Annotated in this window: 50 protein-coding genes (2 of these 50 only partly in view); 28 read left to right on the top strand and 22 right to left on the bottom strand. The window is 69.4% G+C overall.

Features of this window, described 5'->3' with window-relative positions; all coding sequences use genetic code 11:
* Window positions 1-813, top strand: partial view of a Cof-type HAD-IIB family hydrolase gene (locus JK359_RS15150; protein WP_201835828.1) — the 3' portion only. The gene continues 60 nt to the left of window position 1, outside the view; only the last 813 of its 873 coding nucleotides appear in the window; the start codon falls outside the window, past its left edge; its stop codon occupies window positions 811-813.
* Between the two features lie 269 nt (window positions 814-1082).
* Here JK359_RS15150 and cydD read toward each other — a convergent pair whose 3' ends face one another.
* From cydD to JK359_RS15135, 3 genes are read right to left on the bottom strand one after another with little or no spacing between them, the layout of a single operon-like run.
* Window positions 1083-4799 (bottom strand): thiol reductant ABC exporter subunit CydD, encoded by a 3717-nt coding sequence (gene cydD, locus JK359_RS15145; protein WP_201835826.1) that lies wholly within the window; start codon window positions 4797-4799, stop codon window positions 1083-1085.
* Window positions 4800-4858: 59 nt separating this feature from the next.
* Window positions 4859-5878: a cytochrome d ubiquinol oxidase subunit II gene (cydB, locus tag JK359_RS15140; protein ID WP_201835824.1), complete on the bottom strand. Its 1020-nt coding sequence runs from the start codon at window positions 5876-5878 to the stop codon at window positions 4859-4861.
* Window positions 5879-5893: 15 nt separating this feature from the next.
* Entirely contained in the window at window positions 5894-7402 is a 1509-nt protein-coding gene (locus tag JK359_RS15135) for a cytochrome ubiquinol oxidase subunit I (RefSeq protein WP_201835822.1), read from the bottom strand.
* A gap of 208 nt (window positions 7403-7610) precedes the next feature.
* Here JK359_RS15135 and JK359_RS15130 point away from each other — a divergent pair, with 208 nt between their 5' ends.
* Complete coding sequence (locus tag JK359_RS15130; RefSeq protein WP_201836047.1) at window positions 7611-7988, top strand: cyclophilin-like fold protein; 378 nt, start codon at window positions 7611-7613, stop codon at window positions 7986-7988.
* A 13-nt stretch (window positions 7989-8001) separates the two neighbouring features.
* On the opposite strand, the gene hisC is transcribed toward JK359_RS15130, so the two are convergent.
* Window positions 8002-9081 (bottom strand): histidinol-phosphate transaminase, encoded by a 1080-nt coding sequence (hisC, locus tag JK359_RS15125; RefSeq protein ID WP_201835820.1) that lies wholly within the window; start codon window positions 9079-9081, stop codon window positions 8002-8004.
* 452 nt (window positions 9082-9533) lie between these two features.
* Between hisC and JK359_RS15120 the strand changes: the two genes are divergently transcribed.
* The 3 genes from JK359_RS15120 (at window position 9534) to JK359_RS15110 (ending at window position 13193) form a co-directional block, all read left to right on the top strand.
* Window positions 9534-10646: a LacI family DNA-binding transcriptional regulator gene (locus tag JK359_RS15120; RefSeq protein WP_201835818.1), complete on the top strand. Its 1113-nt coding sequence runs from the start codon at window positions 9534-9536 to the stop codon at window positions 10644-10646.
* Window positions 10647-11059: 413 nt separating this feature from the next.
* Entirely contained in the window at window positions 11060-12145 is a 1086-nt protein-coding gene (locus JK359_RS15115; RefSeq protein ID WP_201835816.1) for a metallophosphoesterase, read from the top strand.
* A 181-nt stretch (window positions 12146-12326) separates the two neighbouring features.
* A complete protein-coding gene (locus JK359_RS15110) occupies window positions 12327-13193 on the top strand; it encodes a hypothetical protein (protein ID WP_201835814.1) in 867 nt (288 codons plus the stop codon).
* A 120-nt stretch (window positions 13194-13313) separates the two neighbouring features.
* Here the strand turns inward: JK359_RS15110 and thiC are convergent, their stop codons facing one another.
* On the bottom strand, window positions 13314-15098 hold the full coding sequence (gene thiC / locus JK359_RS15105) for a phosphomethylpyrimidine synthase ThiC (RefSeq protein WP_201835812.1): 1785 nt from the start codon (window positions 15096-15098) through the stop codon (window positions 13314-13316).
* A 250-nt stretch (window positions 15099-15348) separates the two neighbouring features.
* Here thiC and JK359_RS15100 point away from each other — a divergent pair, with 250 nt between their 5' ends.
* Window positions 15349-16749: a YibE/F family protein gene (locus JK359_RS15100; protein WP_201836046.1), complete on the top strand. Its 1401-nt coding sequence runs from the start codon at window positions 15349-15351 to the stop codon at window positions 16747-16749.
* A 95-nt stretch (window positions 16750-16844) separates the two neighbouring features.
* Here the strand turns inward: JK359_RS15100 and JK359_RS15095 are convergent, their stop codons facing one another.
* The 4 genes from JK359_RS15095 to JK359_RS15080 all read right to left on the bottom strand — a co-directional run bounded on the left by JK359_RS15095 (window position 16845) and on the right by JK359_RS15080 (window position 19140).
* On the bottom strand, window positions 16845-17282 hold the full coding sequence (locus JK359_RS15095) for an SsgA family sporulation/cell division regulator (protein ID WP_201835809.1): 438 nt from the start codon (window positions 17280-17282) through the stop codon (window positions 16845-16847).
* 101 nt (window positions 17283-17383) lie between these two features.
* Window positions 17384-18274: an IclR family transcriptional regulator gene (locus JK359_RS15090; protein WP_236677846.1), complete on the bottom strand. Its 891-nt coding sequence runs from the start codon at window positions 18272-18274 to the stop codon at window positions 17384-17386.
* A gap of 200 nt (window positions 18275-18474) precedes the next feature.
* The gene (locus JK359_RS15085) at window positions 18475-18687 is read right to left on the bottom strand and encodes a DUF5326 family protein (protein ID WP_201835805.1); all 213 of its coding nucleotides are present in this window, start codon (window positions 18685-18687) and stop codon (window positions 18475-18477) included.
* A 135-nt stretch (window positions 18688-18822) separates the two neighbouring features.
* A complete protein-coding gene (locus JK359_RS15080) occupies window positions 18823-19140 on the bottom strand; it encodes a cupin domain-containing protein (RefSeq protein WP_201835803.1) in 318 nt (105 codons plus the stop codon).
* A gap of 80 nt (window positions 19141-19220) precedes the next feature.
* On the opposite strand from JK359_RS15080, the gene JK359_RS15075 reads away from it, so the two are divergent.
* From JK359_RS15075 to JK359_RS15055, 5 genes are all read left to right on the top strand, one after another.
* Window positions 19221-19598 (top strand): phage holin family protein, encoded by a 378-nt coding sequence (locus tag JK359_RS15075; protein ID WP_201835801.1) that lies wholly within the window; start codon window positions 19221-19223, stop codon window positions 19596-19598.
* A 7-nt stretch (window positions 19599-19605) separates the two neighbouring features.
* Window positions 19606-20097, top strand: a complete 492-nt coding sequence (locus JK359_RS15070; protein ID WP_201835799.1) for a low molecular weight protein-tyrosine-phosphatase — start codon at window positions 19606-19608, stop codon at window positions 20095-20097.
* Window positions 20094-21242: a cystathionine gamma-lyase gene (locus JK359_RS15065; RefSeq protein ID WP_201835797.1), complete on the top strand. Its 1149-nt coding sequence runs from the start codon at window positions 20094-20096 to the stop codon at window positions 21240-21242. Before JK359_RS15070 ends, JK359_RS15065 begins: the two co-directional genes overlap by 4 nt.
* Before the next feature lie 195 nt (window positions 21243-21437).
* Window positions 21438-22343 (top strand): LysR family transcriptional regulator, encoded by a 906-nt coding sequence (locus JK359_RS15060; RefSeq protein ID WP_201835795.1) that lies wholly within the window; start codon window positions 21438-21440, stop codon window positions 22341-22343.
* Window positions 22344-22430: 87 nt separating this feature from the next.
* The gene (locus JK359_RS15055; RefSeq protein WP_201835793.1) at window positions 22431-22913 is read left to right on the top strand and encodes an NUDIX domain-containing protein; all 483 of its coding nucleotides are present in this window, start codon (window positions 22431-22433) and stop codon (window positions 22911-22913) included.
* 58 nt (window positions 22914-22971) lie between these two features.
* On the opposite strand, the gene JK359_RS15050 is transcribed toward JK359_RS15055, so the two are convergent.
* Window positions 22972-23604: an HAD family hydrolase gene (locus JK359_RS15050; protein WP_201835791.1), complete on the bottom strand. Its 633-nt coding sequence runs from the start codon at window positions 23602-23604 to the stop codon at window positions 22972-22974.
* A 150-nt stretch (window positions 23605-23754) separates the two neighbouring features.
* Between JK359_RS15050 and JK359_RS15045 the strand changes: the two genes are divergently transcribed.
* The gene (locus JK359_RS15045; protein WP_201835789.1) at window positions 23755-24621 is read left to right on the top strand and encodes a GNAT family N-acetyltransferase; all 867 of its coding nucleotides are present in this window, start codon (window positions 23755-23757) and stop codon (window positions 24619-24621) included.
* A 75-nt stretch (window positions 24622-24696) separates the two neighbouring features.
* On the opposite strand, the gene JK359_RS15040 is transcribed toward JK359_RS15045, so the two are convergent.
* The gene (locus JK359_RS15040; RefSeq protein WP_201835787.1) at window positions 24697-25116 is read right to left on the bottom strand and encodes a GlcG/HbpS family heme-binding protein; all 420 of its coding nucleotides are present in this window, start codon (window positions 25114-25116) and stop codon (window positions 24697-24699) included.
* A gap of 113 nt (window positions 25117-25229) precedes the next feature.
* A complete protein-coding gene (locus JK359_RS15035) occupies window positions 25230-26438 on the bottom strand; it encodes an MFS transporter (RefSeq protein ID WP_201835785.1) in 1209 nt (402 codons plus the stop codon).
* Between the two features lie 146 nt (window positions 26439-26584).
* On the opposite strand from JK359_RS15035, the gene JK359_RS15030 reads away from it, so the two are divergent.
* On the top strand, window positions 26585-27043 hold the full coding sequence (locus JK359_RS15030; RefSeq protein ID WP_201835783.1) for a MarR family winged helix-turn-helix transcriptional regulator: 459 nt from the start codon (window positions 26585-26587) through the stop codon (window positions 27041-27043).
* Between the two features lie 9 nt (window positions 27044-27052).
* Window positions 27053-27505 (top strand): GNAT family N-acetyltransferase, encoded by a 453-nt coding sequence (locus tag JK359_RS15025; protein ID WP_201835781.1) that lies wholly within the window; start codon window positions 27053-27055, stop codon window positions 27503-27505.
* A 111-nt stretch (window positions 27506-27616) separates the two neighbouring features.
* Here the strand turns inward: JK359_RS15025 and JK359_RS15020 are convergent, their stop codons facing one another.
* Complete coding sequence (locus JK359_RS15020) at window positions 27617-28999, bottom strand: serine hydrolase domain-containing protein (protein ID WP_201835779.1); 1383 nt, start codon at window positions 28997-28999, stop codon at window positions 27617-27619.
* 72 nt (window positions 29000-29071) lie between these two features.
* Window positions 29072-30550: a replicative DNA helicase gene (dnaB, locus tag JK359_RS15015; protein WP_201835777.1), complete on the bottom strand. Its 1479-nt coding sequence runs from the start codon at window positions 30548-30550 to the stop codon at window positions 29072-29074.
* A gap of 482 nt (window positions 30551-31032) precedes the next feature.
* On the opposite strand from dnaB, the gene JK359_RS15010 reads away from it, so the two are divergent.
* Window positions 31033-32370: an MATE family efflux transporter gene (locus JK359_RS15010; protein ID WP_201835775.1), complete on the top strand. Its 1338-nt coding sequence runs from the start codon at window positions 31033-31035 to the stop codon at window positions 32368-32370.
* 170 nt (window positions 32371-32540) lie between these two features.
* On the opposite strand, the gene rplI is transcribed toward JK359_RS15010, so the two are convergent.
* From rplI to rpsF, 4 genes are all read right to left on the bottom strand, one after another.
* Window positions 32541-32987 (bottom strand): 50S ribosomal protein L9, encoded by a 447-nt coding sequence (rplI, locus tag JK359_RS15005; protein WP_201835773.1) that lies wholly within the window; start codon window positions 32985-32987, stop codon window positions 32541-32543.
* 18 nt (window positions 32988-33005) lie between these two features.
* Window positions 33006-33242 carry a 30S ribosomal protein S18 gene (gene rpsR, locus JK359_RS15000; protein ID WP_003949403.1) on the bottom strand — a complete coding sequence of 79 codons (237 nt, stop codon included), beginning with the start codon at window positions 33240-33242 and terminating at the stop codon, window positions 33006-33008.
* Window positions 33243-33299: 57 nt separating this feature from the next.
* Entirely contained in the window at window positions 33300-33887 is a 588-nt protein-coding gene (locus JK359_RS14995) for a single-stranded DNA-binding protein (RefSeq protein WP_201835771.1), read from the bottom strand.
* 78 nt (window positions 33888-33965) lie between these two features.
* Window positions 33966-34256 (bottom strand): 30S ribosomal protein S6, encoded by a 291-nt coding sequence (gene rpsF, locus JK359_RS14990; protein WP_161295261.1) that lies wholly within the window; start codon window positions 34254-34256, stop codon window positions 33966-33968.
* Window positions 34257-34539: 283 nt separating this feature from the next.
* Between rpsF and JK359_RS14985 the strand changes: the two genes are divergently transcribed.
* The 3 genes from JK359_RS14985 to JK359_RS14975 all read left to right on the top strand — a co-directional run bounded on the left by JK359_RS14985 (window position 34540) and on the right by JK359_RS14975 (window position 37212).
* The gene (locus JK359_RS14985; protein WP_201835770.1) at window positions 34540-34854 is read left to right on the top strand and encodes a hypothetical protein; all 315 of its coding nucleotides are present in this window, start codon (window positions 34540-34542) and stop codon (window positions 34852-34854) included.
* A 119-nt stretch (window positions 34855-34973) separates the two neighbouring features.
* Window positions 34974-36095: a lipid II:glycine glycyltransferase FemX gene (locus JK359_RS14980; RefSeq protein WP_201835768.1), complete on the top strand. Its 1122-nt coding sequence runs from the start codon at window positions 34974-34976 to the stop codon at window positions 36093-36095.
* Window positions 36096-36180: 85 nt separating this feature from the next.
* Complete coding sequence (locus JK359_RS14975; protein ID WP_201835765.1) at window positions 36181-37212, top strand: alanine racemase; 1032 nt, start codon at window positions 36181-36183, stop codon at window positions 37210-37212.
* Window positions 37213-37310: 98 nt separating this feature from the next.
* Here JK359_RS14975 and JK359_RS14970 read toward each other — a convergent pair whose 3' ends face one another.
* Both JK359_RS14970 and JK359_RS14965 read right to left on the bottom strand, forming a co-directional pair.
* On the bottom strand, window positions 37311-38864 hold the full coding sequence (locus JK359_RS14970) for a glycosyltransferase family 87 protein (protein ID WP_201835763.1): 1554 nt from the start codon (window positions 38862-38864) through the stop codon (window positions 37311-37313).
* A gap of 129 nt (window positions 38865-38993) precedes the next feature.
* Window positions 38994-41696, bottom strand: coding sequence for a transglycosylase domain-containing protein (locus JK359_RS14965; protein WP_236677844.1), 2703 nt, complete (start codon window positions 41694-41696; stop codon window positions 38994-38996).
* A 396-nt stretch (window positions 41697-42092) separates the two neighbouring features.
* Between JK359_RS14965 and JK359_RS14960 the strand changes: the two genes are divergently transcribed.
* The 3 genes from JK359_RS14960 to JK359_RS14950 all read left to right on the top strand — a co-directional run bounded on the left by JK359_RS14960 (window position 42093) and on the right by JK359_RS14950 (window position 45293).
* Window positions 42093-42776 (top strand): PadR family transcriptional regulator, encoded by a 684-nt coding sequence (locus JK359_RS14960; protein ID WP_201835761.1) that lies wholly within the window; start codon window positions 42093-42095, stop codon window positions 42774-42776.
* A 43-nt stretch (window positions 42777-42819) separates the two neighbouring features.
* The gene (locus JK359_RS14955; RefSeq protein WP_201835759.1) at window positions 42820-43902 is read left to right on the top strand and encodes an inositol-3-phosphate synthase; all 1083 of its coding nucleotides are present in this window, start codon (window positions 42820-42822) and stop codon (window positions 43900-43902) included.
* 128 nt (window positions 43903-44030) lie between these two features.
* Complete coding sequence (locus tag JK359_RS14950; RefSeq protein WP_201835757.1) at window positions 44031-45293, top strand: MFS transporter; 1263 nt, start codon at window positions 44031-44033, stop codon at window positions 45291-45293.
* Between the two features lie 113 nt (window positions 45294-45406).
* On the opposite strand, the gene JK359_RS14945 is transcribed toward JK359_RS14950, so the two are convergent.
* Window positions 45407-46849, bottom strand: a complete 1443-nt coding sequence (locus JK359_RS14945) for a CCA tRNA nucleotidyltransferase (RefSeq protein ID WP_201835755.1) — start codon at window positions 46847-46849, stop codon at window positions 45407-45409.
* Window positions 46850-47105: 256 nt separating this feature from the next.
* Here JK359_RS14945 and JK359_RS14940 point away from each other — a divergent pair, with 256 nt between their 5' ends.
* The 7 genes from JK359_RS14940 to trxA all read left to right on the top strand — a co-directional run bounded on the left by JK359_RS14940 (window position 47106) and on the right by trxA (window position 57041).
* Window positions 47106-49475, top strand: coding sequence for a DUF6049 family protein (locus JK359_RS14940; RefSeq protein WP_201835753.1), 2370 nt, complete (start codon window positions 47106-47108; stop codon window positions 49473-49475).
* Window positions 49476-49520: 45 nt separating this feature from the next.
* On the top strand, window positions 49521-51896 hold the full coding sequence (gene murJ / locus JK359_RS14935; protein WP_201835751.1) for a murein biosynthesis integral membrane protein MurJ: 2376 nt from the start codon (window positions 49521-49523) through the stop codon (window positions 51894-51896).
* A gap of 118 nt (window positions 51897-52014) precedes the next feature.
* A complete protein-coding gene (locus JK359_RS14930; protein WP_201835749.1) occupies window positions 52015-53736 on the top strand; it encodes a protein kinase family protein in 1722 nt (573 codons plus the stop codon).
* Window positions 53737-53762: 26 nt separating this feature from the next.
* Window positions 53763-54566, top strand: a complete 804-nt coding sequence (gene sigM / locus JK359_RS14925) for an RNA polymerase sigma factor SigM (RefSeq protein WP_201835747.1) — start codon at window positions 53763-53765, stop codon at window positions 54564-54566.
* Window positions 54563-55516 carry an RsmA family anti-sigma factor gene (locus JK359_RS14920; RefSeq protein ID WP_201835746.1) on the top strand — a complete coding sequence of 318 codons (954 nt, stop codon included), beginning with the start codon at window positions 54563-54565 and terminating at the stop codon, window positions 55514-55516. Before sigM ends, JK359_RS14920 begins: the two co-directional genes overlap by 4 nt.
* A 169-nt stretch (window positions 55517-55685) precedes the next feature.
* A complete protein-coding gene (gene trxB / locus JK359_RS14915) occupies window positions 55686-56657 on the top strand; it encodes a thioredoxin-disulfide reductase (RefSeq protein ID WP_201835745.1) in 972 nt (323 codons plus the stop codon).
* A gap of 51 nt (window positions 56658-56708) precedes the next feature.
* On the top strand, window positions 56709-57041 hold the full coding sequence (trxA, locus tag JK359_RS14910) for a thioredoxin (protein WP_201835744.1): 333 nt from the start codon (window positions 56709-56711) through the stop codon (window positions 57039-57041).
* 86 nt (window positions 57042-57127) lie between these two features.
* Here trxA and JK359_RS14905 read toward each other — a convergent pair whose 3' ends face one another.
* A protein-coding gene (locus JK359_RS14905; RefSeq protein ID WP_201835743.1) for a GNAT family N-acetyltransferase crosses the window boundary here: on the bottom strand, window positions 57128-57411 show its end. 334 nt of this gene lie beyond the right edge of the window; the window shows 284 of its 618 coding nt (coding positions 335-618); its start codon lies off the right edge, out of view — the gene reads right to left on this strand; the stop codon is at window positions 57128-57130.

Genomic DNA, 57411 nt, shown 5'->3' with positions numbered 1-57411 from the left:
GCCACCGACCTCGACGGCACTCTGCTGCGCGACGACAAGTCGGTCTCCCCCCGCACGGTCGCCGCACTGGCCGCCGCCGAGGAGGCCGGCATCGAGGTCTTCTTCGTCACCGGCCGGCCGGCCCGCTGGATGGACGTGGTCAGCGACCACGTGCACGGCCACGGCCTGGCCATCTGCGGCAACGGTGCCGCCGTGGTCGACCTGCACGGCGGCCCCGGCCAGCACCGGTTCGTGAAGGTGCGCGAACTGGCCCGGGAGAACGCGCTGGCCGCCGCACAGCTGCTGCGCGAGGCGGCACCCGGCACGGTGTTCGCGGTCGAGCAGACGTACGGCTTCCACCAGGAGCCGGACTACCCCAAGCTGCACATGGAGATACCGGACAACCTGCTGCCCGCCGAGGAACTGCTCGCGCCCGACGGCCCGGACGCCGATCAGCCCGTTCTCAAGATCCTCGCCTACCACCCCTCCCTCGACCCGGACGCGTTCCTGACCCTGGCCCGTCTCGCCGTCGGCGACCACGCCAACGTCACCCGCTCCAGCCCCAGCGCCCTGCTGGAACTCAGCGGCCCCGGCGTCTCCAAGGCCAGCACCCTCGCCCTCTGCTGCGCCGAGCGCGGCATCTCGCACGAGGAGGTCGTGGCCTTCGGGGACATGCCCAACGACGTCGAGATGTTGACCTGGGCCGGTCAGTCGTACGCGATGGGCAACGCACACCCGGACGTCATCGCCGCCGCGTCGGGCCGCACGGTCGCCAACAACGACGACGGCGTAGCCGTGGTGATCGAACAACTACTCGCGAACCGCGCCCGCTAGCCCCTGTCCGGCGGCTCAAGGCAGGGCCGACGGCTCAAGCAAGGCCGGTGAATCAAGCAAGGCCGGCGAATCAAGCCAGGGTCGGCGGCTCACGGCAGGGCCGGCGGATTCAGCAAGGCCGGCGGATCAGGGGAGGGCCTGCGGCTCAATCAAGGCCGGCGGATCAAGGGAGGGCCGGCTGAGCACTTCTCAGGTCCTACCCGCCCGTCACCGCACCCTCGCCCCTCGCCCCGGCTCCTGCCCGCCCGTCACCGCACCCTCGCCTCGGCTCATGTGCCCGCCAGGGACTCCGCCTGCGCCTCCCGCCGGGCCATCTCCCGCAGGGGCCCGTCCGCGGCGACCAACTGCTCGTACGGCCCACGCTGGACCACCCGGCCCGCCTCGAGCACGAGCACCTCGTCGACCGCGTCGAGCCCCGCCAGCCGGTGGGTGATCAGCAGGGTCGTACGGCCCTCCGTGGCGGCCAGCAGATCGGCGGTCAGCGCGTCGGCCGTCGGGAGGTCCAGATGTTCGGCGGGCTCGTCGAGCACCAGGACGGGGAAGTCGGCCAGCAGTGCGCGGGCCAGCGCCAGCCGCTGCCGCTGCCCGCCGGACAGCCGCGCCCCGTGCTCACCGACCAGCGTGTCCAGGCCGTCGGGCAGCGAGTCCACCCAGCCCAGCAGCCGGGCCCGGGCCAGCGCCCCGCGCAGCTCCGCTTCGGTGGCGTCCTTCCTGGCCAGCAGCAGGTTCTCGCGGACCGAGCTGTCGAAGAGGTGCGCGTCCTGGGCACAGAGTCCGACGAGCCGCCGTACGTCGTCACCGGCCAGCTCGTACGCGTCCACACCGGCGAGCGTGTACGAGCCCGCCTCCGGGTCGAGGAAGCGCAACAGCACCTGGGCGAGGGTCGTCTTGCCGGAACCGGAGGCCCCGACCACCGCGACCCGGCGCCCCTGTTCCAGCGTCAGGTCCAGCCCGGCGAGCGCCTCTCGCCGCTGCCCCCCGTACCGCGCGGCCAGCCCCTTGACGGCCAACGGGAACGGCGACGCGGGCGCCTGCCGGGGACGCTCGGGTTCGCGCACGGGGTCGGGGGAGTCCAGCACCTCGTACACGCGCTCCGCGCTGCGCCGCACCCGCTGCCGGTACCGCACGGCGAGCGGCAGCCCGAGGACGGCCTCGAAGGCGGCCAGGGGAGTGAGGACGATCACGGCCATCGCCACCCCGTCGAGGCGCCCCGCCGCCACCGCTCGCGCACCCAGGAGCGCGGTCGCCGTGACGGTCAGCCCGGAGACCAATGCGGTCAGCCCGTCACCGAGCCCGGTGACGGTGGCGGCGCGGGCGGCGATCCGGGTGAGGGTGGCGTCGGCGCGCCGGGCCGCTTCCCGCCGGGCGGGCAGCGCACCGGCGACGGTCAGCTCGGCGGTGCCGGTGAGGAGGTCGGTCACGCGGGTCGCGAGCACGCCGCGGGCGGGGGCGAGGCGCCGCTCCGTCCGCCGGGCCGCCACCGCGGTCAGCAGGGGGACACCGACGCCGGCCGCCAGGAGGCCCGCCGCGAGGACCGCCCCGGCCTCGGGCAGCAGCCAGGCCGTGAAGCCCACGGAGGCGGCGGAGACGGCCAGGGCGACTCCGGCGGGCAGCAGCCAGCGCAGCCAGTAGTCCTGGAACGCGTCCACGTCGGCCACCAGCCGGGTGAGCAGATCACCGCGCCGGGCGCTGCGCAGCCCGGCGGGGGCGAGACGCTCCAGGCGCCGGAACACGGCGACCCGGGTGTCGGCCAGCATCCGCAGGACGGCGTCGTGCGACACCAGCCGCTCCGCGTACCGGAAGACGGCCCGCCCGATCCCGAAGGTACGGGTGGCGGTCACGGCCACCATCAGATACAGCACCGGCGGCTGTTGCGAAGCCCGAGATATCAGCCAGCCGGAGGTCGCCATCAGTCCGACAGCACTCCCGACCGCCAGGCTGCCGAGCCCCCACCCGGCCCCGAGCCGCCCCCACCAGGCCGTACCCCCCATCCGAATCCGCCGCAGCACACCCCCACGCCCCGAGCCCCCAAACCCCCGGCCCCCCACCGGCCCCCCAACCAGCCCACCGAACCGGTCCCCCTCAGATTCGCCTTCCAGCCCACGGAGCCGAAGCCGATCACCCTCCGACCCGCCATCCAGCCCACCGAGGCGAAGCCGATCACCCACCGGCCCCCCAACCAGCCCACCGAACCGGTCCCCTTCAGGCCCGCCTTCCAGCCGACCGAGTCGGGTGGCGGGTGGGCGAGGGCGGGGGTCCAGGGGGCGGAGCCCCCTGGTCGGGTGACCGTCCCCCGGGTGCCTCACCAACTCGGCGTCTTCGAGCACCGCACCGTCACGCCCCGCATCGTCACACCCCGCACCTCCCAGCCGTACCACCCTGTCGGCCACCCCCAACAACGCCGGCCGATGCACCACAACCACCACGGTCCGCCCCACCGCAAGCCTCCGCACCGCCGCAACGACGTCCCCTTCGGTCCCCCCGTCCAACGCAGCCGTCGGCTCATCCAGCACCAGCACAGGCCGGTCCGCAAGAAACGCCCGAGCCAACGCGAGCCGCTGCCGCTGCCCCGCCGACAGCCCGGCCCCGTCCTCCCCGAGCACGGTGTCGACCCCCTCCGGCAGCGACTCCACGAACTCCCACGCCCCCGCGTCCCGCAGAGCACGACGCACGGCCGCGTCATCCGCCTCAGGCCGGGCCAACCGCACGTTCTCCGCGATGCTCCCGGCGTACAGGTGCGGCCGCTGCGGCACCCACGCGATCCGGGACCGCCACTCCTCCATGTCAAGTCCGGCAAGATCGGCTCCCCCGATCCGGACCCGCCCCTCGGTCGGCCGTACGAAGCCGAGCAGCACGCTCAGCAGCGTCGACTTGCCCACCCCGCTCGGCCCGACCAGCGCCACGGTCTCCCCCGGCTCGACGGTGAAGGACACATCGGTGACCGCATCCTCCGACCGCCCGGGATAACGGACACCGACCCTTTCGAACGCCAGCGCACCGACGGGCACCGTGCCGGAACCGGACGCCGGCACCGGCGCCTCCAGCACGGCGAAGATCTCCTCCGCCGCGGCAAGCCCCTCCGCCGCCGCGTGATACTGCGTTCCCACCTGCCGCAACGGCAGATACGCCTCGGGTGCCAGCACCAGGATGACCAGCCCGACGTACAGATCCATGTCGCCGTGGACGAGCCGCATCCCGATCGTCACAGCGACCAGGGCGACGGACAGCGTGGCGAGCAACTCCAGCGCGAACGAAGAGAGGAAAGCGATCCGCAGCGTCCGCAGAGTGGCCTGCCGGTACTCCCCGGTGATCCGTCGGATCGACGCGGCCTGCGCCTTGGCCCGGCCGAACACCTTCAGCGTGGGCAGTCCCGCGACCACGTCCAGGAAGTGCCCGGACAACCGGGACAACAGTTGCCACTGACGTTCCATCCGGGACTCGGTCACCCAGCCGATCAGCGCCATGAAGAGCGGAATCAACGGCAGGGTGCCGGCGATGATCGCCGCCGACACCCAGTCCTCGGTGACGATCCGGGCCAGCACCGCCACCGGCACGACCACCGCAAGCCCCAACTGCGGGAGGTAGCGCGAGAAATAGTCGTCCAGGGCGTCGACCCCGCGCGTGGCCAGGGTGACGAGCGACCCGGTCCGCTGTCCGCTCAGCCACCCGGGCCCGAGTGCCGCCGCCCGGTCGAGGAGCCGCCCCCGCAGTTCCGACTTCACTGCAGCGCTCGCCCGGTGCGCAGCGAGTTCAGTGAGCCACGCGACAGCGCCTCGCCCGACGGCCACCGCCGCCAACAGCTCCAGGGGAGTGGCCAGTTCACCCGCCGACCGCCCGTGCTGGAACACCCCGACGACGATCTCGGCGACCAGCATCGCCTGGGCGATGACCAGCCCGGCACCGACGGCGCCCAGACCGACGACCGCCACGAGGAAGAACCGCGTGGCGCGGGCGTATCGCAGAAGACGGGGATCGATGGGTTTCACGTGAAACCTGCCCTTCGGCCCAGAGGGTGTGTTTCACGTGAAACACACCCTCGGCGGACTCAGTGCGCGGCGCCGGCCGCAGCGTCGGGAGCGATGTGCTGCGTGCCGATCCGCTTGCGGAACACCCAGTAGGTCCAGCCCTGGTAGAGCACCACGAGCGGTGTCGCGATACCCGCCAGCCAGGTCATGATCTTCAGGGTGTACGGGCTCGACGAGGCGTTGGTGACCGTCAGGCTCCAGTCCCCGTCGAGGGTGGACGGCATGACGTTCGGGAACAGCGACAGGAAGAGCATCGCCACGGCGGCCACGATGGTGATGCCGGACAGGGCGAACGCCCATCCCTCCCGCCCGGCCTGGTTGGCGACCAGGGCGGCCACCAGAGCGGCCACCGACACGACCAGGGCCACGAGGCTCTTGCCGTCACCGCTGTCGGCCTGCGTCCACAGCAGGAACGCGAGCGCCACGACCGCGGCGACGACACCGACCCACCGGGCCAGCTTCCGCGCCCGCACCCGGATGTCCCCCACCGTCTTGAGCGCGGTGAACACCGCCCCGTGGAAGGTGAACAGGGTGAGCGTGACCAGGCCCCCGAGCAAGGCGTAGGGGTTGAGCAGGTCCCACACGCTGCCGACGTACTCGAAGTGCTGGTCGATCTTCACTCCCCGCACGATGTTCCCGAAGGCCACGCCCCACAGGAACGCCGGGAGCAGAGAGCACCAGAAGATCGCCGTCTCCCAGTTGCGCTGCCAGTTCTCCTCGGGCCGCTTGACGCGGTACTCGAAGGCGACACCCCGGACGATCAGGCAGACCAGGATGAGCAGCAGGGGCAGGTAGAAGCCTGAGAAGAGGGTGGCGTACCACTCCGGGAAGGCGGCGAAAGTCGCCCCGCCCGCGGTGAGCAGCCACACCTCGTTGCCGTCCCAGACCGGACCGATGGTGTTGATCAGCACCCGGCGCTCGGGGCGGTTGCGGGCCAGCAGCTTGGTGAGGATGCCGACCCCGAAGTCGAAGCCCTCCAGGAAGAAGTAGCCGGTCCACAGGACGGCGATCAGGACGAACCAGACGTCGTGAAGTTCCATGACTGTCCCCTCGGCCTAGTACGAGAAGGCCATCGGCTTGTCGGCGTCACGGGTGTCGCCGCCGATCTTCGTGGGCGGGTTGAGGTCGGCCTCGGTCAGCTCGGGCGGGCCGGCCTTGATGTACTTCGCGAGCAGCTTCACCTCGACCACGGCGAGGACGGCGTACAGCGCGGTGAAGACGATCATCGAGGTGAGGACCTCGCCCTGGGAGACACCGGGGGAGACCGCGTCCCTGGTCTGCAGGACGCCGTAGACGACCCACGGCTGGCGGCCCATCTCGGTGAAGATCCAGCCCCAGGAGTTGGCGATCAGCGGGAAGGCCATGGTCCAGGTCGCTATCCGCCAGCACCAGGGGGCGAGCTTCGGGCTCAGCGCCTCGTTCCGGAACAGCACCAGGTGTGGCACCTCGTCGTCGCCGACCCGCAGGGCCTGCGGCAGCATGAACTTCTTCCGGGTCAGCCACAGTCCGGCAAGGCCGATCAGGAAGGAGGTCATGCCGAAGCCGATCATCCAGCGGAAGCCCCAGAAGGCGACCGGGATGTTGGGCCGGTAGTCGCCGGGGCCGAACTTCTCCTGTTCGGCCTTGTTCACGTCGTTGATGCCGGGGACGTACGAGGAGAAGCTGTCGTCCGCGAGGAAGGACAGCAGGCCGGGGACCTCGATGGCCACGGTGTTGTGGCCCTTCTCGACGTCGCCGTAGGCGAAGATCGAGAAGGGTGCCGGCTTCTGGCCGTCCCACAGCGCCTCGGCGGCGGCCATCTTCATCGGCTGCTGCTTGAACATGACCTTGCCGAGGGTGTCGCCGCTGACCGCGGTGAGCAGACCGGCGATGGCCACGGTGACGAGGCCGAGCCGCAGCGAGGTCTTCATCTCGCGGATGTGCTTCTTGCGAGCCAGGTGGTAGGCGGCGATGCCCACCATGAAGGCACCACCGGTCAGGAAAGCCGCGGACAGGGTGTGAAAGGCCTGGCTGAGGGCGGTGTTCTGGGTCAGCACCGCCCAGAAGTCGGTCAGCTCGGCCCGGCCCTTCTCCTTGTTGATCTTGTAGCCGACGGGGTGCTGCATCCAGGAGTTGGCCGCGAGGATGAAGTACGCCGAAAGGATCGTGCCGATCGAGACCAGCCAGATGCAGGCCAGATGGATCTTCTTGGGCAGCTTGTCCCAACCGAAGATCCACAGCCCGATGAAGGTGGACTCGAAGAAGAACGCGATCAGCGCCTCGAAGGCGAGCGGAGCACCGAAGATGTCACCGACGAACCGCGAGTAGTCCGACCAGTTCATGCCGAACTGGAACTCCTGGACGATGCCGGTGACCACGCCCATCGCGATGTTGATCAGGAAGAGCTTGCCCCAGAACTTGGTGGCTCTGAGGTACTTCTCCTTCTCCGTGCGCACCCAGGCCGTCTGCAGCCCGGCCGTGAGGGCGGCCAGGGAGATCGTGAGCGGGACGAACAGGAAGTGGTAGACGGTGGTGATGCCGAACTGCCAGCGCGCCAGTGTCTCCGGCGCCAAAGCCAGGTGCACGTCGTCACTCTCCTTACTACGCCGAGGTACAGCGGCGGTTTGCCCCGCCTGTCACGGACACACCGGGCAAACGAGACACGCTTGTGAACGCGTTCACATTCACAAGCCATTATGACGCACTGATTTTCTGCAATCGAAGGGGGGTCCACCCTCTGCCTTCGCGTCAAGACCTTGGCAGCGACTTCAACATCTTGTTGAATTGCGCGCCATGCAGATACGCATTTCCTGGCCCGCGGGCAACATCACCGCGACCCTCGACGCACGCACACCGACCACCCAGGCTCTCGTCAAGGCACTGCCGCTGACTTCCACCGCGCGCACATGGGGTGAGGAGGTGTATTTCGACACAGGCGTCTCGGTTTCACGTGAAACGGACGCCCGACAGGTGGTGGAACCGGGCACGGTGGCCTTCTGGACCGACGGCGACGCGCTCGCCCTGCCGTTCGGGCCCACACCGATCTCGCGAGGCGACGAGTGCCGCCTCGCGAGTCCCTGCAATGTCCTCGGCAGCTTGGACGGGAACGCCGACCTCCTGGCGACCGTACGAGCCGGTGATCCCATCCGTGTGGAGCTGATCGAGGAGTAGAGCTGCCGCCGGACTACAGCTCCTTGCGGTACGCCTCCGCGACCTTCAGGAAGATGTCGTTCGCCTCGGCCTCCCCGACCGTCACCCGCACACCCTCGCCCGGGAACGGCCGGATCACCACACCGTGGTCCTCACAGGCCTGTGCGAACGCGACCGTGCGCTCCCCCAGCCGCAGCCACACGAAGTTGGCCTGCGTCTCGGGCACCGTCCAGCCCTGGGCCCGCAGCGCGTCGACCACGCGCGTGCGCTCGCACACCAGCGAGCCGACGCGGCCCAGCAGTTCGTCCTCCGCCCGCAGCGACGCGATCGCCGCCTCCTGGGCGAGCTGGCTCACTCCGAACGGCACCGCCGTCTTGCGCAGCGCCGCCGCCACCGGCTCGTGAGCGATCGCGAAGCCGACACGCAGGCCTGCCAGCCCGTACGCCTTGGAGAAGGTCCGCAGGACACACACGTTGGGCCGCTTCCGGTACAGCTCGACACCGTCGGGCACCTCGGGGTCGCGGATGAACTCCCGGTAAGCCTCGTCCAGCACCACGAGCACATCGTCGGGCACCCGGTCGAGGAACTGCTCCAGCTCCGCCCGCCGCACCACCGTGCCGGTCGGGTTGTTGGGATTGCAGACGAAAATCAACCGCGTCCGGTCGGTGATCGCGTCCGCCATCGCGTCCAGGTCGTGCACATCACCGGGCGTGAGCGGCACCTGCACCGACCGGGCGCCACTGATCTGCGTGACGATCGGGTACGCCTCGAACGACCGCCAGGCGTAGATCACCTCGTCACCCGGTCCGCTGGTGGCCTGCACGAGCTGCTGCGCGATACCCACCGAGCCGGTACCGGTGGCCAGGTCGGCGAGCGGGACACCGAATCGGTCCGACAGCTCGGCGACCAGCCCGGTGCAGGCCAGATCCGGGTAGCGGTTGAAGTTGCCGGCCGCCGCGGTCACGGTCTCCAGCACACCGGGCAGCGGCGGGTACGGGTTCTCGTTCGAGGACAGCTTGTAGGCGACCGGTCCGCCGGCCGCGGCGGGCTTGCCCGGCTTGTAGGTGGGAATTCCCTCCAGCTCGGCGCGCAGCTTGGGGCTCGTCTCGCTCACCGCAGTCCTCCTCGCGACCACCGGCGGCCCGTCGACACCGCCGGCTTCCAATACTCCTCACCTTATGAGGATTCGGCTCCGCTGCGAACAGGTGCGGGACGGCAGGCCCCGGGAGGTGACCTCCTGAGCAGCTGGACCTCGTCCGTCCCACGGGCATCAGGGGCATCACTGTACGAAGGCGTACGTTTCAGGGGGCGCGCCGTACATATATCTATGCGCCGGTGGCTTGCGCCGTGGCGCGCATCCCTCGTGAAGGTGAGTTGAGACCTCTTCGAGACATCGGGCACTTGGCAGGTCCATACGCGTCGACAAGACACGTCTTATCCTCTGTCTCATCAACTGCCTTCTTTTCGAAGGAAGTTGATGGTCTATGACCATGCAGAAACGTGCCTGTCAATGCGTGCATATGCGTCCGCACTACCCCACCACATGAGCCCTACTATCGGCTCGCCATGACAGCAGCAGGGAAGCACCAGGTGAGCCGCGCGGAAACCTCACGTCGAGGAAGTCGGCCGGGCCGAGCGGGCATCAGAGATGTCGCCGCCGCAGCCGGGGTCTCCATCACGACCGTCTCCGACGCCCTCAACGGCAAGGGCCGGCTCCCGGACGCCACCCGGCGCCATGTCCGCGAGGTCGCCGACCGGCTGGGGTACCGCCCCTCGGCCGCCGCCCGCACCCTCCGTACCGGCAAGTCGGGTCTGATCGGCCTGACGGTGACGACGTACGGGGATGAACCTTTCACCTTCACCGAGTTCGCCTACTTCGCCGAGATGGCCCGGGCCGCCACCTCGGCCGCCCTCGCCCGCGGCTACGCCCTGGTCATCCTGCCCGCGACCTCCCGCCACGACGTCTGGTCCAACGTCGCCCTGGACGGCACGATCGTCATCGATCCCTCCGACCAGGATCCCGTGGTCAGCGAGCTGGTCCGGCAGGGCCTGCCGGTCGTCTCCGACGGCCGCCCGGCCGGGGCGCTGCCCGTCACCGCCTGGGTCGACAACGACCACGAGGCCGCCGTGCTCGACATCCTCGACCACCTCGCCGATGCCGGCGCCCGGCGGATCGGCCTGCTCACCGGCACCTCGACCGACACCTACACCCACCTGTCGACCTCTGCCTACCTGCACTGGTGCGAGCGGGTCGGGCAGGACCCCGTCTACGAGGCCTATCCGGCGCACGACCCCTGCGCCGGCGCCGTCGCCGCCGACCGGCTGCTCGCCCGGCCCGACCGGCCCGACGCCGTGTACGGCCTGTTCGACCCCAACGGCACCGACCTGCTCGCCGCCGCCCGCCGTTACGGACTGCGCGTACCGGAGGACCTGCTGCTGGTGTGCTGCAGCGAGTCGACGGTGTACGCCAGCACCGAGCCGCCCATCACCACGCTCTCGCTGAAGCCGCGCCGCATCGGTACCGCGGTCGTCCAGCTCCTCATCGACGCCATCGAGAACGTCGAGGCGGACCGGCCGGTCGAGCAGGTGATACCGACCGAGCTGATCGTGCGCACCTCCTCGCAGCGACGCCCGCCACGCACGACGGTCAGCCCGCCCCGGACACCGGACGAGAAGTAGCCCCGGCGCCCCGTGCCCCGTGCCCCGAGGGGGCTCGGGGCACGGGGCGTCCGGACGGGACGGGCGCCGTACACCGTCCCGCGCATCCATCGGCCGATGCAGGGCCCGGCCGGTGGGCGCCGGCGGTCAGCGCAGTGAAGGAACGGTCCGGCACGAGGCGGAAACAGTCCGGGCGACCGGTGACCGATGGGCCGGAAGATCGGCCGAGCGCGGATCCGGTCGGCCGATTGCGGGACCAACACCTGCCCAAATGGGGCGAAAGCCGCGGTGAACCAGAGCCTTGTTCCGATTCACCACCCCTGGGTCATCACACGGCGCGACGCGCATTCCTATGATGGGCCCACGACACCGCGGACCGCTGCGACCAGGCAGTCCGAAGCGGTGCAGATGCGGCGCAATGGTGGAGGGGTCTGATGACTCAGGGGGCCGGTCAGGGACCCGAGGTGGAGCGGACGGCGACGCTGCGCGACTTCCGGGTACCCGCGTACGTCCACGAGACCGGTCCGTATGTCAGTAGCGTCCACCCGGGCGATGTCGTACCGCCCGCCGAAGAGGCGTACCCCGAGGGCTACACCCCCACCCAGCGCGACCTGCCCGTCATCAACCGCGGTGACACCGTCCAGGTCCCCGTCGAACCGGCTCCCGCCCCTGCCGCCCCGGCCCCGCAGCCCGCGGCCGGCCCCGGACCGCTCTACGTCGTCGGTGACGTCCACGGCTACCTGGACGACCTGATGGCCGCCCTGCGGGAGCAGGGCCTGATCGACGCATCCGGCCAATGGTGCGCCGGCACGACCCGGCTGTGGTTCCTCGGCGACTTCACCGACCGTGGCCCGGACGGCATCGGCGTGATCGACCTGGTCATGCGGCTGTCCGCCGAGGCCGCCGCGGCGGGCGGCTACTGCAAGGCGCTCATGGGCAACCACGAGCTGCTCCTGCTCGGCGCCAAGCGGTTCGGCGACACCCCCGTCAACTCCGGCGCGGGCACCGCCACCTTCCAGGCGGCCTGGCTGCTCAACGGCGGCCAGAAGACCGACATGGACCGCCTCCAGGACCACCACCTGCAGTGGATGGCCCGCCTGGACGCCGTCGAGGAGGTCGACGGCTACTTGCTGATCCACTCCGACACCACGGCCTACCTCGACTACGGCGACTCGATCGAGGCGGTCAACGACACGGTCCGCGAGACCATCACCCGTAACGACGCCGACGAGGTCTGGGACCTGTTCCGGAAGTTCACCAAGCGCTTCTCCTTCCGTGACGAGGGTGGCGCCGACGCCGTGCGCTCCCTCCTCGATACGTACGGCGGCACCCGGGTCGTTCACGGCCACAGCCCCATTCCCTACCTGCTCGGCGAGGTCGGCTCCGAGGAGGGCGAGGAGAGCGCCGGTCCCGCCGTCGACGGTCCGCACGTCTACGCGGACGGGCTCGCCATCGCCATGGACGGCGGAGTGACCATGGCCGGAAAGCTACTGGTCCAGCAACTTCCCCTGGATGCCTGAGCGTTAAGCGGGCAGGCGTTCTCCGGCTGCGTACGCGCAGGCCGGAGCGCAATTTCCGGCAATCCCCTGTCACCGTGCGCCGTCACGGCTCTACCATCGGCTTATCCGTAGCAGGCTCCCCTCCGTTTCTGCCCGACGGCTCGCCGGCGTGCGAGCCCCAAGCCCTACGGAGCACCGGGGGATGCACATGAACAGCGTTCCGCAGTACCTGCAGAGCGAGGACCGCCAGGAATTCGAGCGGATCCTCGATGAGGCGCTGCGCTCCGCACCACACCGACCGGAACTGGCCGCTGTCGGACAGCGGCTCAACCCCGAGCAACTGCGCACCATGGCGCTCAACGCCAGCGCCCTGATCACGGAAGCCGCAGCGGCCGAGTACCAGTACTACGTCAGGCTCCGCGACGAACTGCGCCATCCGGCGCTGTCCGTCCCGTCGGCCACCACCGACAACTCATCCGCCGTGGAACCCGGTTCACCCGCCCAGGCCGTGGCCACGACCATCGACGAGGCCGCCGAAAGCACCGGGGCGGGCGCCGTCGCGGTCATCGCCGTCCTCGCACCCCTCCTGTCCGGAACCGCAGCGGTCCTCTTCCTGCTCGTCGGCTACATCCTGAAGATGCTGGACCCGGGCCAGACCTTCGCCCGGACCATGCTCACCACCGGCTGGGTGTTCGGTGGCCTGACCGCACTGACGATCCTCGTCGCCGCCGTCGGGCTGCTGCTCACCGCATTGCGCAACAGCACCTCGGCGGACGCCCGCGCCCACGACACCGCGCACCAGGAACTGGACAGGGCCAGAGAGGCCTGGCGGGAGGCTCTGCTGGAGCGCGGCATCCTGCCCTTCCTGTGCGAGGCACTCGCCGAGCCGGGCCAGGCCGCCGTGCCCCACACGGCACCACCCGCCCAGACCGGCCGCATGCCCCGCCTCGGCTACGGCCGCCCCGGCTTCAGCAGCCCCGAGGACGGCACCGGGTCCGGCCGCCCGAGCTTCACCAGTCCCGACTACACGAGCCCGGACTTCGGCGGCCCGGAGCACCAGCCCGAATAACCCCGGCCCGCAGGGGCCCCGCCTCGCGCCCACGCACGGCGTGAGCCCGCCGCACCAGCCGCCCGTCGACGGACCGGCCGGAGCGGCGAGTTCACCGTGCGTGCGTTCACCGTGCGGGTGTCACTCGGCGATCGGCAGATACACCCGGTTGCCGGCCGCCGCGAACTCCTGCGACTTCTGTGCCATGCCCTCCTCGATCTCGGCCCGGCTGCCACCGTGCTCGCGCCGGATGTCCTGCGAGATCTTCATGCTGCAGAACTTCGGCCCGCACATGGAGCAGAAGTGGGCCGTCTTGGCGGGCTCGGCCGGCAGGGTCTCGTCGTGGAACTCACGAGCCGTGTCCGGGTCCAGAGCGAGGTTGAACTGGTCCTCCCACCGGAACTCGAAGCGCGCGTCCGACAGCGCGTCGTCCCACTCCTGAGCACCCGGGTGCCCCTTGGCGAGGTCCGCCGCATGCGCGGCGATCTTGTAGGTGATGACGCCGGTCTTGACGTCGTCCCGGTTGGGCAGGCCCAGGTGCTCCTTCGGCGTGACGTAGCAGAGCATCGCCGTGCCCCACCAGGCGATCATCGCAGCGCCGATACCGGAGGTGATGTGGTCGTACGCCGGCGCGATGTCGGTGGTCAGCGGGCCGAGCGTATAGAACGGAGCTTCATCACAGATCTCCTGCTGAAGGTCGATGTTCTCCTTGATCTTGTGCATCGGGACGTGACCGGGGCCCTCGATCATCGTCTGTACATGGAAACGCTTGGCGATCCGGTTGAGTTCCCCGAGCGTCTTCAACTCGGCGAACTGTGCCTCGTCGTTGGCGTCCGCGATCGACCCCGGCCGCAGGCCGTCGCCCAGCGAGTACGTGACGTCGTAGGCCGCAAGGATCTCGCACAACTCTTCGAAGTTCTCGTAGAGGAACGATTCCTTGTGGTGCGCCAGGCACCACGCCGCCATGATCGAGCCGCCGCGCGAGACGATGCCGGTCTTGCGGTTGGCCGTGAGCGGGACGTACGGCAGCCGGACGCCGGCGTGGACGGTCATGTAGTCCACGCCCTGCTCGGCCTGCTCGATGACGGTGTCCTTGTAGATCTCCCAGGTCAGTTCCTCGGCCTTGCCGTCGACCTTTTCGAGCGCCTGGTAGAGCGGCACGGTGCCGATGGGAACGGGGGAGTTGCGCAGCACCCACTCGCGGGTGGTGTGGATGTTGCGGCCGGTGGAGAGGTCCATGACCGTGTCGGCACCCCAGCGGGTCGCCCAGGTCATCTTCTCGACCTCCTCCTCGATGGAGGAGGTCACCGCGGAGTTGCCGATGTTGGCGTTCACCTTCACCAGGAACCGCTTGCCGATGATCATCGGCTCGATCTCCGGGTGATTGACGTTGGCCGGCAGCACCGCCCGGCCCGCCGCGATCTCCTCGCGGACCACCTCGGGAGAAACGTTCTCCCTGATGGCCACGTACTCCATCTCCGGGGTGACCTCACCCCGGCGCGCGTACGCCAGCTGTGTGACCGCCTGGCCGCTGCGGCCCCGCCGCGGCTGCCGCGGGCGTCCGGGGAAGACCGCGTCCAGGTTGCGCAGCCCGCCACGCGGCGAGGTGTGCTTGATCCCGTCGTCCTCCGGACGGACGGGACGACCCGCGTACTCCTCGGTGTCGCCACGGCCGATGATCCAGTTCTCCCGCAGCGGTTGCAGACCCCTGCGGACGTCCGTATCGACGAGTGGATCGGTGTACGGGCCCGACGTGTCGTACAGCGTGACCGACTGCCCGTTGGTGAGGTGCACCTGACGGACCGGCACCCGCAGGTCGGAGCGCGAGCCCTCGACGTACGCCTTGTGCCAGCCGATGGACTTCCCGGCCTCCTGGGACGTGTCGTCCTGAACGGAGGCAGGCGTGCGTGCGTCCTTGTTGGTCATGAGACCTACTCCCTACGCCGGCATTACCCGGTAACAGGTTCGGCGGTCGACGCAGCGGCTTCCGTCTGTCGACGTCTCGTGTGGAACACCGCTTGTTCCACGTGAAACATCGCGTCTACGGAGGTCAGCGCCCTCTCAGCCCGGTGCTCCGAGCTCCCGCGTGTGCAAAGGTGCCTCCACGCTAGCGTCATGTGTGGCGTGCTGAACAGTGGGCCCCCACCGTTCTTGCGATGATCTGGCGGTGACCAGGATGGAGCAGTACTCCCACCAGCCGCCCGAGCCGGACCGACGGGAGGCCACCGCACAGGGCACCGGGCATGACCACGCAACCGGTGGCGGGAGCCTCCACGGCCGGCCGCACAGCCACGGCCACTCGCACAGCCATGGCCCGGCCACGCCCGTGTCCAAGCACCTGCGCAAGGTCATCGCGGCCGTCCTGGTGCCGTTCACCGCCGCAGTGATCGTCGGCCTCGTGGTGCTCTGGCCCGGAGGAGCCCCGTCGCACAAGCCCACCGGCGTCGGCTTCGACCGGCAGACCCAGCAGGCCACGGTCACCCGGGTCGTCGAGGTCAGCTGCAAGTCGGTGAACGCGTCCGGCAGCAGCCCCGCCGCGACCGAGGGCACCCCCGCAGCACAGGAGGCCGGCGGGACCTGCAAGAAGGCGACCGTCCGGGTGGACACCGGCAAGGACGCGGACCGTACGTTCACCGAGATCGTGCAGCCGGACCAGTCGCGCCAGCTCCACGAGGGCGACAAGGTCGTGGTCGCCTACGAGCCCGCGGCACCGAAGGAACTGCAGTACTCGGTGACTGATGTGAACCGGAAGTTCCCCATGGCGCTGCTCGCGGGGATCTTCGCCGTCGCTGTCGTGGTGGTGGGCCGGCTGCGCGGTGTCATGGCACTCGTCGCTCTGGCCGTGAGCTTCCTGGTACTGACCCTGTTCATCCTGCCCGCCATCCTGCAGGGTTCGAACCCGCTGGTCGTGGCCGTGGTGGGGTCGAGCGCCATCATGCTGATCGCCCTGTACATGTGCCACGGCCTGTCAGCCCGCACCTCGGTGGCGGTGCTCGGCACGCTGATCTCGCTGTCCCTCATCGGTGTGCTCGGCTCGCTGTTCATCGGCTGGGCCGCCCTCACCGGCAACACGGACGACAACACCGGTCTGATCCACGGGCTGTATCCGTCGATCGACATGAGCGGCCTGCTGCTGGCCGGCGTCATCATCGGTTCGCTCGGCGTGCTGGACGACGTGACGGTGACGCAGACCTCGGCCGTCTGGGAACTGCACGAGGCCAACCCGGCGATGGGCTGGCGCGGGCTGTACCGGGCGGCCATCCGCATCGGTCGCGACCACATCGCCTCCGTGGTCAACACCCTCGTGCTCGCGTACGCCGGAGCCGCGCTGCCCCTGCTGCTGCTGTTCTCCATCGCGCAGAGCAGTGTGGGTACCGTGGCCAACAGCGAACTGGTGGCCGAGGAGATCGTGCGCACCCTGGTGGGTTCCATCGGTCTCGTCGCCTCGGTCCCGGTCACCACCGTGCTGGCCGCACTGGTGGTGTCCGCCGACCGGACCGGCCCCGGGGGCCCCGCGACGGCAGGGGCCCGGACGGTACCGGCGCGTGGCGGCCGGGGGCGGCGCCGGAAGCGGTGATCCCGGAGGCCGATCGCCGACCGCCAGCCGCAGAAGCGTTACTGCAGGTTTCGCCGGGATCCTGCGGAGCACCGGGGGTCCCCTGCCGTAACGCTTCAGCCGGCGCTCTGTTCCTCGGCCAGGATGCGGTCCAGGGCCTCGTCGAGATGAGCGTCGAAATCGGCCAGCGCACCCTCCTGCCCGAGCGGCACGAGTTTGTCCGTCCGGTCGAGAAAGGCAACGAGCGGCGGCGCCGAGGAGCGGAACAGCGCCTGATCGGAACCGACCTGAAGCCGGATCAGCACCTCGCCCAACACCTCGGAATCGACGGGAGAGATGTGCACATCACCCTCCCCGCACGGCCGGCCGACCCCGTCGATCAACAGTTCCCGCCCGAAGGCCCAGGTGACCGGGGCATCGCCGGGCAAATGAAAAGTGAGTCGTACGGCATAAGGATCATAGGTCTCGTAACGCAACTCCACGGGAATGCGGAAGGAGAGCTCCTCCGATACGAGAAAGCTCATCAGGACTTCTGCTTGTACGGACTCGCGCATCGCCTATACCCCGTCATATGACGTCGACTGGCCGGGTTTGATCCTCTAAACCGCGGTCAAATCTTGCTGAACGTACACGACAGATCACAAGGAGTAAGTTTTCAGATACTGATAGAGAGCGCGAGCGAGCCCAGATGCCGCCCGATCTCGGTCTGCAGCCGGTGCGCCGCGGGCAACAGCCGGTCGGCGTGCTGAGCGGGGAGGGAGATGGCCATGGTGGCCGCGGTCGTGCCGACCGTGATCGGGACTGCCGCGCAGACCGACCCCAGGGCGTACTCCTGCCGCTCCACCACCGGTTCCATGCGCCGCAGCCGGGACAGCCGGCGCAGCAGCGCGTCGTTGTCCCGCACGGTGTACGACGTCAGGGGCTGCACGGGATAGCGGGTCAGGTGGTCGCGCCGGGCGTCCTCGTCCAACTGGGAGAGCAGGCACTGCCCGATGGCGTGCGCGTGGCCGGTCTCACGGAAGTCGGCCCACTCCTCGACGGCGGGCACCTCGCGGGAGTCGGAGACACACATGACCTCGATCTCCCCGTCCCGGTACACCGCGTAGTACATCGGCACACCGATGGAATCGCGCCAGTGCGCGAGCGTGTCCGCCACCATGCTGCGACGTTTCTGCTGCACTCCGCTGCCGGCGAGCCGCGCCGCCGCGTCGCCCAGGAAGAACAGCCCTTTCTCGCGCTGCAGATAGCCCTCGTGCACGAGGGTGCGCAGCAGGTGGTACGCCGTGGGCAGGGCGAGACGGGTCTCGCGGGCGAGCTGTTTGGCGGGAGCGCCGTAGGGATGGGCGGCGACGGCCTCCAGCAGGCGCATGGCGCGCTGGACGGATCCGATGAGTGTCGCGGTGGCCGGTGGGCCCGGGGCGTCCTCCGCACGCGTCTGCCCGGGGACGACCGCGAGAGGAGCCGGAGGCTGGCCGGGTGGTGCGCAGGAGCGCGGAGCGGTGGGGGGTGCGTGGGGTTCTGCCGGTGCGGTGTCAACCGAGGCCAAGGGGTCACTCCCGAAGCGCGAGGGGGCAGCCCGTGCGGACGAAGAGCACGGAGGGGGGTCTGCGCCGCCCACGGGGCCGGATCCCGTGGGGAGTTCCGGACTTTAACCGTCCCTCACTCCGCGCAGACGGCTCCCGCCGAAACTTCCCTCGCCCGAGGGAATCGGTGGTCCCCTCACCGGTCACCGGTCCCCCGTACGCCTCACCAGTCGCTGCGTGACGAGGAGTTCCCCGTGAACTTGCGCACGACGTAGATCAGTCCGCCGACCAGGGCGACGAAGACGAGCACCTTGAACAGCAGGCTGATCACGAGCCCGACCACATGCGCTATGAGGCCGCCGAACACGACCAGGGCGATGACCGGCACCGCGACCCACTTCACCCACCACGGCAGCCCCGCGAAGATCTCTCGCATGCCCTCGTCCTTTGCGTTCTCGTGCGTTGTCGATGTTGTCTGCACTCGATGCTAGGGCCGCGCGGGGGGCCGGCGGGGGCCGCGCGGCCCTTGTCCTCCCCTGACCCGTCCCCTAGGGACTCCAGGGTCGCGGGGTCACGCCTCAGGTGGAGAGAACACCACGAGCACCCTGAGGTCCTCGCTGATGTGGTGGAACTTGTGCGGGACCCCGGCCGGCACGTACACGACGCTTCCCCGTGCCACCTGGGTCGTCTCCTGGCCGACCGTGATCGACGCCCGGCCGCTGACGACGAAGTACACCTCGTCCTGGCTGTGCGGCTTCTGCGGGTCGTGCTCCCCCGCGTTGAGGGCGTAGAGGCCGACCGACATGTTCCGCTCGCGCAGGAACTGCAGGTAGGCGCCCTCGTTGGCGGTGCGCTCCGCCTCCAGTTCGTCCAGCCGGAATGCCTTCATCGCCGCTGCCGCCCTCGCCTCACTGCTTCTGGTTGCTCTGCCACTGCTCGCCGTCCCTCAGGTCTGCCACGATCAGACACATGAAGAATTTCGTAGTCAAGACGATCGCCAACGCGGGCGCCCTCGCGGTCGCAGTGTGGCTGCTCGACAAGATCACCCTGACGGGTGACAGCACCGCGAAGAAGACCGGCACGCTGATCGTCGTCGCGCTGATCTTCGGCCTGGTGAACTGGCTGGTCAAGCCGATCGTGCAGGTGCTCACCTTCCCGCTGTTCATCCTGACCCTGGGCCTGATCACCCTGGTCGTCAATGCGCTGATGCTGCTCCTTACCTCCTGGGTGTGCGGGAAGCTCGACCTGAGCTTCCACGTGGAGGGCTTCTGGACGGCTGTCCTCGGCGGCCTGATCGTGTCCGTCGTCTCCTGGGCGCTGCACGTCGTCCTGCCCGACGAGGACTGAGCACGCCATGCCCTACCGCGTCTGTTTCGTGTGCACCGGCAACATCTGCCGCTCCCCGATGGCCGAGGCCGTCTTCCGCGCGCGCGTGGCGGAGGCCGGCCTGGAGGGCCGGGTGGTGGCCGACAGCGCCGGCACCGGCGGCTGGCACGAGGGCGAGCACGCCGACCCGCGCGCCGTCTCGGTCCTGGGGGAGCACGGCTACGACAGCGAGCACGTCGCGCGCCGGTTCGAGCCGTCGTGGTTCGCCCGGCTCGACCTCGTGATCGCGCTCGACGCAGGCCACCTCAAGGCCCTGCGCCGCCTCGCGCCCACCGAGAAGGACGCGCGCAAGATACGCCTGCTCCGCTCCTTCGACCCCGCCGGCGACGACGACCTCGACGTACCGGACCCCTACTACGGGGGCCGGGACGACTTCGAGGAGTGTCTTGAGATGGTGGAGGCGGCGAGCACCGGTCTGCTCGCCGCCGTACGGGAAGAACTGGAGGGACGTGCCGCATGAGCGAGACCACGAAGGACGAGGGCCGCACCGGCGACGGCACGCGCGCGGTGCGGGCGGGACTTCCCGAGCCGGTCAAGCACGAGCCCACCCTGCCCGGACCGGTGTTCGCGGCGCACTTCCATCTGCCCGGCGAGGTGACGGGGCCGTACGCGTACGGCCGTGACGACAACCCGACCTGGACGCTGCTGGAACGTGCCGTCGGCGAGCTGGAGGCGCCCGGCCGGGAGGACGTCGAGACGCTGGTCTTCGCCTCCGGCATGGCGGCGATCTCCGCGGTGCTCTTCTCACAGCTGCGTGCCGGGGACGCGGTCGTGCTGCCGTCCGACGGCTACCAGGTGCTGCCGCTCGTCGGCGCCCAGCTGGAGGCGTACGGCATCGAGGTGCGCACCGCACCGACCGGTGGCGACGCCCAGCTGGAGATGCTCGACGGGGCCCGGCTGCTGTGGCTCGAGACCCCGTCGAACCCCGGGCTCGACGTGTGCGACATCCGGCGGCTGGCGGACGAGGCACACGCGCGTGGCGCCCTGGTGGCCGTCGACAACACCCTCGCGACCCCGCTCGGGCAGCGCCCCCTGGAGCTGGGCGCCGACTTCTCCGTGGCCAGTGGCACCAAACAGCTCACCGGGCACGGCGATGTCCTGCTGGGCTACGTCACCGGCCGGGACGCCGAGGCGATGGCCGCCGTACGACGCTGGCGGAAGATCGTCGGTGCGATCTCCGGGCCCATGGAGGCCTGGCTGGCGCACCGGTCCATCGCCACGCTCCAGCTCCGCGTGGACCGGCAGAGCGCCTCCGCGCTCGCCGTCGCCGAGGCCTTGCGGCAGCGGCCCGAGGTCTCCGGCCTGCGCTACCCGGGCCTGTCCGACGACCCCTCGCACAAGGTCGCCGCGCAGCAGATGCGCCGTTACGGCTGTGTCGTCTCCTTCACGCTGCCCACACGCGCGCGTGCCGAGCGTTTCCTCGAGGCGCTGCGCCTGGTGGAGGACGCGACCAGCTTCGGCGGGGTGCGCTCCACGGCCGAACGCCGCCGCCGCTGGGGCGGGGACGCGGTCCCCGAGGGCTTCATCCGGATGTCCGTCGGCGCGGAGGACCCCGAGGACCTGGTGGCCGACGTGCTGCGCGCGCTGGACGAGTCCGCCGGCTGACCGGAAGCACGACGGTCCGAGCCTCCCCCCTCGTGGCTCGGACCGTCTGCGGTTACGCGCGCGAACAACCGCGCGACCAAGGCTAGTTGACTCTGTGTCAGTGTCCAATCACAGTAGCGACAGAGACCTATCGACTTATTTATAGTTGGTGTCTGCCTCGGGGGCCGGAGGAGGGCAGAACAGGGGAGGCGTGTCATGGATCTGGCCCTGCTGCGGACCTTCGTCACCGTGCACCGGGCCGGCTCCTTCACCCGAGCCGCCGCGTTGCTCGGCCTCTCCCAGCCCGCCGTCACCTCACAGATCCGCACACTGGAGCGCCAGCTCGGCAGGCCCCTCTTCCTTAGGCAGGCCCGTGGGGTGACCCCGACGACCATCGGCGACGAACTGGCCCACAAGGCCGCACCCCATCTCGATGCCCTGATGGAGATAGCCGAGAGCGGCCTGGACGACGACTCCTCACTCCGGGCACTGCATCTCGCCGGGCCTCCGGAGTTCGTCGCCGAACGCGCTCTGCCCGCCCTCACCGAGCTGACCGGTGACGACGGCCAGGGAGGCGCGCTCCGGGCATCTTTCGGAACGGCGGAGGAAACCCTCGAAGGGCTGGCCTCCGGACACCACGATCTGGTCATCAGCACGGCCCGCCCTCGCGGGGGGCTGCTCACCTCCACTCCACTCTGCGACGAGGAGCATGTGCTGGTCGCCGCCCCGCGCTGGGCGGAGCAGATCGGGGTGGACGCGCTGCGGCTGAAGGGCGCACCGGCCCTGGAGAACCTGCCTGTCGTGGAGGTCCACGAGTCGTTGCCGTTCGTCTCGCGCTACTGGGCCTCCGTCTTCGACTCTCGCCCGGCCGCCTCGGGCACGGTCATCGTCCCCGACCTGCGAGCCGTGCTCTCGTGCACGATCGCGGGGGCCGGACTGGCGGTGCTGCCCCGCTACCTGTGCGCGCAGGCCCTCGACGACGGAACGGTCATCCCCCTGCACGAGCCGCCGATCCCGCCGCTGCGCACGTACTTCCTGGTGGTGCGCGCCGGCACCCTCGCGCTGCCTCACGTGGCACGGGCCCACGAGTGGCTCCTGCGCGCCGCCGCGGCCTGGTGCTGACACCGTTCGGCCGAGGTGGACACACTGCGTTCGTGTCAGGGTGGCATGCGATGTTTCACGTGGAACCAGCCGGGCCACATTTCTCCCATGACCGTCCGACCCGTGGTCAAGCGCACCGCCCGCGCCGTTCTCCTGGACGGCGACGACCTCATCCTGATCAAGCGCACCAAGCCCGGCGTCGATCCCTACTGGGTCACCCCCGGTGGCGGCGTCGAGCCCGGTGACTCGACCGTCGTGGACGCCCTTCACCGTGAGGTCTACGAGGAACTGGGCGCCAAGATCACCGATGTGGTGCCGTGTTTCGTGGACACCGTCGAACACATCGGTGAAGACGGCGGCGCGACCGGCGTAAAGGTCCAGCACTTCTTCGTGTGCCGGCTGGAATCCATGGACCCGGCCCTGCGGCACGGCCCCGAGGTGGAGGAGCCGGCCGGTGAGTACGAGATCGTCCGTATCCCGTTCACCCGTGTCGGCATCGCCTCCGTGCACCTCGTCCCGCTGTCCCTGCGCCACTACCTGGACGGCAACATCGAGGGAGTACGTGCCATGCACGCGCCCGACCTCGGATGAACACGGTCAGCCGGCGGCGAGCAGTTCGTCCACCGCGCCGTGCCGTATCCGGCCGGCTCTACCCGGCTCGTCCGACCAGTTCATAGGCGTCCCACAGGTCCCGGCCCGTGTACGAGTGGGTCGCGAGCCCAGCCAGGTGGGCATCGGCGTTGACCGCCACGGAGACCGGTACGACAGCAAACAGTTCCTTGTCCGACGACGAGTCGCCGTAGGCCACGCAGTCCGCCCGTGCCACGCCGAACTCCGCGCACAGCCGGTCGGCGATGGCCACCTTGGCCGCGGCGCTGAGCACCCCTGACGGGTCGACGGGCTCGGTGAACGGTACGGCGGGGAAGCGGGACCCGTGGGCCGCGTGAGCGCCCCAGTCAAGGAGGAGTTCCACGAAGAAGGAGGGCGAGAGGGACACCACCGCGCAGTAGTCGCCGGTGCTTCTGATCTCCGCCCAGACCTCCCGGATCCGGGCCAGCCAGGGAGCCGCCTCGAAGGCAGCCCGGACATGCGCCTCGGTCAGCTCCATCCAGAGGTCGTACACCTGCGCCGCGTATTCCGGCGGCCCGATCCGCCCTGCCGCGATCGCGCGGTCCAGCGCCACCGCTTCCGCCTCCAGGCCCAACTGGCGGGAAATCTCGACCGGCGCGGTGGTGCCGTGCAGCAAAGTACCGTCGAGATCGAAGAGATGAAGTCTGGGCATGGCCCGAGGCTAGTCGGCTGCCGTTGTTTCACGTGAAACACCCGGCAGCTTTCCAGTGGCTGTGCAGCCGGCTACGAGATGGCCAAAAGCACGTGCGTCTGCATCGAAACGGGTGGACGCCAGGGGTGCCGGTCGGACAGCCTGACCTGCGTGCCAACTCCTTCCCTCGCCGCTCTGCCCATCCGCCGCCTGACGCTTCGCGATCTCACCGCGTGCGCCGATCTGTCCGAAGACCGGGGGTGGCCACGCGAGGAACACAAGTGGGGGCTCCTCCTCGCAGCCGGGAAGGGCTTGGGCATCGACGACCCCGAGGGTGGTCTCGTCGCAGCGTGCGTGGTCACGGAGTACGGCTCATGGGGACGACCGGAACTCGGTGCCATCGGCATGGTGCTCGTGGCCAGGCGCCACGCCCGCCAGGGCGTCGGACGCCGCCTGATGCGCCATGTCGTGTCGTCCATGGGGACCATTCCGCTGACCCTTCATGCCACGCCCTACGGCCGTCCCCTGTACGAGGAGCTGGGCTTCAAGGTGACGGGCCGGGCGGAGATGCTGACGGGCCGCTTCACTCCGGGCGGGCCGGAATCCGGGGCGGTCACGCGTGCGGCCACCGCAGAGGACCTCCCGGCCATCCTGCGGCTCGACGAGGAAGTGTTCGGAGCCGACCGGACTCCTCTCATCACCCGGCTGCCGGCCTTCGCCGATCAGCTGCGGGTGGCTGAGGAGGACGGTCGGCTCATCGGGTACGCGGCCGCCTGGCCCAACATGGACACCCATGTCGTCGGCCCGCTGATCGCCCGGGACACCGAGACCGCCAAGGCGCTCATCGCCTCACTCGCGGCGCATACGGACCGTCCGCTGCGCACCGACATCGATGTGCGCCACGAGGAGCTGCTGACGTGGGCCAAGGCACGGGGGCTCGCTTCCGTGGCCTTCAACTCCGTCATGACGTACGGCATCACGGAGCTGCCAGGAGACTGGACCCGCCGGTTCGCGCCGCTGACGGTCGCCGCGGGCTGAGCCGTGTAAGGCGCGTGCAGGGCCCCGCCGCCGGAAGCGGCGGGGCCCTGTGTCATGAGGATCCGACGGTCTTCCTCAGGCCAGCTGCTGCACGGCCGCGGTGGCGAAGCCGTGGTCCTGGTCCGGCGCGCCGCCGCCGACGCCGATGGCGCCGATCAGCCGGCCGTCCCGGTGGACCGGAACCCCGCCCGCGATGAACAGCAGGGGACGGTCGAGGGCCGTGGGCAGCGTGTGGAAGAGCCCGCCGGGCTGGACGGCGTCGACGAGGCCGGCGGTGGGCGAGTTCAGCTGGAGCGCCGTGTAAGCCTTGCGGGTGCTGGTCTCTCCGGAGATCAGCACGGCCCTGTCGTCCCGGCGGAAGGCGAGCAGGTTGCCGCCCGCGTCCAGGACGGTGACGCTGACGGTGACTCCGGCGTCCTCGGCCGCTCGGCGGGCCGTGGTGATGAGCAGCTCGGCGTCCTCGATCGTGAGCGGGGCGACGGCGGTGGTGCTCATGGAGGTGTCTCCTTGGATGGTGCTGTGGTGGGTGCTTGTGCCGTACCGGGAGTGCGTCCCGGGTACGGACGTCTATGAGGTGGGGGAGGTGGGCCGTCCATGGTGCGGCCGGCTCAGTGGTGGACTGGTGTCCGCTGCTCGGCGGGGGTCCCGGCGGCCACCACGGAGCTGTGTGCGCCGTCGCGGCGCTCCAGCGCGGCCGAGAGAACGGCGAGGGCCAGGGCGGCAGCGGCGAGGGCGGCGCCGACCCAGTTGGGAGCCGTGTAGCCGAAGCCGGCCGCGATCACCAGGCCGCCGAGCCAGGCGGCCAGGGCGTTGCCCAGGTTGAAGGCGCCGATGTTCACGGCAGATGCGAGCGTCGGGGCGCCGTGCGCCTGGTCGAGGACGCGCTTCTGGAGCGGCGGCACGGTGGCGAAGCCGAGGGCACCGATCAGAGCGATGGTGACCGCAGCAGCGATCTTGTTGTGGGCGGTGAGCGTGAAGAGTGCCAGGACGACGGCCAGCGCGCCGAGGGAGACGTACAGCATCGGCATCAGCGCGCGGTCGGCGAACTTGCCGCCGACGAGGTTGCCGCCGACCATGCCGAGGCCGAACAGGACCAGCAGCCAGGTGACCGAGCCGTCGGCGAAGCCGGCGATGTGGGTCATCATCGGCGCGATGTAGGTGATGGCCGCGAACACCCCGCCGAAGCCGAGGACGGTCATCGCCATCGCGAGCAGGACCTGCGCGTTCTTGAAGGCGGCCAGCTCGTGCCGCAGGTGCACGCCCTCCGGCCGGGGTAGTTCGGGGACGAGCTTGGCGATGCCGACGAGGCCGACGACACCGAGGCCGGCGACGATGCCGAAGGTGACGCGCCAGCCGACACTCTGCCCGATGAGCGTGCCCAGGGGAACGCCCACGACGTTGGCGACGGTGAGGCCGGTGAACATCATGGCGATGGCGCCGGCCTTCTTGTCGGGGGCGACCAGCTCGGCCGCGACGACCGAGCCGATGCCGAAGAAGGCACCGTGGGCGAGCGACGCGATCACTCGTCCGATCAGCATGACCGCGAACGCCGGGGCCACGGCGGAGAGCAGGTTGCCGGCGATGAAGAAGACCATCAGCAGCATCAGCATCCGCTTGCGCGGGACCTTGGTGCCGAGGACGGTCATCAGCGGGGCACCGATGACCACGCCGAGCGCGTAGCCCGTCACGAGCAGGCCCGCAGTGGGGATCGACACCCCGAAGTCGCCGGCGACCTGGGGCAGCAAGCCCATGATCACGAACTCGGTCGTCCCGATTCCGAAGGCCCCGATCGCGAGGGCCAGAAGCGCGAGAGGCATGTGGGGGTACACCTTTCCCAGATGATTGCAGGAGCGCTTTGCGTGCGTTCACAATAGTTGCAGACGCGGGATACTTGCAAGCGCCGACTATTGCGGCCGTGCTCTACCCTGGTGGTGCAGCCGCTCCGGGATGGAGGAGAACGCCAATGACAGCGACGGATCCCGCGCTCACCGCCCTCGCCCAGGGCTGGTGCGCCCTCTCTGCGCTGCACGGGAGGATCGAGGCGCACATCGAGCGCGCCCTACAGGCCGAGCACGACCTGAGCGTGCGCGAGTACTCGCTGCTCGACGTGCTCAGCCGACAGCACGACGGTGAGGGCGGGCATCTGCAGATGAAGCAGGTCGCCGACGCGGTCGTGCTCAGCCAGAGCGCCACGACCCGTCTGGTGACCCGGCTCGAGGACCGCGGCCTGCTCGAGCGCTACCTGTGCCCCACCGACCGCCGCGGCATCTACACCAACGTCACCCCGGCCGGCCTGCGGCTGCTGGAGGAGGCGCGGCCCACCAATGACGCCGCGCTGCGCCAGGCCCTGGACGAGGCGTCCAGGCACACCGAGCTGGCCCCCCTGGTGCGGGCCGTGGAGTCCCTGAACGTGCCCGCATAGGGTGCACTTATGGGAGATCTTGAAATACGGAACGCGTTCGCCGACGACCTTCCGGCGATCGTCGGAATGCTCGCCGACGATCTACTGGGCGCCCAGCGCGAGTCCCCCGATGACCTGACGCCGTACCTGGCCGCTCTGGAACGCCTCGCCGCCGACCCGAACCAGCACGTCGTCGTCGCCGTGCGCGAAGGCCGGGTGATCGGGACCCTCCAGCTCACGATCGTCCCCGGACTCTCCCACCAGGGCGCCACCCGCGCTCTCATCGAGGCGGTGCGTATCCACGCCGACGAGCGGGGCAGTGGACTGGGCAGCCGGCTGATCGAGTGGGCGATCGACACCTCCCGACGCCTGGACTGCCGGATGGTGCAGCTGACGTCCGACAAGTCACGCACCGACGCCCATCGCTTCTACGAACGGCTGGGCTTCACCGCCTCGCACGAGGGCTTCAAGCTGCGCCTCTGATCCCGATCCGGGGACTTCGGCAGGCGCCCGCTGATCCCGACCGGGGACTTCGACAGCCGCCGGACCGAACAGGGGTGTGTTTCACGTGAAACACACCCCTGGCATCCAGAGCTAGCCGATGCCCCGCCACCCCTCCGGGTCCACTCCGCCGGGCACCGGCGCCTCGGTGTCGTACGGCTGCCGGGTGAACACGAACGAACCGAGGTCCAGGTGGCTCAGGGACCCGTCGGGACGCCGCACGGGCCGCAGCAGCTCGCCGGCGTAATACCCCTCGAGGCCGGTCCAGGTGCCGTCGCCGTTTACGCGGAAGCGAGCCCGGCGGCCTCCCCCGGCCAGCGGCGCCAGGGCGAGGAGGCCGTCGGCGGCCGCCCTCACCCCGAAGGCATGGGTGCCCCAGTACCACTGACCGGCCAGCTCCAGCACCGCCGGATCGACCTCACGCAGAGGCCGCCACGGCTCGGGGATCCGTGGTTCCGCCTCCGCGACGATCCGGACGAGGTCCGCACCCACCGCGCCCAGCAGGGGGCCGCTGGTGCAGTTGGCGAGCACCACCGCGGCCACGTCGTCCTCCACGCTGAGCGTGAGATTCGCCAGAAAGCCCGGCAGCGATCCGGAGTGCCCGACGAGCAGCCGGCCGTCACGGCGCTGAATCTGCAGGCCTAGTCCGTAGGTGGCCCCGTCCATCACGTCCGCGGCCTCGGCGGGGGCTGCCGGGGTACGCATCTCCCGCACCGATTCAGCACTGAGGACACGGTCGTCTCCGCGGGCCAGGAACGCGGCGAAGCGAGCCAGGTCGGCGGTGGTCGACCAGAGCTGGCCGGCCGGAGCCATTCTGCCCAGATCCTCGAGCGGCTCGGGCAGCAGTGCGTCGGCCCAGGGATGCACGGCCCAGCCGCCGGCGTGTGGAGCCTGTGGCTGGGCGCTCGTACGGTGCAGGCCCAGCGGCTCCAGGATCTCGTTGCGCAGCACCTCCTCCCAGGGCGCCCCGCGCAGCTCTTCCACCAGGGCACCGAGCACCGTGTATCCGGGGTTGGAGTAGTGGTGGCGCCGGCCCACGGGATGCAGCAAGGGCTGCTCCCCGAGTACATCGCTCAGCTCGGGCCGCAGGGACCCGGGCGTCCGTTCCCACCACGGCGCCGGCGATTCGGCCGCCAACCCGGCGGTGTGCGCGAGGAGTTCCGCGATCGTCGCCTCCCCCGCGCCGGTGCCCGGCAGATGCTTCTCCAGCGGATCACCGAGGTCGAGCAGGCCCTCGTCCCGCAGCCGCATCACCAGTACCGCGGTGAAGGTCTTGGTGAGGGATCCGATCCGGTACTGCACGGTCTCGTCCGGTCCGTGTCCGTCCACCGAGGTCCGCGCCCCGTGCCATACGGCCCGTCCGTCCCGCACGACGGCGGCGACCAGTGACGGCGCCCGCCCTTCGGCCTGCGCGACGGCGATCCGGTGCAGCAGGGCACGTCGGGTCCCGGGGAGCAGCGCTTCCTGAGTTGTCATAGGGCCAGTTCACCGGTTGCGTCGGCGGGCGTCGAATCCGTTTCCCGGGCAAGGGCGCTCACGCCCGGCGGATCAGGTCTGGGCCATGTCCACGAAACGGGAGTAGTGGCCCTGGAAGGCGACCGTGATGGTGGCCGTCGGACCGTTTCGGTGCTTGGCGACGATCAGGTCGGCCTCGCCCGCGCGCGGGGACTCCTTCTCGTACGCGTCCTCGCGGTGCAGCAGGATGACCATGTCGGCGTCCTGCTCGATGGAGCCGGACTCACGCAGGTCGGAGACCATCGGCTTCTTGTCGGTGCGCTGTTCGGGGCCACGGTTGAGCTGGGAGAGCGCGATGACCGGGATCTCCAGCTCCTTGGCGAGCAGCTTGAGGTTCCGGGACATGTCCGAGACCTCCTGCTGACGGCTCTCGGCGCGCTTGGAGCCGCCGGACTGCATCAGCTGGAGGTAGTCGATGACTACCAGCTTCAGGTCGTTGCGCTGTTTGAGGCGCCGGCATTTGGCGCGGATCTCCATCATCGACAGGTTCGGGGAGTCGTCGATGTAGAGCGGTGCGGCCGAGACGTCCGGCATACGGCGGGCGAGGCGGGTCCAGTCCTCGTCGGTCATGGTGCCGGACCGCATGTGGTGCAGGGCGACCCGGGCCTCCGCGGACAGCAGACGCATCGCGATCTCGTTGCGGCCCATTTCGAGCGAGAAGATCACGCTCGGAAGGTTGTTCTTGATGGAGGCAGCCCGCGCGAAGTCCAGGGCCAGGGTGGACTTACCCATGGCGGGACGGGCCGCGATGACGATCATCTGCCCGGGGTGCAGGCCGTTCGTCAGCGAGTCGAAGTCGGTGAACCCGGTGGGCACACCCGTCATCTCGCCGCTGCGCGAGCCGATCGCCTCGATCTCGTCGAGCGCGCCTTCCATGATGTCGCCGAGCGGGAGGTAGTCCTCGCTGGTGCGCTGCTCGGTGACGGCGTAGATCTCGGCCTGGGCACTGTTGACGATCTCGTCCACGTCACCGTCGGCCGCGTATCCCATCTGCGTGATGCGCGTACCGGCCTCGACCAGGCGGCGCAGGACGGCCCGCTCGTGGACGATCTCCGCGTAGTACTCGGCGTTGGCCGCCGTCGGCACGGTCTGGACGAGGGTGTGCAGGTACGCGGCGCCACCGACCTTGTTGATCTCGCCGCGCTTGGTGAGTTCGGCGGCGATGGTGATCGGGTCGGCCGGCTCGCCCTTGGCGTAGACGTCCAGGATGGCCTGGTAGATCGTCTCGTGCGCGGGCTTGTAGAAGTCGTGGCCCTTGAGGATCTCGACGACGTCGGCGATGGCGTCCTTGGACAGCAGCATGCCGCCCAGCACGGACTGCTCGGCGTCCAGGTCCTGGGGCGGAACCCGCTCGAAGGAGGAACCCCCGCTGTCCCAGCCGCTGTTGTCCCGGCCCCGGTCGTGCTGTTCGTCACGACCCCGGCCGCCGTCGCTGCGCCGACGGGAGGCGGGCAGACGATCACTGGGTCCGGCGTCGGCCCACGGATCGTCCAAGGGCTCGGAAATGCTCACCGAGCCACCTCCTCCCGTCCGCACGGCGGACCTCGCCGTGCCCTCTTTTGTACGGCACGACACTGACAAATAAGAGGCCCAACTCCGGTTCTGGCGCGTCGGATTTGTGACGGTTCCCGGGGCCGGACGGAGAGCGTTCCCCGGGCCGGAGAAAGGAGCGGGCGCCGGACAACGGTAGGCCTCTCGGCACCGTCAGCCAATCTGGTTATCCACAGGCCATGTGGACGACCACCCCGATACTGTGGAGAACTCGGCGAAACCTGTGCACGACCCGGTGGACAGCCCTGTGAACAAGCCCTCGATCTCACCCACAGGAAGCTCCTGACCTGCACCTTTGCCATCCACCGGCTGTGCAGAAGAAAAACTTCCCCACTCGGGCCAAGTTCGCCTCGAACGGCGCCCGAAAGGACACGACCGAAGTCAGGGGGTAAGGACCAGTAGCCGCTTGCATCTCTTACCTGTGGACGATTAGATTGATGCTCATGACACAGGCTCCCGCGATACCCGAGGCCCGCCGGCGGCAGCACGATCGAGACATCATCGCGCTCGCCGTCCCGGCCTTCGGCGCACTCGTCGCCGAGCCCCTGTTCGTCATGGCAGACAGTGCGATCGTCGGCCATCTCGGGACCGCTCAGCTAGCCGGTCTCGGCGTCGCCTCCGCACTGCTCACCACCGCGGTGAGCGTTTTCGTCTTCCTCGCCTACGCCACCACGGCCGCCGTTGCCCGCCGCGTCGGCGCCGGCGATCTCCCGGCGGCTATCCGCCAGGGCATGGACGGAATCTGGCTGGCGCTGCTGCTCGGTGTTGCGGTCATCGCCGTCGTCCTGCCCCTGGCCCCCGGCATCGTGGACCTCTTCGGTGCCTCCGCGACCGCTGCACCCTACGCCACGACGTATCTGCGTATCTCCGCCCTCGGCATCCCGGCCATGCTCATCGTCCTGGCCGCGACCGGTGTTCTGCGCGGACTGCAGAACACCCGGACCCCGCTCTACGTCGCCGTCGCCGGCTTCGTCGCGAACGCCGGGCTGAACGCCGGACTGGTCTACGGTGCCGGGCTCGGCATCGCCGGTTCGGCCTGGGGCACGGTCATCGCCCAGTGCGGGATGGCAGCGGTCTACCTCACCGTCGTCGTACGCAGGGCTCGCCGGTACGGCGCTTCCCTCCGACCCGACGCCGCCGGCATCCGGGCCTCGGCACAGGCAGGCGTTCCCCTCCTGGTCCGCACCCTGTCCCTGCGCGCGATCCTCATGATGGCCACGGCGGTGGCGGCCCGTCTCGGAGACACCGACATCGCCGCGCACCAAATCATCCTGTCCCTGTGGAGCCTGCTGGCCTTCGCGCTCGACGCGATAGCGATCGCAGGACAGGCCATCATCGGCCGCTACCTCGGCGCAGGGGACACCGAGGGCGCGCGGGCGGCATGCCGCCGCATGATCCAGTGGGGCATCGCGACGGGTATCGTCCTCGGTCTGCTCGTCGTGGCCGGCCGACCGCTCTTCCTGCCACTGTTCACCGGAGACTCCGTGGTCAAGGACACCGCGCTGCCGGCTCTGCTGCTCGTCGCGCTCTCCCAGCCGATCTGCGGAATCGTCTTCGTGCTGGACGGAGTCCTGATGGGGGCGGGCGACGGACCGTACCTGGCCTGGGCCATGGTCATCACCCTCGCCGTCTTCGCCCCGGCGGCCCTGCTCGTCCCCGTACTCGGCGGCGGTCTCACCGCGCTCTGGGGTGCGATGACGCTGATGATGACCGTCCGCATGCTGACCCTGTGGCTGCGCTCCCGATCGGGCCACTGGATCGTGACGGGCGCGACCCGCTGACCGGGTTCACGTGAAACGCGGCAGGCTGTCGTGTTTCACGTGAAACCGGCTGCGTCGCCCCTCCGCCCAACACGGGAGTCGCCCCACCAACCAGCACGGGAAAGGGGCCGCACCCTTCATGGGTACGGCCCCTTTCACCGGCTCAAGCGAGCACAGCGATCACGCGGCGATCAGGCCGAGACGACCTCGATGTTGACCTTGGCGGCAACCTCGGGGTGCAGACGCACGGACGTCTCGTGGGCGCCCAGGGTCTTGATCGGCGCGCCCAGCTCGATGCGGCGCTTGTCGACCTCGGGGCCACCGGAAGCCTTGATCGCGGAAGCGATGTCGGCCGGGGTGACGGAACCGAAGAGACGGCCGGAGTCGCCGGAGCGGACGGCCAGGCGGACCTTCACGCCCTCGAGCTGGGCCTTGATCTGGTTGGCCTGCTCGATGGTCTGGATCTCGTGGATCTTGCGAGCACGACGGATCTGCTCGACGTCCTTCTCGCCACCCTTGGTCCAGCGGATCGCGAAGTTCCGCGGGATGAGGTAGTTGCGAGCGTAACCGTCCTTGACGTCGACGACGTCGCCAGCGGCACCGAGGCCAGAGACCTCGTGGGTGAGGATGATCTTCATGTGTCGGTCACCCTTCCCTTAGCGCGCGGTGGACGTGTAGGGCAGCAGCGCCATCTCACGGCTGTTCTTGACGGCCGTGGCGACGTCACGCTGGTGCTGCGTGCAGTTGCCGGTCACGCGGCGGGCACGGATCTTGCCGCGGTCGGAAATGAACTTCCGCAGCATGTTCGTGTCCTTGTAGTCCACGTACGTGACCTTGTCCTTGCAGAAAGCGCAGACCTTCTTCTTCGGCTTGCGCACAGGCGGCTTCGCCATGGTGTTTCTCCTGTGTGATCAAGAAGTTGGGGTACGACCCGCCTTCGGCCCGAAGGCTTAGAAGGGGGGCTCGTCCGAGTAGCCGCCGCCGCTGCCGCCGGAGCCTCCGCCCCAGCCGCCGCCACCCTGCTGGCCGCCGCCGGCGGGAGCGCCGGTCGCCCAGGGGTCGTCGGCCGGAGCGCCGCCACCCTGCTGGCCGCCACCGGGGCCTCCGCCCCAGCCGCCGCCACCCTGCTGGCCGCCACCGCCGCCGTAACCACCCTGGCCACCGCGAGCGCCACCGGCGGTCTTGGTGACCTTGGCGGTGGCGTTGCGCAGGCTGGGGCCGACTTCCTCGACGTCCAGCTCGTAGACCGTGCGCTTGACGCCCTCACGGTCCTCGTAGGACCGCTGCTTCAGCCGGCCCTGCACGATGACGCGCATGCCTCGCTGGAGCGACTCGGCGACGTTCTCCGCCGCCTGCCGCCAGACCGAGCAGGTCAGGAAGAGGCTCTCGCCGTCCTTCCACTCGTTCGTCTGGCGGTCGAAGGTACGGGGAGTGGACGCGACACGGAACTTCGCGACCGCCGCACCGGAAGGGGTGAAGCGCAGCTCGGGGTCGTCGACAAGATTGCCGATGACCGTGATGACGGTCTCGCCTGCCATGGGGGAACCTCTCGGCGGGTTTGCTGCTGGCTGCTTGCTGCTGCTACTCGGGTCCCGAGATCAGCTGAGCGGGAGAGCTCAGTGGGTCTCGGGGCGGAGGACCTTGGTCCGGAGGACCGACTCGTTCAGGTTCATCTGGCGGTCGAGCTCCTTGACGACCGCAGGCTCGGCCTGCAGGTCGATGACCGAGTAGATGCCCTCGGGCTTCTTCTTGATCTCGTAGGCGAGACGACGACGGCCCCAGGTGTCGACCTTCTCAACCTTGCCGCCGCCGTCGCGGACGACGGTCATGAAGTTCTCGATCAGCGGGGAGACAGCGCGCTCCTCGAGATCGGGGTCGAGGATGACCATCACTTCGTAGTGACGCATGTGGAACCCACCTCCTTTGGACTCAGCGGCCACGGTCGTTCCGTGGCAGGAGGGTCGTGATGCGTACGCAACGGTATCGGCCGCCACTGACAATCGAGGGCCCCGCGGGGGAGCCGGCAGTGCGGCTGCGGTGTGAGCCGCCAGGCCGTGGGCAGACACCGGTGCAGACGGTACAGAGTACCCGCACACCGCTTCCGGTTGAAATCCGGCCGCGGAGGCGGCCAATCTGTACACATCGGGTGTGTACGGCGCTACGATGCGCCGCCTTCCGCTGGAGGTGCCCATGGCACAGGCATTGCGACCCAACACCGCCGGTTCCCTCTTCGCCACGGACGGCAGGTCCCATCCGCTTCAGGACGCCCTGATGGCGGTGACGTTCGCCCTGGGGCTGCTGTCGTTCATCACGTCCTTCTTCCACAGCCTCCACCTGCTTACCTCGTGGGCGGGGCTGGTGGCACTGGGCACCGGCATCTACGGGCAATGGATCTCGGAGACCACGAGGGAACGGTTCTTCCTGATCCTGGGTCTCGGTGCGGCAGGCGTCGGTTTCATGATCGGCATGGCCCACGGCGGACTGTTCGGCGGGATCATCGGCTGACCCGCGCGGGTTAACGCCCGTACGCCCGGTCGGGGCGCTCGCAAGGCGCAGTAGGCTTCGGCGCGAGAGCCGGAGCCCCTGTACCCATGGGGACACACCAGCCCGAGGAGCGCCCCGACATGAGCCTGACCCTGAGGACCATCAGCCGCGAGCAACATCTGGCCTACATCCAGAGCCTGCCGTCGGCGAGCCACATGCAGGTCCCGGCCTGGGCCGATGTGAAGGCGGAATGGCGCTCGGAGAGCCTCGGCTGGTTCGACGAGCGCACCGGCCACCTGGTCGGCGCGGGCCTGGTCCTGTACCGCCAGCTGCCCAAGATCAAGCGCTATCTGGCGTACCTGCCCGAGGGCCCGGTCATCAACTGGTACGCGCCGAACCTGGACGACTGGCTCCAGCCGATGCTGGCGCACCTGAAGCAGCAGGGTGCCTTCTCCGTGAAGATGGGCCCGCCGGTGATCATCCGCCGCTGGAACGCGGACACCATCAAGAAGGGCATCCAGGACCCGGACGTCAAGCGTCTGCGCGACCTGGAGGCCGACTTCATCGAGCCGCGTGCCTTCGAGGTGGCCGACAAGCTGCGCCGCATGGGCTGGCAGCAGGGTGAGGACGGCGGCGCCGGTTTCGGCGACGTGCAGCCGCGCTACGTCTACCAGGTGCCGTTGGCGAACCGTTCCCTGGAAGAGGTCCACAAGAACTTCAACCAGCTGTGGCGCCGCAACATCAAGAAGGCCGAGAAGGCCGGCGTCGAGGTCGTCCAGGGCGGCTACCAGGACCTGGCCGAGTGGCAGCGGCTGTACGAGATCACAGCCGTCCGTGACCACTTCAGGCCGCGCCCGCTGTCGTACTTCCAGCGCATGTGGACGGCCCTCAACACCGAGGACCCCAACCGCATGCGGCTGTACTTCGCCCGGCACAACGGCGTGAACCTGTCCGCGGCGACCATGCTGATCGTCGGCGGGCACGTCTGGTACTCCTACGGCGCCTCCGACAACATCGGCCGCGAGGTCCGGCCGTCGAACGCGATGCAGTGGCGGATGCTGCGCGACGCCTACGCGATGGGCGCCACCGTCTACGACCTGCGCGGCATCTCCGACTCGCTGGACGAGACCGACCACCTCTTCGGCCTGATCCAGTTCAAGGTCGGCACCGGCGGTCAGGCCGCCGAGTACCTCGGCGAGTGGGACTTCCCGCTGAACAAGCTGCTCCACAAGGCGCTCGACATCTACATGTCGCGACGCTGAGCCGCGCGGGCGTTTGATTCCATAGCCTTCACAGCTCTCCCCTCTCTGATACACCGCAGCCACGAGAAAGGTCCCGGGTCCGGCCATGGCGCTCACGCTCTACGTCGACACCGCGCGCTGGCGGGCGCACCACAAGCACGTGCAGGAGCAGTTCCCGGGACTCGTCCCGGTCTGCAAGGGCAACGGCTACGGCTTCGGACACGAACGGCTGGCGGAGGAGGCCACGCGGCTCGGCGCGGACCTGCTCGCCGTCGGCACCACGTACGAGGCCGCGCGCATCAAGGACTGGTTCGGCGGTGACCTGCTGGTGCTGACGCCCTACCGGCGCGGCGAGGAGCCCGTCCCGCTGCCCGACCGGGTCATCCGCTCGGTGTCGTCGATCGACGGCGTGTACGGCCTCGTGGGCGCCCGCGTCGTCATCGAGGTGATGTCCTCGATGAAGCGGCACGGCATCAGCGAGCACGACCTGCCGCAGCTCCACCAGGCCATAGAGAACGTCCGGCTGGAGGGCTTCGCCATCCACCTGCCGCTGGACCGCACCGACGGCTCGGACGCCGTCGAGGAGGTCATCGGCTGGATGGACCGGCTGCGCGCGGCCCGGCTGCCGCTGCACACGATGTTCGTCAGCCACCTCAAGGCGGACGAGCTGATCCGGCTCCAGCAGCAGTTCCCGCAGACCCGGTTCCGCGCCCGCATCGGCACGCGGCTGTGGCTGGGGGACCACGAGGCCACCGAGTACCGCGGAGCCGTCCTGGACGTCACGCGTGTGGCGAAGGGCGACCGGTTCGGCTACCGGCAGCAGAAGGCGGCCTCGGACGGCTTCCTGGTCGTCGTGGCGGGCGGTACGTCGCACGGGGTGGGTCTGGAGGCCCCGAAGGCCCTGCACGGCGTCATGCCGCGCGCCAAGGGCGTCGCACGCGCCGGGCTCGCCACGGTCAACCGGAACCTTTCTCCGTTCGTCTGGGACGGCAAGCAGCGCTGGTTCGCCGAGCCGCCGCACATGCAGGTGTCGATCCTGTTCGTGCCGTCGGACGCCGCGGAGCCGAAGGTCGGCGACGAACTCGTGGCCCATCTGCGGCACACCACCACCCAGTTCGACCGGATCGTGGACCGCTGACACCTGAAGCACCACGAAAGGCCGTACCCGGGCGCCCCGGGTACGGCCTTTCGCGTGCACGGCCGGGGTGACACCGACCGGCCGGCAGCGCTGTTCGCTCAGAGCGAACGGTCGTCGTGGGAGAGCGTCTCGGTCCGGCCCCAGTCCACCTGTGGCCCGTCGAAACGGGCTGCGTGCCGCGGCGGGTAGGCCGCTGCTCCGAGCACGAAGGCGTCCGGGGCGCCGTCCAGCACCCCGCCCGAGGGATCGTCGTCACCGGACCGGCGCACCACGTCCCGCTCCGGCATGAGGATGTCCCGTACGACGACGGCGCACAGGTACAGCGTGCCCAGCAGGTGCACCGCGATCGCCCATTGGTAGCCCTGCGTCGGCAGACCCTTGTGGGCGTCACCACTGGTCGTGTAGGCGAGGTACATCCAGATGCCCAGGAAGTACGCCACCTCGCACGCCTGCCAGATCAGGAAGTCCCGCCACTTGGGCCGGGCGAGGACCGCCAGCGGCACCAGCCACAGGACGTACTGCGGGGAGTAGACCTTGTTGGTGAGGATGAAGACCGCCACCATCAGGAAGGCCAGCTGGGCGAAGCGCGGACGGCGCGGGGCCGTGAACGCCAGCGCGGCGATACCGAGGAAGCCCAGCACCACCAGCACCATGGCCGCGTTGTTGACGAAGTCGGTGGTGGGCGGGTGGCTGGAGTTCTGCGCCCAGATCAGCCAGAAGGACCCGAAGTCGACACCCCGCTCCTTGCTGAAGGTGTAGAACTTCGCCCAGCCCTCCCGGATGTGGAAACCCGTCGCGTCGTGCGTGAGCATGATGGGCAGGTTCACCAGGAGCCACGCGCCCGTCGCACCGACCACGGCCTGGAAGAACTCCCGCCACTTGCCGGCCCGCCAGCACAGCACCAGCAGCGGGCCGAGCAGTACGACGGGATAGAGCTTGGCGGCCGTGGCGAGTCCCAGCAGCACGCCGAAGGCGAGGGCCCGGCCCCGCGACCACATCAGCATCGCGGCGGCCGTCAGCGCCACCGCCAGCAGGTCCCAGTTGATGGTCGCGGTCAGCGCGAAGGCGGGCGCCAGGGCGACCAGGAGGCCGTCCCAGGGGCGTCGACGATGGGTACGGGCCACGCAGACGGCGATGACGGCGGCGCACACCATCAGCAGTCCTGCGTTGACGAACCAGTACCACTGCTCCTGGTGCTGGATGCTGCCGCTGTGCGGGGTCAGCCAGGAGGCCACCTCCATGAACACACCGGTGAGAACCGGGTACTCGAGGTACTCCATGTCGCCCGGGAGCTTGTCGAAGTACGGCACGAGATGGTCGGCGAACCCACGGCCCTGGTAGAGGTGCGGGATGTCCGAGTAGCAGGCGTGCGTGTACTGGCTGCTCGCGCCGAAGAACCAGGCGCCGTCGTAGCAAGGCGCCTTCTGGACCAGGCCGAGGGCGAACATGCCGATCGCCACGAGCGCCACGATCCGTACGGGCGTCCACCAGGACGTTCCGAGCAGGGCACGGCGCCCCAGGGGACCGCCGATCAGTTCGCTTCCGGCGGCGGCGATCCCGTCCTCCCTGGTGGGATGCACCGGTTCCGCCGTGGCGGCCCGCGCAGGCTCGGGCTCGTGCATGCTCGCGGGCGTCATCTCTGCACTGGGCATGAGGCACATCCTGCCGTACCTGTCTTGGAAAACGCCGAGGGCCGCCGCACCTCATGGGTGCGGCGGCCCGATGTTTCACGTGAAACACCCCTGGCGGGCCATACGGCGGCCAACCGGGCGGATCACCGGCTAACCGTCCTGACCTCCGAAAATGCCACCGTTGCCGTTGCCGTTGCCATTGCCTCTGGTGGTGCCGGTTCCGGTGGTCTCCGTACCCGTGCCCGTGGGCGTCGGTGTCGTGCCTCCGTCCGTGCCGCCCGTGTCCAGGCCTCCGGTGTCGGTGCCACCGTTGCCGTTGCCGTTGCAGTTGTTGCCCCAGCCGAAGTCACAGGACTGGCTCGGCGAGGGAGACGGCGTGGTCTCCGTCGCGCTGGGCGTCGGGCTCGGCGTGTTGCTGGGCTTCTGGCTCGGCGTGATCGTGACGCTCGGCGTCGGAGACGGGGCACCCGCCTGGTCCTGGACCGTGCCGATCTCGGTGGCGTCCGGGAAGCCGAGGTCGTTCTGACCCTTGAGCGCATCCTTCATGTACTCGGTCCACACCTGCGTCGGGATGTCACCACCGTGGATGGAGTCGACGCCCGCCGTGCCGTTCATGGACAGCAGCTTGTGGTCCTTGGGGTTCTCACGGAACATCGCCACCGAGGTCGACAGCTGCTTGGTGTAGCCGACGAACCACGCCGACTTGTTCGCGTCGGTGGTACCGGTCTTGCCCGCCGCCGTACGGCCGAGGGCCTTGGCGTTCTTGCCCGTGCCGTTCTGGATGACGTTCTCGAGGACGTCCGTCACGTTGTTGGCGATGTCCGCGTCCATCGCCTGCTTCGGCGCGGGCTTCGGCTTGACGAAGCTGGGCGCGTCCACACCGTTGGCCTTGACAGCGGTCACGGAGTACGGGTCCGCCTGCTTCCCGGAGGCGGCGAAGGTCGCGTAGGCGTCGGCCATGCGGATCGCGCTGGGCGTGGACGTACCGATGGCGAAGGACGGGTTGAGGTTCTGCGACATGCTCTGGTCGAGGATGCCGGCGGACTTGGCGACGTCCCGGACGTGAGTCATCCCCACGTCGACACCGAGCTGCACGAAGGGTGTGTTGATGGACTGCTCCATCGCCTTGCGCAGCGTGATGTAGCCCCAGCGGTGATCACTCTCGTTGTTCTGGAAGAAGGGCGTGTTGTCCTTGTTGAGGTAGTACGACCCGTCCGGCTTGTAGACCTTGAGGTGGTCGTTGCCGTTGTACTTGCTCAGCGGCGAGACACCCTCGCCCTCTGACTTGTACGTGCCGTACTCCATGGCGGCGGCGAGGACGAAGGGCTTCCAGGTCGAACCGACGGGGACACCGGAAGTGTCCGCGTTGTTCGTGAAGTGCCCGTTCTCGTAGCCGTCACCACCGTAGAGGGCGACGATCGCCCCGTCAGCGGGCTTCACCGAGGCGGCACCGAACTGGACATATTTGTCCAGGTTGCGATGCTTCGGGTCCAGGCGTTCCTTCTGGACGTTCTTCACAGCCTTGGCCAGCGCGTTGACCTTGTCCTTCTTGAACGTCGTGTAGATCTGGTAGCCGCCCCGGTCGAACTGCGCCTCGGTGATGTCGGAGTGGGCGAGGACGTACTTCTTCGCCGTGTCGGCCAGGTAGCTGATCTGGCCGTTCATGCCCTTGGTCGCCTTGCGGCCGTCGGGTTCGGGGTACGCCTTGATGGCTTTCTGGTAGTCCGCGTCGGAGAGGTGCTTGTCCTTGTGCATCTCGCCGAGGATCCAGGCCCAGCGCTCCTGGGAACGCTTCTTGTTGGCCGCAGGGGTCGCGGTCCTGTCGAGGTCCTGGTTGCCCGCCGGGTCGTAGTACGTCGGGCCCTTGAGCAGTGCGGCGAGGACGGCACACTCGCTCGGCTTCAGGTCGACCGCGTTCTTGCCGTAGTAGGTCTGCGCCGCCGCCTGGATGCCGTAGGCGCCCCGGCCGAAGTACGAGGTGTTCAGGTAGCCCTGCAGGATGTCGTCCTTCTCGAGCTTCGCGCCCACCTTTATGGAGATGAACATCTCCTTGAACTTGCGGGTGACCGACTGCTCCTGGCTCAGGTACGTGTTCTTCACGTACTGCTGGGTGATCGTCGAGCCACCCTGCGTCTGGCCGCCCCGCGCCATGTTGGCCAGGGCGCGCGCGATGCCCATGGGGTCGACGCCCGAGTCGTCGTAGAACGACTTGTTCTCGGCGGAGATCACCGCGAACCGCATCGCCTCGGGAATCTGGTCGATGCTGACGTTCTGCCGGTTGACGCCGGTGCCCGTGGCCACCATCTGGGAGCCGTCGGCCCAGTAGTAGACGTTGTTCTGGGACTTGGCCGCGTCGTTCTCGTTGGGGATCGAGACCATCGCGAAGCCGACCCCGGCGATCGCCACCAGGCTGCCGAAGAAGCCGATGAACAGCCCGCTCACCAGCTTCCAGGACGGCACCCAGCGCCGCCAGCCGGCCCTGCCCGCCCTGGGGTAGTCGATGAAGCGCTTCTTGCCGGGTGCCGTGGCCGCGCGGCCCTTGCCGCGTCCGGGGCCGGTCGGCCCGCCGGGGCCACCGCGCCGGCCACCCGGGGCCGTGTTCTCGGCCGCTCTGCGGCGGCCTCCTCTCTGCGCCGCCCGGCGGGCCTCGGCACGGCTGCCGTAGGGGCGCTCTTCACTCCCCGAGTCGTGAGACTCCGACCCATAGGAACTGGACCCATAGGAGTCGGCAGGAGACCCGGTGGCGCCTCGCGGTGCCGCACGGCGGCCGGAGGACGAGCCGGACTGGCCGCGTCGGGCCGCGGCACGTCCGCCTCCCTGCGGCGGCGGCGGTTTGCGACGGTGCTCGCTCATCGAACGATTACTCCTCGGGCAGGCGCACCCGTGCGCGCCTGGAACGGCGGCTGGTTTCCGGTCCCCCCGAAGTACGGATGTGGTCGGTTTTGCATTCACCCGTACTGCACCGGGGACGATGACGCTCCCCGGGCGCCACTTGGTTCCCGGTGGTGTGCATGCCGCACAGACTACGCACCGCCAAAACCTGCCGAGTCCTGAAGTTCACCCCAAATCAGGCAACTTGCCTCCAACGAATCGGTGATGTGATCCCGTTCACCGCCGTCCCCCTTGTCGCGTGCGGTCGGCCGTTCTATCGTCGTGATGTATCGAGTCGATACATCAGCGCGAGATAAAGAAGCTGACAGGCACTGCGTGACCTGCGGGACCGCCCTGCAGGACCGAGAGGAGGCGACGATGAGCCGGCGTTCCGGCATCCTCGAGTTCGCCGTACTCGGCCTGCTGCGGGAATCCCCGATGCACGGCTATGAGCTGCGCAAGCGGCTCAACACCTCACTGGGTGTTTTCCGAGCGTTCAGCTACGGCACGCTGTACCCCTGCCTCAAGACGCTGGTCGCCAACGGCTGGCTGATCGAGGAGAGCGCAAGCGGCCACGAGGACGCACTCGCCGCTCCGCTCGCCGGCCGCCGCGCCAAGATCGTTTACCGGCTGACGGCGGAAGGCAAGGAGCACTTCGAGGAGCTGCTCTCGCAGACCGGCCCCGACGCGTACGAGGACGAGCACTTCGCCGCACGGTTCGCCTTCTTCGGGCAGACCTCCCGCGATGTGCGCATGCGCGTGCTGGAGGGCCGGCGCAGCCGCCTGGAGGAGCGCCTGGAGAAGATGCGCGCCTCGCTGGCACGCACCCGGGAGCGCCTCGACGACTACACGCTTGAGCTGCAGCGCCACGGCATGGAGTCCGTGGAGCGCGAAGTGCGCTGGCTGAACGAGCTCATCGAGAGCGAGCGGGCCGGGCGGGACCTGAAGGGTTCCGCGTCCGGGGGGCCCGCTCAGCAGGACACCACCACTGGATCGACGGGCGGCCTGCCCCGTACCGGGGACACCCCTCGGACGGATACGCCCGACGACACCGCCACGTGAGACCCACTCAGGGCCTCACTCGTACACACAGGGAGCAACCGGAATGGGTTCGGTTCGCGTAGCCATCGTCGGCGTGGGCAACTGCGCGGCGTCGCTGGTGCAGGGAGTCGAGTACTACAAGGACGCCGACCCGGCGTCCAAGGTCCCCGGCCTCATGCACGTGCAGTTCGGTGACTACCACGTGCGCGACGTCGAGTTCGTCGCCGCGTTCGACGTCGACGCCAAGAAGGTCGGCCTCGACCTCGCGGACGCGATCGGCGCCTCCGAGAACAACACCATCAAGATCTGCGACGTGCCCTCCACCGGTGTGACGGTCCAGCGCGGCCACACCCTCGACGGCCTCGGCAAGTACTACCGCCAGACCATCGAGGAGTCCGCCGAGGAGCCGGTCGACGTCGTCCAGGTCCTCAAGGACAAGCAGGTCGACGTTCTGGTCTGCTACCTGCCCGTCGGCTCCGAGGACGCGGCGAAGTTCTACGCCCAGTGCGCCATCGACGCCAAGGTCGCCTTCGTCAACGCCCTCCCGGTCTTCATCGCCGGCACCAAGGAGTGGGCGGACAAGTTCACCGAGGCCGGTGTGCCGATCGTCGGTGACGACATCAAGTCCCAGGTGGGCGCCACCATCACCCACCGCGTCATGGCGAAGCTGTTCGAGGACCGCGGTGTCATCCTCGACCGCACGATGCAGCTGAACGTCGGCGGCAACATGGACTTCAAGAACATGCTCGAGCGCGAGCGCCTGGAGTCCAAGAAGATCTCCAAGACGCAGGCCGTCACCTCCCAGATCCCCGACCGGGACCTCGGTGAGAAGAACGTCCACATCGGCCCGTCCGACTACGTCGCCTGGCTGGACGACCGCAAGTGGGCCTACGTCCGCCTCGAGGGCCGCGCCTTCGGCGACGTCCCGCTGAACCTGGAGTACAAGCTCGAGGTCTGGGACTCCCCGAACTCCGCGGGTGTCATCATCGACGCCCTGCGCGCCGCGAAGATCGCCAAGGACCGCGGTATCGGCGGCCCGATCCTGTCCGCGTCGTCGTACTTCATGAAGTCCCCGCCGGTCCAGTACTTCGACGACGTGGCCCGCGAGAACGTCGAGAAGTTCATCAAGGGCGAGGTCGAGCGCTGACGCGCCCCCGCAACGGCACGCCGAGGCGGGCCGAGCGCCCGAAGCGCATGAGAACGCTCCTGCCAGGGCTGTGAAGGTCCCCGGGTCACCTGACCCGGGGACCTTCCGCATGTGTGAGGCTGTGCCCCATGCCTGTCGTACGTGACCTGCGCCTGCTGTTGCGTCTGCGGTACTTCCGGCGCCTGCTGTCCGTCCGCCTCCTGTCCCAGGGAGCCGACGGCGTCTACCAGGTCGCGCTCGCCGCGTACGTCGTCTTCTCCCCGGAGAAACAGACGTCGGCCACCGCGATCGCATCGGCGATGGCGGTCCTGCTGCTCCCCTACTCACTGGTGGGCCCCTTCGCGGGCGTCCTGCTGGACCGCTGGCGTCGCCGGCAGGTCTTCCTCTACGGCAATCTGCTGCGCGCCCTGCTGGCCACCATCACCGCCGCACTGGTGATCGGCCACGTCCCCGACTGGCTCTTCTACGTCTCCGCGCTGTGCGTCACGGCCGTCAACCGCTTCGTCCTCGCGGGGCTGTCGGCCGCCCTGCCCCGGGTTGTCGACGCCGAGCGCCTGGTGCTGGCCAATTCGCTCTCCCCGACGGCCGGCACGCTCGCCGCGACCGCCGGCGGGGGCCTGGCCTTCGGCGTACGGCTCCTGGCGTCGGACTCCGATGCCGCAGTGGTGCTGCTCGGCGCGTGCCTGTATCTGTGCGCGAGCCTCTCGTCCCTGAGCCTGCCTCCCGATCTGCTAGGCACCGACCGGCACCCGAAGCGACCGCGCCTCGGTACAGCACTCGCGGAGACCGCACGCGAGCTGTCCGCGGCCGTCCGGCACCTTTGCACACCCCGACGCAGGGAGGCGGCCTGGGCCTTGGCCGCGATGACGCTGATGCGCTTCTGCTACGGCGCTCTGCTCGTCCTGGTCCTCATGCTCTGCCGCTACGCCCTGTCCGACACCCCTGAAGAGGGGCTAGGCCTGCTCGGGCTGGCGTTGGCGCTGTCCGGCGCCGGGTTCTTCGCGGCGGCCGTGCTGACGCCCTGGGCCGCGGAACGACTCGGTCCCGGTCGCTGGATCGTGGTGTGCTCCGGCACGGCAGCCGTGCTGGAACCCGCCCTGGGTCTTCCGTTCACCACCGGACCCCTCATGGTCGCGGCCTTCGTCCTGGGTCTGATCACCCAAGGCGCCAAGATCTCCACGGACACGATCATCCAGGCGTACGTGGAGGACGACTTCCGTGGCCGGATCTTCTCCGTCTACGACGTCCTTTTCAACGTGGCTTTCGTCGGCGCGGCAGGCGTCGCTGCGCTGATGCTGCCGCCGGACGGACGCTCGGCGGTACTGGTGGTCCTCGTCGCCCTGCTCTACGGAGCGACCGCCACGGCCCTGGCCCGCTTCGAGCGCCGGTGAGCCGACGAGCCGGTTCGCCAGAGAGACCGAGGGGCGATGTTTCACGTGAAACATCGCCCCTCGGGTCGGCGTCCCGGACGGGTGTTTCACGTGAAACATCGCCGGGTCCGCACTCAGCTCTGAGCGGCCCACCACTCCTTGAGAGCGGCCGCCGCGGCCTCGTGGTCCATCGGACCGTGCTCCAGACGCAGCTCCAGCATGTGCTTGTACGCCTTGCCGACGACAGGGCCCGGGCCGACGTCCAGGATCTCCATGATCTGGTTGCCGTCGAGGTCCGGACGGATCGCGTCCAGCTCCTCCTGCTCCTGGAGCTGGGCGATGCGCTCCTCCAGACCGTCGTAGGCCCGGGAGAGCGCAGCAGCCTTCCGCTTGTTCCGCGTGGTGCAGTCGGATCGGGTCAGCTTGTGCAGTCGGTCGAGCAGCGGGCCCGCATCACGGACGTACCGGCGCACCGCCGAGTCCGTCCACTCCCCGGTGCCGTAGCCGTGGAAGCGCAGGTGAAGTTCGACCAGCCGTGAGACGTCCTTCACCAGCTCGTTGGAGTACTTCAAGGCGGTCATGCGCTTCTTGGTCATCTTGGCGCCGACCACCTCGTGGTGGTGGAAGGAGACCCGGCCGTCCTTCTCGAACCGGCGCGTGCGCGGCTTGCCGATGTCGTGGAGCAGCGCGGCCAGCCGGAGCGTGAGGTCGGGGCCCTCCTGCTCCAGCTCGATCGCCTGCTCCAGGACGATCAGCGTGTGCTCGTAGACGTCCTTGTGCCGGTGGTGCTCGTCACGTTCCAGGCGCAGTGCAGGCAGCTCGGGCAGGACGTGACCGGCAAGACCCGTCTCGACGAGGAGCGTGAGGCCCTTGCGCGGAAAGGCGGAGACGATCAGCTTGTTCAGCTCGTCCCGGACCCGCTCCGCCGAGACGATGTCGAGGCGTCCGGACATCTCCGTCATGGCGGTGACGACCTCGGGGGCCACCGCGAAGTCCAGCTGGGCCGCGAACCGGGCGGCCCGCATCATGCGCAGCGGATCGTCCGAGAACGATTCCTCGGGCGTGCCCGGCGTCCGCAGCACACGCTCCGCGAGGTCCTCCAGGCCGCCGTGCGGGTCGATGAAATCCTTCTCCGGCAGCGCCACGGCCATCGCGTTGACCGTGAAGTCACGGCGGACCAGGTCTTCCTCGATGGAGTCTCCGTACGAGACCTCGGGCTTGCGGGAGGTGCGGTCGTACGCCTCCGACCGGTAAGTAGTGATCTCGATCTGGTAGCCGTCCTTGTGCGCGCCCACCGTGCCGAAGGCGATCCCCACCTCCCAGACGGCGTCCGCCCATGGCCGGACGATCTTCAGTACGTCCTCGGGGCGGGCGTCAGTGGTGAAGTCCAGGTCGTTGCCGAGCCGGCCGAGCAGCGCGTCGCGAACCGACCCGCCGACCAGGGCGAGCGAGAAACCGGCCTCCTGGAATCGGCGGGCGAGGTCGTCGGCGACGGGGGCCACCCGCAGCAGCTCGGTGACCGCGCGCTGCTGCGCCTGGCTCAGGGCAGAGGGAGTGTCTTCGTTGGGGTTCGGCACAACAGAAGAGGGTACGTGCCCCGCGCGACCAGGGGCGCCTCCATTACGGTCGCGGGACGGCTCCGGCCATACCCCCGCAAGCGCTGCTCTTGCGGCGTACGACGGCTCTCCCCTTGATACTGGATATAGAGGACAGGTCGTCACCGTCCTTCGATCTTGTGGCGGAGACCGCGGCACTTCCGTTCAGCGCGCATCGTTACCATGCGTGGACGCACATTCCGACGACCACTGACGACGACGAGGGACGGGCGAGCGCGTGGCCGAGGCGGCAGACTTCCAGAGGACCAGTGCCTCACCTGCCCGCCGGTGGCTGCGGCGCGCCGGGGCACTGCTGACCGGGGCGCCGCTGCTGGCCGGCCTGCTCCAGCTGCCCGCCGGGCCCGCACAGGCCGCCACCTCGGACACGGTTTCGGTCTCCGTGGACACGCTCACGCCCAATGCCCCCACCGACGGCGACACGCTGACCGTCTCCGGCACGGTGACCAACCACGGCAAGCAGACCGTCACCGACGCCCACGTGGGCCTCCGGGTGGGCCCCCAGCTGACCACGCGCTCGGACATCGACTCCGTCTCGCGGCACTCCGACGAGCTGCAGAGCAGCACGGGCTCCGAGGTCGGCGACAAGTACGAGGAGAAGTTCGACAAGCTGGCGCCGGGGGTCGCCCAGCACTTCAGCATCTCCGTCCCCGTGGACAAGCTCGACCTCGGCGACGACGGGGTCTACGAGCTGGGGGTCGCCCTGTCCGGCCAGACCTCGGCCCAGCGCTGGGACCAGGTGCTCGGCATCCAGCGGACCTTCCTGCCCTGGCAGCCGTCCGATGCGGACACCAAGACCAAGACGACATTCCTGTGGCCACTGATCTCCACGGTCCACATGACGGCGAAGACGGGCGCGGGCGACCTCCAGACGCCCGAGTTCCTCAACGACGACCTGGCCAAGGAACTGGCGCCCGGCGGCCGGCTGGCCCAGATGGTGGAGCTGGGCAAGGACCTGGACGTCACCTGGGTGATCGACCCGGACCTGCTGGCCTCGGTCGACGCGATGGCCGTGGGCAACTACCGGATCCAGAGCGGCGCGGGCACCAGCACGCCCGGCTCCCGGGAGAACCAGGGCCTCGCGAAGCAGTGGCTGGCGAACCTGCAGAAGGCGGTGACGGGCAAGGAGGTCGTCGCGCTGCCCTTCGCCGATCCCGACCTGGCCGCCCTCGCCCACAACGGCACCAGCGTCACCGGCTCGCTCAGCCACCTCAAGGACGCCACCGACGTCGCCGCGATCACCGTCAAGACCGTGCTCCATGTCACGCCGACCACCGACTTCGCGTGGCCCGTGGACGGCGCCGTGGACCCGTCGATCATGAAGGTCGCGACCTCCGCCGGTGCCGACCGGGTGATCACCCGCAGCGACAGCCTCCAGGAGACCTCCGGTCTCTCGTACACGCCGTCCGCCGCCCGCCCGGTCGGCGGTGGCACCACGGCGGTGGTCGCCGACGCCCGGCTGTCCACGGCGTTCGACAACGATCTGACGAAGGCGGGCCCGGCCACCCTCGCCGTGCAGAGGTTCCTGGCCCAGAGCCTGGAGCTGAACGCGCAGACGGACCGGCAGCGCAGCATCGTCGTCGTGCCGCAGCGCATGCCCAGCGCCAGCCAGGCACAGGCGATGGCGGCGGCGCTGCGAGCGCTTCAGGGCGGCACCTGGTCGCAGTCCCAGGACCTCACGGCGGCGGCCAAGGACAAGCCCGACCCGGGCGCCACCACGCGCATCCCGTCGGCGTCCTCCTACCCCGCCTCGCTGCGCCGGCAGGAGCTGCCGCAGGCGGCCTTCGAGCAGATCGCCCGCACCCAGGGCAAGCTCGACAACTTCCGGGTGGTCCTCACCGACCAGTCCCGCGTGGTCACCCCCTTCGGACGCGCCATAAACCGGGAGATGTCCACGTCCTGGCGCGGCCGGAGCAGTGAGGCGGAAAGCTACCGCGGCGGGGTGGAGGCGTGGCTCGACGAGCTGACCGAGCAGGTCAAGCTGATCGAGAAGTCCGAGACCAAGCTCTCGGGCCGCAGCGCCACCATCCCCGTGACCGTGCAGAACAACCTCGTCCAGCCGGTCGGCCACCTGGTGCTGCGTCTCACCTCCACCATGCCGACCCGTCTGAAGATCGGCGGCAAGGCCTACTCCGAGCAGCGCGTGGAGATCTCCGGCGGGCACAGCCAGTCGGTGAAGTTCACCACCTCCGCCAACGCCAACGGCCGGGTCGGAGTGATCGCCCAGCTCTACACCGAGGACGGCCGCAAGTACGGCGACGCCGTGACCTTCGACGTGAAGGTCACGGAGGTCACGCCCACTGTGATGCTCGTCATCGGTGGTGGCGTCCTGCTCCTCGTCCTCGCCGGCTTCCGTATGTACACGCAGCGCAAGCGGGCCGCCGCCCGGCAGGCCGGGGAGGGCGGCCCCGGCACGGCGGAGGAGGGCCCCGACGAGCCCGGGAACCCCGAGGGGCCCGGGGACCGTCTCCCGGAGGAGTCCGGCTCCTCCTCCGGGGCGGACGACCCGGAGCAGCCGAGTGACCCTGCGCCGGACACCGCACCGGAAAACGCCGACCCGTCCGGGACGGGTGAGAGAGTGGACCGTTGAGCGATGTCGTGGCCGGTGGGCCCGGGACGATGAGGTGGGGTAAGCATGAACGCGCCGTACGACGGTGACCGCGGCCATGGCGCGGCCGGCTCGGGCTACCCCGCGCCGCCGCCCGAGCCCGGCCAGGTGCCGCCGCAGCCCGCGGCGGACATGTACCTCCAGGACGCCTACGAGCAGGACCCCTACCGGTCCCAGGACCTGTCGGCCCAGGACCCGGTCGCCGAGGCGCTCTACGACCGTGCCGCGCACCCCCCGCCGCCCCCGGGCACGTACGACGCCCAGCAGCCGCTGTACGCGCAGCCGGGCCAGTCCCAGTACGGCCCGGACCCGCGGGTGTGGGCGCAGACCCCGGCACCCGAGCCTGGCGGTGCCACCCCGTACATGCCTTACGGCGAGGACCCGCGCACGACCCAGTTCGTCGGCGTGGACGACCTGGTCTCGCACTCCGGCGAGGAGTACCACGAGCCGGACGCCTTCGCGCACCTCTTCAAGGACCAGCAGCACAGCGGCGGGCATGCGCCCATGGACCCCCCGGCCGTCCCGGGCCCGGCCGCGCCGGGCAACGGATACGGTCCCGCCGGCCAGTACCCGCAGCCGCAGGGGCAGAACCCGCGGCAGGGCGCCCCGTACACCGGTGCCTCGTTCCCGGCCGGCCCCTCCGCCGCCGGGCAGCCCGTACAGCCGCCGGTGCCCGCCCCGGCCGCCGCTCCGGATCCCGTCGGTCCCCTCGGGGCCGGTGAGCCGGCGTCTCCCACGGCCGGCGAGGCTCCCGCTGCTCCCGCCAAGAAGGGCGGGCGGGCCACCGGGCTGCTGAAGTCCAGTGCCGTGATGGCGGCGGGCACGATGGTCTCCCGCCTCACCGGCTTCATCCGCTCCGCGCTGATCGCCGCCGCGCTGGGCCTCGGCTTCCTCGCCGACTCCTTCCAGGTGGCCTACCAGCTGCCGACGATGATCTACATCCTCACCGTCGGCGGTGGTCTGAACTCCGTGTTCGTGCCGCAGCTGGTGCGGTCGATGAAGGAGGACGAGGACGGCGGCGAGGCCTTCGCCAACCGGCTGCTGACCCTGGTGATGGTGGCACTCGCCGCCCTGACCGGGCTCGCGATGTTCGCCGCACCGCTGCTGGTGCGATTGCTGGCCAACCCGGTGGCCAGCGACCCGGCGGCCAACGAGGTCGCGGTCACCTTCACCCGCTACTTCCTGCCCTCGATCTTCTTCATGGGCATCCATGTGGTGATGGGCCAGATCCTCAACGCGCGCGGGAAGTTCGGCGCGATGATGTGGACCCCGGTACTGAACAACATCGTCATCATCGTGACGCTCGGCATGTTCATCTGGGTCTACGGCACCGCCGCCAACTCCCACATGGACGTCACCAGCATCCCCCCGGAGGGCCAGCGGCTCATCGGCGTCGGTGTGCTGCTCGGCCTGGTCGTCCAGGCACTGGCGATGATCCCCTACCTGCGTGAGACAGGCTTCCGGATCCGGCTGCGCTTCGACTGGAAGGGCCACGGCCTGGGCAAGGCCGCGATGCTCGCCAAGTGGACGGTGCTGTTCGTCCTCGCCAACCAGGCCGGCGCCATGGTCGTCACCCAGCTGTCCACCGCCGCCGGCAAGGACTCCGGGGTCAAGGGCACCGGCATCGCCGCCTACGCCAACGCCCAGCTGATCTGGGGCCTGCCCCAGGCCATCATCACCGTGTCCCTGATGGCCGCCCTGCTGCCGCGCCTCTCGCGCTCGGCCGCCGAGGGCGATTCCGGCGCCGTCCGCGACGACATCTCGCAGGGTCTGCGCACCACCGCGGTCGCCATCGTGCCGATCGCCTTCGGGTTCGTCTCGCTCGGCATCCCGATGTGCACGCTGATCTTCGGTTCGGCAGGCACCTTCGCGGCCACCAACATGGGGTACATGCTGATGGCCTTCGGCCTCGGCCTGATCCCCTACTCCGTGCAGTACGTCGTCCTGCGCGCGTTCTACGCCTATGAGGACACCCGCACCCCCTTCTACAACACGGTCATCGTGGCGGCGGTCAACGCGGGCGCCTCGGCGCTCTGCTACTTCCTGCTGCCGTCGCGCTGGGCGGTCGCCGGCATGGCCGCCGCCTACGGCCTCGCCTACGCCGTCGGTGTGGGCGTCGCCTGGCGGCGGCTGCACAAGCGCCTGGGCGGCGACCTGGACGGGTCCCGGGTGCTGCGTACGTACGCGCGGCTGGGCATCGCCTCGGTGCCGGCGGCCCTGCTCAGCGGTGCTGCCTGCTACGGCATCGGCCACACCCTCGGCCAGGGTGTGATCGGCTCCTTCAGCGCGCTGCTCGCCGGCGGTGTCGTCCTGTTCGGCGTCTTCTTCGTCGCCGCCCGCCGGATGCGCATCGAGGAGCTGAACTCGCTCGTGGGTATGGTGCGCGGGCGTCTGGGTCGTTGAGGCGGGGGTAGGCGCACAACCATCGTCCGCGGCTGTGTGTCGTGCATAGCGGCGGACTGTGGGCACAATTGGTTTCGGCGTCGGACAGCGTGCAACGGATGGGGAGGCAGGGACGACGGTGGCGGAACGGAGTACGGCTGCCGTCGACGTGGCAGACAACAGCGGTGAACCGCCGCTGACCGCCAAGGCGGACCAGCCCACGGCCGACGGGGTGGCCAAGAACCCGGAGCGGGACACGGACAGCGACAACACGCAGGGGAGCGGCGCAGCCGAGGGTCCCGGAAAGAAGGCTTCGCCTCCGGAACTGCACAGCGGTCACAAGCTGGCCAGACGCTACCGGCTGGAGGAATGCGTCACCCGTCTGGACGGATTCAGCAGCTGGCGTGCGGTCGACGAGAAACTCCGTCGTGCCGTCGGTGTGCACGTGCTGCCCGCGGACCACGTCAGGGCCCGTTCCGTCCTTGCTGCCGCCCGTTCCTCCGCGCTGCTCGGCGACCCGCGGTTCGTCCAGGTCCTCGACGCCGTCGAGGAGAACGACCTCGTCTACGTCGTGCACGAGTGGCTCCCCGATGCCACCGAACTGTCCACACTGCTCGCGGCCGGCCCGCTGGAGCCGCACGACGCCTACCAGTTGGTCAGTCAGGTCTCCTCCGCCATGGCTGCCGCCCACCGCGAGGGCCTCGCCCATCTGCGGCTCAACCCGAATGCGGTCCTGCGCGCCTCGACCGGTCAGTGGCGCATCCGCGGCCTCGCCGTGAACGCGGCCCTGCGCGGCATCAGCTCCGACACCCCGCAGCGCACCGACACCGAGGCCATCGGCGCCCTGCTGTACGCGGCGCTGACCCAGCGCTGGCCGTACGAGAACGATGCCTACGGCCTCTCCGGCCTGCCCAAGGACATCGGTCTCATCGCCCCGGACCAGGTGCGCGCCGGTATCCACCGCGGACTGTCCGAGCTGGCCATGCGGGCCCTCGTCAACGACGGCGCGACGGCGTCCCGGCATGAGGCTCCGTGCACCACCCCGGAGGAGCTGGTCAAGGCGATCGGCGAGATGCCGCGCATCCGCCCGCCGGAGCCGGCGTTCACGGCGCCGCCTGAGTACCAGCGCACCACCTACCAGCAGGGCACCTACGGCCGTCAGGCGCCGCATCCCGGCGCCACTCAGCCGATCGCACCCCCGCCGCCCCCTCTGCAGAGCCGCACCGGCAAGGCCCTGAAATGGGCGGTGTCGGCCCTTCTCATCGCCGCCCTGGGTCTGGGCAGCTGGCAGCTGGCGGACGCCCTGATGGGCCCGAGCGACAAGTCGGACGACACCCACAAGGGCCAGACGACGGACGGCGGCGACAAGAACGCCCCGAAGCCGAAGCCGAAGCCGATAGCGATCCAGGGGAGCCAGGAGTTCATCGCCGAGGGCGGTGCCCAGAACCGCGGTGCCGAACCGAAAACCTACGACGGCGACGCGTCGACGTACTGGAAGACCAAGAGCTTCACCGAGGGGCCGGCGATTGCGCCCTACAAGCCGGGCGTCGGCGTCGTGTACGACCTCGGCTCGGCGAAGCAGCTCAGCACCGCCACCCTCGACCTGCGCTACGGCGGTGACCACACGACGGTCGAGCTGTACGCTGCGGACTCGCTGACGCCGGCGTCACTCGACTCCATGACGAAGATCGGCAGCGTCACGACCACGGGCACCACCGCTGCGGTGAAGGTCACCAAGCCGGTCAAGACGCAGTACGTCCTCGTCTGGCTGACGGCCGTGCCCAACTCGGGGTATGACGCCACCCTGTACGCCAGTGCCGGCTGGAAGCAGGCCATCGGCGAAGTGAAGTTCACGGGCTGACGTCTCACCCGGACCGGAGGGGGCAGATGGCGGAAGGCGCCGGATACGACGGAGTGGGCGACAGGGACCTACTCGCCCGCCACGTGGAAGGCGATCCCGATGCCTTCGGTGAGCTGGTGCGGCGGCATCGGGACCGTCTCTGGGCGGTCGCACTGCGCACCCTGGGCGACCGCGAGGAGGCCGCCGACGCGGTCCAGGACGCCCTGGTGTCCGCCTACCGGGCCGCCCACACCTTCCGAGGCCAGTCGGCGGTCACGACGTGGCTGCACCGGATCACCGTGAACGCCTGCCTGGACCGGGTCCGCAAGGCGGCCTCACGGAAGACGGCTCCGGTCGACGACACCGAGCGGCTGGAGCAGCTGCTGGAACCGCACGAGTCCGCCTCTGCGCCGGCCGAACGGAACGACGTGCAGCGCCAGCTCCTCGAGGCGCTCGGCACCCTCCCGCCGGAGCAGCGGGCCGCCCTGGTCCTCGTGGACATGCAGGGATACTCCGTGGCCGAGGCCGCGCAGATCCTGGATGCCCCGACCGGCACCGTGAAGAGCCGCTGCGCCCGCGGCAGGGCCAAACTTCTTCCCCTCCTCACCCATCTGCGGCCCGAAGGCTCCGGAGATCCACGAACCGGTGCCACCGGAGCCGGGAGAGATCCGGACCGAGCCGAGGGGGACGAGGCAGCCGGCCGCACCGGGAGCGGAAAGAAACCCGCCGCGGGACGGAACCGAGGGCAGGGGACATCCGTCCCACCGGCAACGGGGTCATCGAGCGGACGCCCCAGGGGAACGGGGCCGAGCGATTCAGCCGTAGTGAAGGGCGGAGGTGGGCGAGTGTGACTTCCTCGACAGACACAACCGGGCACCCGGACGTCGCGGAGATCTCCGACCTCACCGAGGGCCTTCTCCCACCGGACCGCAGCACCGACGTGCGCCGCCACCTGGACACGTGCGAACTCTGCGCGGACGTGTACGTCTCGGTGGAGGAGATCCGGGGGCTACTGGGTTCCGTGCCGGGACAAGAGCGTATGCCGGACGACGTGGCCCAGCGCATCGATGCCGCCCTTGCCGCCGAGGCAGCGCTGAGCGCTATGGGTGAGGACACCATGGCTGATGTTTCACGTGAAACATCAGCCCCTGTCGAGCACACCGCTGAGCACCCCGCAGCGCGGCCCACTGATTTCCACGCCGACCGATCCCTCGCCCACACCGCCGACAGGCCCGCCGGGCGCCCCCGGACGGCGACCGGGCCGGGACGCAAGGGGCCGGAGCACCGCCGACGCCGCGGTCGTCTCGTCCTGGGTGCCGTACTCACGGCCGCTGTACTGGGTGCCGGGTCGCTGATCATGACCTCGCTCGTGGACAGCGGCGACCATACGACGGCTCACAGCAAGCCCACCCCGTCCGCCGCCGCCTTCTCCGGCGACAGCCTGGAGAACCAGGTACGTGGCCTCCTCACCACCAAGAAGTCCTTGCCCCAGGGCACGGAGAAGCCCCAGCGGGGCCCCGACGGCGAGTCGAACACGCCCGGCTCGACCGATGGCCCGAACACCTTGATCCAGACCGCGGTTCCCGTGCCCGACTGCGTGCGGCAGGCACTCGGTCAGGGAGATGCCGTCCTCGGTGCCAAGACGGGAACGTACGCGGGGAAGGCCGCCTATCTGGTCGTGGTGGCGGACTCCCACGACGGCCGGCACGTCACGGCCTACGTGATCGACGCGGCCTGTGTACAGCAGCAGTCGGCTTCGCCCGGCAAGGTTCTGCTGAAGCAGTCCGTCTCACGTCACTGAGTCGCCGGAACGCCGAGTCGGCTGGAACAATCCTTCGGTCCTACGGGGGCATGCGTGTGCCCGGACACACCGGGAATGCGGGCCCCGTAGGATCCGTTGGGTGGGGTGAGAGTCCCGAAAGGGGCTCGACCCGGTCGACTGACGCAGACCAGAGACGAGGAAACAAGCCGTGAGCGACGTCCGTAACGTGATCATCATCGGCTCCGGGCCCGCAGGCTACACGGCGGCGCTGTACACCGCCCGTGCGTCGCTGAAGCCCTTGGTGTTCGAAGGCGCCGTCACCGCGGGTGGTGCGCTGATGAACACCACCGAGGTGGAGAACTTCCCGGGCTTCCGCGACGGCATCATGGGCCCCGACCTCATGGACAACATGCGGGCCCAGGCCGAGCGCTTCGGCGCCGAGCTGGTTCCGGACGATGTCGTCTCCGTCGATCTGACCGGTGAGATCAAGACCGTCACCGACACCGCGGGCACCGTGCACCGGGCGAAGGCCGTCATCGTCACCACCGGCTCCCAGCACCGCAAGCTGGCCCTGCCGAACGAGGACGCGCTCTCCGGCCGCGGTGTCTCCTGGTGCGCCACCTGTGACGGGTTCTTCTTCAAGGACCAGGACATCGCCGTCATCGGCGGCGGCGACACCGCGATGGAGGAGGCCACCTTCCTCTCGCGGTTCGCCAAGTCCGTGACGATCGTCCACCGCCGGGACACCCTGCGCGCCTCCAAGGCAATGCAGGAGCGCGCCTTCGGGGACCCGAAGGTCAAGTTCGTCTGGGACAGCGAGGTCGCCGAGATCCAGGGCGACCAGAAGCTCTCTGGCCTGACGCTGCGCAATGTCAAGACCGGTGAGCTGTCCGAGCTGCCCGTGACGGGTCTGTTCATCGCCATCGGCCACGACCCGCGTACCGAACTGTTCAAGGGCCAGCTGGACCTGGACGAGGAGGGCTACCTGAAGGTCGCCTCCCCGTCCACGCGCACCAACCTGAGCGGTGTCTTCGCCGCCGGTGACGTGGTCGACCACACGTACCGCCAGGCGATCACCGCGGCCGGTACCGGCTGCTCCGCCGCTCTGGACGCCGAGCGTTTCCTCGCAGCGCTCGCGGACGAGGAGCAGGCGGAGCCCGAGAAGACCGCCGCCGTCTGACCTTCCCCCCTCTCTCCCCTCCCGACGCACGACCAAGGTAAGGAGCCCGCCGTGGCCGGCAACCTTAAGACTGTGACTGACGATTCCTTCGACCAGGACGTCCTGAAGAACGACAAGCCCGTCCTGGTCGACTTCTGGGCAGCCTGGTGCGGCCCGTGCCGTCAGATCGCCCCCTCCCTGGAGGCGATCGCGGCCGAGTACGGCGACAAGATTGAGATCGTCAAGCTCAACATCGACGAGAACCCGAACACGGCCGCCAAGTACGGCGTCATGTCGATCCCGACCCTGAACGTCTACCAGGCCGGCGAGGTCGCCAAGACCATCGTCGGCGCCAAGCCCAAGGCCGCGCTCCTCCGCGACCTCGAAGAGTTCATCGCCGAGTGACGTTTCACGTGAAACACGAATGGGCCAACCCTCGCGGGTTGGCCCATTCGCTTTAGATAGGGCCCTCGTCCGCTGCCGTACGGCTGCTACAGCGGCCTCAGCGCGGGCTCCTTCTGGACCGCGCCCAGGAGCCGGTCGAGTGCCATCTCCACGTCTTCCTTCCAGGAGAGCGTGGACCGCAGTTCCAGCCTCAGCCGCGGGTGCGTGGGATGCTGCCGGACCGTCTTGAAGCCGACGGCCAGCAGATGATCGGCAGGCAGCAGACAGGCGGGCTCCTTCCAGCGGGCATCGCCGAACGCCTCGATGGCCTTGAAGCCCCGGCGCAGCAGATCTTTGGCGACCGTCTGTACAAGCACCCGGCCGAGCCCCT

It is taken from the genome of Streptomyces actinomycinicus, from assembly GCF_016741775.1.
GTDB classification, from domain to species: domain Bacteria; phylum Actinomycetota; class Actinomycetes; order Streptomycetales; family Streptomycetaceae; genus Streptomyces; species Streptomyces actinomycinicus.
This window is presented reverse-complemented; position numbering and strand designations above follow the sequence as displayed.

Excerpts from the sequence above, each read along its gene's own strand:
- cydB (WP_201835824.1), bottom strand. The coding sequence starts at position 5,878 with ATGGAACTTCACGACGTCTGGTTCGTCCTGATCGCCGTCCTGTGGACC.
- JK359_RS15130 (WP_201836047.1), top strand. The coding sequence starts at position 7,611 with ATGCAGATACGCATTTCCTGGCCCGCGGGCAACATCACCGCGACCCTC.
- JK359_RS15120 (WP_201835818.1), top strand. The coding sequence starts at position 9,534 with ATGACAGCAGCAGGGAAGCACCAGGTGAGCCGCGCGGAAACCTCACGT.
- JK359_RS15115 (WP_201835816.1), top strand. The coding sequence starts at position 11,060 with ATGACTCAGGGGGCCGGTCAGGGACCCGAGGTGGAGCGGACGGCGACG.
- JK359_RS15110 (WP_201835814.1), top strand. The coding sequence starts at position 12,327 with ATGCACATGAACAGCGTTCCGCAGTACCTGCAGAGCGAGGACCGCCAG.
- thiC (WP_201835812.1), bottom strand. The coding sequence starts at position 15,098 with ATGACCAACAAGGACGCACGCACGCCTGCCTCCGTTCAGGACGACACG.
- JK359_RS15100 (WP_201836046.1), top strand. The coding sequence starts at position 15,349 with ATGGAGCAGTACTCCCACCAGCCGCCCGAGCCGGACCGACGGGAGGCC.
- JK359_RS15095 (WP_201835809.1), bottom strand. The coding sequence starts at position 17,282 with ATGCGCGAGTCCGTACAAGCAGAAGTCCTGATGAGCTTTCTCGTATCG.
- JK359_RS15085 (WP_201835805.1), bottom strand. The coding sequence starts at position 18,687 with ATGCGAGAGATCTTCGCGGGGCTGCCGTGGTGGGTGAAGTGGGTCGCG.
- JK359_RS15080 (WP_201835803.1), bottom strand. The coding sequence starts at position 19,140 with ATGAAGGCATTCCGGCTGGACGAACTGGAGGCGGAGCGCACCGCCAAC.
- JK359_RS15075 (WP_201835801.1), top strand. The coding sequence starts at position 19,221 with ATGAAGAATTTCGTAGTCAAGACGATCGCCAACGCGGGCGCCCTCGCG.
- JK359_RS15070 (WP_201835799.1), top strand. The coding sequence starts at position 19,606 with ATGCCCTACCGCGTCTGTTTCGTGTGCACCGGCAACATCTGCCGCTCC.
- JK359_RS15065 (WP_201835797.1), top strand. The coding sequence starts at position 20,094 with ATGAGCGAGACCACGAAGGACGAGGGCCGCACCGGCGACGGCACGCGC.
- JK359_RS15060 (WP_201835795.1), top strand. The coding sequence starts at position 21,438 with ATGGATCTGGCCCTGCTGCGGACCTTCGTCACCGTGCACCGGGCCGGC.
- JK359_RS15055 (WP_201835793.1), top strand. The coding sequence starts at position 22,431 with ATGACCGTCCGACCCGTGGTCAAGCGCACCGCCCGCGCCGTTCTCCTG.
- JK359_RS15050 (WP_201835791.1), bottom strand. The coding sequence starts at position 23,604 with ATGCCCAGACTTCATCTCTTCGATCTCGACGGTACTTTGCTGCACGGC.
- JK359_RS15040 (WP_201835787.1), bottom strand. The coding sequence starts at position 25,116 with ATGAGCACCACCGCCGTCGCCCCGCTCACGATCGAGGACGCCGAGCTG.
- JK359_RS15035 (WP_201835785.1), bottom strand. The coding sequence starts at position 26,438 with ATGCCTCTCGCGCTTCTGGCCCTCGCGATCGGGGCCTTCGGAATCGGG.
- JK359_RS15030 (WP_201835783.1), top strand. The coding sequence starts at position 26,585 with ATGACAGCGACGGATCCCGCGCTCACCGCCCTCGCCCAGGGCTGGTGC.
- JK359_RS15025 (WP_201835781.1), top strand. The coding sequence starts at position 27,053 with ATGGGAGATCTTGAAATACGGAACGCGTTCGCCGACGACCTTCCGGCG.
- JK359_RS15020 (WP_201835779.1), bottom strand. The coding sequence starts at position 28,999 with ATGACAACTCAGGAAGCGCTGCTCCCCGGGACCCGACGTGCCCTGCTG.
- JK359_RS15010 (WP_201835775.1), top strand. The coding sequence starts at position 31,033 with ATGACACAGGCTCCCGCGATACCCGAGGCCCGCCGGCGGCAGCACGAT.
- rplI (WP_201835773.1), bottom strand. The coding sequence starts at position 32,987 with ATGAAGATCATCCTCACCCACGAGGTCTCTGGCCTCGGTGCCGCTGGC.
- rpsR (WP_003949403.1), bottom strand. The coding sequence starts at position 33,242 with ATGGCGAAGCCGCCTGTGCGCAAGCCGAAGAAGAAGGTCTGCGCTTTC.
- JK359_RS14995 (WP_201835771.1), bottom strand. The coding sequence starts at position 33,887 with ATGGCAGGCGAGACCGTCATCACGGTCATCGGCAATCTTGTCGACGAC.
- rpsF (WP_161295261.1), bottom strand. The coding sequence starts at position 34,256 with ATGCGTCACTACGAAGTGATGGTCATCCTCGACCCCGATCTCGAGGAG.
- JK359_RS14985 (WP_201835770.1), top strand. The coding sequence starts at position 34,540 with ATGGCACAGGCATTGCGACCCAACACCGCCGGTTCCCTCTTCGCCACG.
- JK359_RS14980 (WP_201835768.1), top strand. The coding sequence starts at position 34,974 with ATGAGCCTGACCCTGAGGACCATCAGCCGCGAGCAACATCTGGCCTAC.
- JK359_RS14975 (WP_201835765.1), top strand. The coding sequence starts at position 36,181 with ATGGCGCTCACGCTCTACGTCGACACCGCGCGCTGGCGGGCGCACCAC.
- JK359_RS14970 (WP_201835763.1), bottom strand. The coding sequence starts at position 38,864 with ATGCCCAGTGCAGAGATGACGCCCGCGAGCATGCACGAGCCCGAGCCT.
- JK359_RS14965 (WP_236677844.1), bottom strand. The coding sequence starts at position 41,696 with ATGAGCGAGCACCGTCGCAAACCGCCGCCGCCGCAGGGAGGCGGACGT.
- JK359_RS14960 (WP_201835761.1), top strand. The coding sequence starts at position 42,093 with ATGAGCCGGCGTTCCGGCATCCTCGAGTTCGCCGTACTCGGCCTGCTG.
- JK359_RS14955 (WP_201835759.1), top strand. The coding sequence starts at position 42,820 with ATGGGTTCGGTTCGCGTAGCCATCGTCGGCGTGGGCAACTGCGCGGCG.
- JK359_RS14950 (WP_201835757.1), top strand. The coding sequence starts at position 44,031 with ATGCCTGTCGTACGTGACCTGCGCCTGCTGTTGCGTCTGCGGTACTTC.
- murJ (WP_201835751.1), top strand. The coding sequence starts at position 49,521 with ATGAACGCGCCGTACGACGGTGACCGCGGCCATGGCGCGGCCGGCTCG.
- sigM (WP_201835747.1), top strand. The coding sequence starts at position 53,763 with ATGGCGGAAGGCGCCGGATACGACGGAGTGGGCGACAGGGACCTACTC.